Origin of the sequence: Pseudomonas karstica (genome assembly GCF_009707515.1) — a bacterium.
In the GTDB taxonomy this organism is placed as follows: domain Bacteria; phylum Pseudomonadota; class Gammaproteobacteria; order Pseudomonadales; family Pseudomonadaceae; genus Aquipseudomonas; species Aquipseudomonas karstica.
The window spans coordinates 1-57,671 of record NZ_WLYI01000022.1 but is presented as its reverse complement, the minus strand read 5'-3'; the positions used below and the strand labels follow the sequence as shown (position 1 = coordinate 57,671).

The following is a 57,671-nucleotide window of genomic DNA, read 5'->3' as shown; positions in this document are numbered from 1 at the left end:
GCAGCGACAGCACCGTGCCGCGCACCACCCGGACCACCGACGGCGTGTAGGCAATGCCAAGCGCCAGGACGATACCGTACTTGCTGGCACCAATGATTGCCATGATGCCCAAGGCCATCAGGATCCCCGGAAAGGCCAGTAACGCATCGTTGAACATCATCAGTACGCGGTCAGTCCAGCCTCGCAGATAGCCGGCGAGCATGCCGATCAGGGTACCGCTCAGCACCGCCACACTGACCGTCAGCAGACTGACCCACAAACTGGTGCGCGCACCAATCAACAATCGACTGAAGACATCCCGACCAAACTCGTCGGTGCCCAGCCAATGTGTGGCCGAAGGCGCCTGGAAACGCGACAACAGGTCGATACGCAGCGGGTCGAACGGGCTCCAGACCAAACCCAGTAACGCCAGGAAAACCAACACCAGCAACAGGCTGCCACCGATCAATGCGTTGGCCGCAGGCCAGGCTCGTGGGTGTTTGCCCGCATTGCCCGCAGCAGCCGTCAAAGGAATATTCGAACTCATAACTTCACCCTTGGGTCGAACAATGGGTAGAGCAGGTCCACGCAAAGGTTGACCAGCACATAGATGAAGGTAATCAGCAGCAGGCAACCCTGCAGCACCGGGTAGTCGCGAGCAAAGATCGCGTCCACCATCAGCCGACCAATGCCCGGCAGTGTGAACACGGTTTCCAACACCGCGATGCCTCCCAGCAGATTGCCCAGGATCAGGCCGACCAATGTCCAGGTGGGGGCAAACGCATTCGGCAAGGCATGCCGCCACAGCACCGCACGCTCAGACAAACCTTTGGCACGGGCGTGAGCGATGTATTCCAGGCGCAGCACTTCGATGGTGCTGGCCCGGGCCATGCGGGTGATGGCGCCCAGTTCCACCAGGGTCAAGGTGACAATCGGCAGCACCATGTAGCTCATGGCTTGCCAGGGCGCCTGGGCGAAACTGACGTAGCCCACCACCGGTAGCCAGCCAAGCTGGATACCAAAGGCGTGAAGCAGCAGCAGGCCAAGCCAGAAGCTGGGAATCGACAACAGCAAGGTGGCTGCCGTGACCAGTCCCAGGTCCAGCACCGTGTTCTGCTTCCAGGCAGCGACCAGGCCCACCGGTACCGCAATCAGCGTGGCCAATAACACCGACATCATCACATTGGTTGCGCTCACGCTGAAACGGTCCAGGATCAGCGGCAATACTGCCTGCTTGGTGCTGATGGAGAAACCCAGGTCAAAACTGAGCACCGCCTTGAACCAGATCAGGAACTGGGTGACCAACGAGTGATCCAGCCCAAGGGTCCTGCGCATGTCTGCCAGGCTCTGCGGGTCGGCCATATCGCCGAGCATCAACAGTGCAGGGTCACCGGGAATCAAGCGGATCAAGGCAAATACCATCACTGAAATCAGCAACAGGGTCGGGATCGCCATCCCGAGTTTTTGCAGGATAAAACGCAACATGAGCAGGCTCCGCCTTACTGTGCCGCGAGGCTGACGCCCCACAGTCGCGGCGTGGACACAGGCCAGGAGTGATAACCGCGCACGCTGTCGCGCAGAGCGCCAACAACGGTGCCGTTGTAGATGATCACCATCGGTGTGTCGTGGATCATCATCCTGTGCAATTGGTCGAACAGCTCCTGGCGCTTGCCGGTGTCGTTCTGGCGCACCGCATCACGCAACAGCGCCTGAGCCTTGGGGTTGTCCCAGACCTTGCGTGGCTCTTTGCTCTTGTCGCCCATCAGCGAATCAAAGCCTAGCGCCGGGTCCAGTCGAGAGGTATAGGAGAAGGACATCATCTGGTAGTTTCCGCTCTGGTAGCGCTCCAGCTGTGTGCCCCACTCCAGGGTTTCCATCTCGATATTCAAACCGCTGCCCTGGGCCATCGCCTGGCTCAACAAGCCCATGTCGAACATCTGCGAATAGCGTTTGTTGACGATCATCTTGATTGGCTGGCCGTGGTAGCCGGCGTCTTTGAGCAGGCGTTGGGCTTCTTGCGGATCGTAGCGGTAACCTTGTTTCGCCGTTGCGCTATAGAAAGGGCTGGTTTGGGGAATGGCCGAGTTGTTCGGCTCCGACAAGCCATTGGATAAGGCAGTGACCATTTGCCCGTAATCCAGCGAAAGGGCAATGGCCTGGCGAATGCGCACATCCTTGAGCAACGGGTCGTTGGTCTGGAACAACAGCCCACAGATCGCCATGATTGGACTGACCGAAACCTGAATCCCCGGCATCGCCTTGAATTCCTGGGCATCGCTGGCGGACACGTTCGGCAGCAGGTCGATGTTGTTCGACATCAAGGCTGCCTTCGCCGATGACGCATCGGGGATGATCATGAAGCGCAGCACATCTACCAGCGCCTGTTTCTTGCCCGTGAAACCGTCCGGGGCGGCATCTTCACGTACGCTGTAATCCTTGAAGCGGGCCAGTTCCACGAACTGGCCAGGCTTCCATTCGGACAGGCTGAAAGGACCGGTGCCGATGGGGGCCTTCCAACGTCCGTCCGCCGCCACCGAGTCCGGGTGCAGGATGCCACTGCCAGCACAGTCAGGACGCGCCATCGACGCCAGGAATAGCCCGCTTGGCTGGTCGAGATGGAACGTCACGGTAAGCGGGTCGGGGGTTTCGATACGGGTGATTTTCGCTCCGCCACGGCCATCGAACTCTGCCAGGCAGCGCCACTGCGTCTGTGGGTTGAGGTAGTGTTCCCAGGTCCACTTGACGTCAGCCGACGTCAACGTTGCACCGTTCTGAAAGTGCACCCCTTCGCGCAGCTTGAAGGTGTAGCTCAGGCCGTCTTCGGACTGCTGGACCTCCCGGGCCAGCAACGGACCGACAGACGCGTCCTCCCGATGGGCCACCAGACCTTCGACGATGTGCAGCATCACGGTGTCGGTATTTTCATCACGGTTGACGCCGGGCTCGGTGCTGCGGATATCGGCATTCAAACCGACGCGCAGCATAGTGTCGGCCTGAGCAAAACCAGCGCCAAGGGCAACCACACTAAGGGCTTGCAGGGTGACGCACAGAGATCTGTTGAGTAAGCGATGCACGGGAGAGATTCTCCTTCGCTGAAAAGTCCGGCCTGGGGCAGGTGCCGGCTTCAAGCCTGTGTTATGTCGTTTTTGTTATGGCCTGATCGGGATCAGCACCGCGGGCGATTTTGTTTTTTTAAATTCGCACAGACATATTCACAGCATACAGGCCGCTTGTAAATGTTTTATTATCATATAAAAAACATTAAAATTCAATTTCGAGTATACAGACATCCTTCTGCGCAAACCGTTGAGTACTCCTCCAACCAGCAGACGCTTACGACGTTGATGACGTATAACTGGGTGCCGCTTCTCTGCGGCGGCATCTGCCACGTGCCAGATGGGGGCTCTCTTGAATCACCTGAGCCTTGAAGGACTTGGAACGAGGACGGCGCTGTTTTTCGTGGCTACTTCGAGCTGGACTCACGAACCACGAGCGTGGCGAAGGGCGCATCAATGCGCTGACGTTGTCCAGTATTATTGATTTGCTCTGCCATTGAATGCGGCCATCGCATGGAGGGAGCGCAAGGCAATCGATTTCAGAGGGAGCTCCTGGATTACACTCGGACGTTTTGTAGGGACCTTCGGCGGAGTCTGGATACTGTTCTGGCTACCGCTCTCTCAACTTAATTTGCTCATTGGCCTATCAACAATTGCAGCTTGTCTAGCAACCTGGATAGCCCCTTCCTTCGTGCCAGGGCGTCGAGCCCTGATCTCAACGGGCCTGATCACAGGTATCACCGAGACCGCCACGGGTGTCGGCGGCCCCCCTCTTGCACTTGTTTACCAACACTCGCCGGTTGCCACACTAAGAGGTTCTGTGGCCCTGTGCTTTTTGGTCGGTGAATTGATCTCACTGGTGGTCTTGGCCGCAGGGGGGCATCTGCACGCAAAGCAAATTTCACCTGTATTGACCTTGTGTTTCCCCTTGGCCTTGGGCGTGATCGCCAGTTACTGGGCTCGCCACCTCATTAACGAGCAGCGATTACGCCGCTTCGTACTCGTATTCGCTTTCGTTTCCGGATCACTCTTACTGGTGCAGTAAACCCATAATCAACGGATCAGGCTTGATGGACGAGAGGCCCGGACACCGCTCCTCAAGCGCTGTTCCAGGCCGTTCTCACGGGTGAAAGGTTCGGCCCAGTGCATCCAGACGAATAGCGATCGGAGGTAAGCGCTGGCTGCTCAAGGCAAGGGTTTCGACGTCGTCCGCGGTGTTTTGCGCAATGCTCTGCACAGACTGCAGGCGACCGACAATCTCGAAGCTCGCCGTGGATTGTTCGCGGGTCGTGGTGACAATACGCTCATTGAGTTGGTCTATATGTGATATATCGCCGCCCACGGCCTGCAACATCGTGACCGCCAGTTGGCTATCTTCGACACAGCGTTCCACGCCTTCACGACTGTCACGCATGGCTTCGACGGCTTTGCGGCTGCCGTGCTGCAAGGCTTCGATGATCGTTTTGATTTCCTTGGTAGAAGTGGCGGTCCGCTGTGCCAGGCTGCGAACTTCATCGGCCACGACTGCAAACCCGCGGCCTTGCTCGCCAGCGCGGGCTGCCTCGATTGCGGCGTTGAGGGCCAACAGGTTGGTTTGTTCAGCAATACTGCTGATGACTTCCAGAACGGTACCGATTTGCTCCGCCTGTACCGCCAAGACCTGTACCGTTTCGTTGGTGCCTTTTATTCGCGATGCCAACTGCGTGATTTCATGCTGGGCCCGGCTTACGCTTTGCTGTCCTCGAACGATTTGCATGCTGGCCTGGCCGGCATGTTCAACGGCATGCTCGACGTGAACGACAATATGCCCCATCGCGTCCCCCATCCGCTGCATCGACCCTGTCATCTGGGCAATCTCTGCCAGTTGATGCTTTGCACCTTTTTCCAGCGTAACGCTGGCCTTGGCAAGCTCTTGCCCCAGTTCACCCAAACCATGAGAGTCGCGAACAACACCATCAATCAACCCGGTAATCTGCCTCAGGAATTGATCGAAACGCCCCGCAAGCGATACATGGACCTTCTGTTTATCTCCCTTGTCAGCGCCGCCAGTGAACTGGGAGGTAACCGCCAACATTTTCTCCAGCATTTCTTGGCTCTCGAGCGCTTCGGCCTGGCTATGCACCGCAAGATATAGCAGAGCAATCGTCTCCATGACCACATAGAACGCATGTACGAAGATCATCGTCCAGCCACCGTGATGCGCCATGACGTAGAGAGGAAAACCTTGATGTTGCAGGGCATGGAACACCACATGGTGAGCCGCGATGGTTAGCGCGGCGACCAGGATCGGCATCCAGTCACGATAAAACGTCAGCACCGCCAACAACGCAAAAATACCAAAATGGGACTCAATGACCCCCTGCGCCTGATTGATATGCAAGGCAGCCATGACCATCAGGCCAATGGCCAAGCCACATCGCATCCATCGTGTCCCGCCTATTGCGCGATACAGCAGCGTCAACAACACACTGGTGCCACCGCCGACTAAAGACGCCTGGATAAATGTGTCGTGCCAGAAAGCCAAGCCCAAGGCGAACAGGAACATCAGCCAGATCAGGGCAAGCATTATTCGGTCGGCTTTGCGGTAATGTTCAAAAAAGCGCGGGTGGGGAGGCATTCACTCTTACTCCATGTAATTGAGCCAGAATAAAGCGGGCAGACGGCTGACGAGACGTGCGCGTGCTTGGAGCCAGTCGGCTGTTCAGGGCTTGGCAAAACCAATGATTCAAATCCGTTATCGGCAGAACCGAGGCGTACTTTAGGAACCGTGAAAACAGCCCCACCGCTTTGGTGGAAACACCTTGGGCACGTTAAAACTGACGCAGGTCGTGGTCCTTCTCTGGTACTGCAAAAGTTCTGTCAGTAGACTATTTCCAAAGGGTTTACTTACTCCACCCACCGGCAGTCGGCGAGAACAACGTGATCGAAGTAACCGAAGTCTCCATTGCCCAGCTGCGTGCTGCGCTCGAATCCGGCCAGACCACGGCGGTTGAATTGGTCCAGGCCTATCTCGCCCGGGTCGATGCCTACGACGGCCCCCACACCAGCACCGCCCTCAACGCGATAGTGGTGCGCAACCCCGATGCGCTCCAGGACGCCCGGGCGTCCGATACTCGCAGGGCCAAGGGCGAGACGCTGGGGCCGCTCGATGGCATTCCCTATACGGCCAAGGACAGTTATCTGGTCAAGGGGCTCACCGCCGCTTCCGGCAGCCCCGCCTTCGCCAATCTGACCGCGTACCGCGATGCATTCACCATCGAACGTCTGCGCGCCGCCGGTGCCATTTGCCTGGGCAAGACCAATATGCCGCCGATGGCCAATGGCGGCATGCAGCGCGGGGTCTATGGCCGGGCCGAGAGCCCGTACAACGCTGACTATCTCACTGCACCTTTCGCATCGGGTTCATCTAACGGTGCCGGCACGGCAACCGCCGCCAGTTTCGCGGCGTTCGGCCTGGCGGAAGAAACCTGGTCGAGCGGGCGCGGCCCGGCCTCCAACAATGGTTTGTGTGCCTATACCCCCTCCCGTGGCGTGATCTCGGTGCGCGGCAACTGGCCGCTGACACCAACAATGGATGTGGTTGTGCCCTACGCCAGGACCATGGCTGACCTCCTCGAGGTGCTCGATGTGGTGGTGGCTGAAGACCCGGACGTACGCGGTGACCTGTGGCGAATGCAACCCTGGGTACCGATTCCGAGCGTGGCCTCGGTGCGTCCGGCCTCCTATGTCGCGCTGGCCGCCGATACCGCCGCGCTCGCCGGCAAGCGCTTCGGCGTGCCCCGCATGTACATCAATACGGATGCTGCGGCAGGCACCAGCGAGGCACCCGGGATTGGCGGCCCAACGGGGCAGCGCATCCATACCCGGGCTTCAGTGATTGACCTTTGGGCGGCGGCTCGCACAGTGCTCGAAGCGGCTGGCGCCGAAGTGGTCGACGTCGATTTTCCGCTGGTCTCCAATTGCGAAGGCGATCGCCCGGGCACACCGACGGTGTTTACCCGTGGCCTGGTGTCCAGGGAGTTCCTGCACCATGAGCTGTGGGACCTGACGGCCTGGGCCTTCGACGATTTTCTGCGGGCAAACGGCGATCCTGCGCTAAACCGCCTGGTGGACGTGGAGGGGTCACGGATTTTCCCCCATGATCCGGGCACCCTGCCTAATCGTGAAGACGGCTTGGCCGCGGGCATGGACGAATATGTACGGATGGCCGAACGCGGCATTACCCCGTGGGACGAAATCAGCACGTTGCCCGATGGGTTGCGCGGGCTTGAACACACACGGCGTGTCGACCTTGAGGACTGGATGGACCAGTTGCGGCTCGAGGCGGTGATCTTCCCGACGGTGGCCGATGTGGGCCCGGCGAATGCCGATGTCGATCCACAGTCTGCCGATATCGCCTGGAGCAATGGGGTCTGGGTCGCCAACGGCAACCTCGCCATTCGGCATCTAGGCGTGCCCACGGTCACCGTGCCGATGGGCGTCATGGCGGATATCGGCATGCCCGTGGGCCTGACTTTCGCCGGTCGAGCCTATGACGATTCCATGTTGCTACACCTGGCCTCGGCGTTCGAGTCAGCCGGCAGCAAACGCCTGGTCCCGCCACGAACCCCGGCATTACTGGCAGCCAAGCAGTAACCAGGGTGGCGTTGGGGCCGTCGAGGCTCCAACCCCACCTGCAACCCACTTACCCTGAACAAGAGAACCCCATGGCCAACCACGACCTCAGCTTCACCCCCGACCCGGACGCAGACTCCATCTCCTCCGATGTCATCGGCTTCAACGGCATCCTCGTCTCCACCCAGATTCCCACCCGCGCCGACGGCAGCCTGGAACTGGGCGATATCACCCGGCAAAGTGAATGCACCCTGCAAGCCCTAAAGGTGGCATTGGAGCGCGCCGGCAGTTCCATGGACCGGGTCATGCACCTGACCATCTACCTCACTGATATGGCAGATCGCGCCGAATTCAATGAAGTCTATAAGCGCTACTTTTCCAAGCCCTGGCCGGTACGTGCCGCTGTCGGTGTAGCCGCCCTGGCAGCCGAAGGCATGCGGGTGGAGGTCACCGCAATGGCGGCCAAGGGCTGATTCAACAGGTTTATCGGCGAACCGTTCAGCCAGCGGTCGCCTGCCCGACCGAGATACGGATGTCTATCAGACATTTCGCAGATACAATGCTCGCCTCGACCGTGACAAGCCTGACTAAAAAAACTATGTCCTTGCCCAAGCATCACCTGGAATTGCTCAGCCCGGCCCGCGACGTGGCCATCGCCCGTGAAGCCATCCTGCACGGTGCCGATGCCGTGTACATCGGCGGCCCCAGCTTCGGCGCCCGCCACAACGCCAGTAACGAGGTCAGTGAAATCGCCCAATTGGTGGCGTTCGCTCGTCGCTATCACGCACGGGTGTTCACCACCATCAATACGATCCTGCATGACAACGAGCTGGAGCCGGCCCGCAAGCTGATCCACCAACTGTACGATGCCGGCGTCGATGCGCTGATCGTGCAGGACCTGGGGGTGATGGAGCTGGATATCCCGCCGATTGAGTTGCATGCCAGCACCCAAACCGATATCCGTACCCTGGGGCGCGCCAAGTTTCTCGATCAGGCCGGCTTTTCCCAATTGGTACTGGCCCGCGAGCTGAACCTGCAGGAGATTCGTGCGATTGCCGATGAAACCGACGCGGCCATCGAGTTCTTCATCCACGGCGCGTTGTGCGTGGCATTTTCCGGCCAGTGCAACATCTCCCATGCCCAGAACGGCCGCAGCGCCAACCGCGGTGATTGTTCCCAGGCCTGCCGCCTGCCCTACACCTTGAAGGATGACCAGGGCCGCGTCGTCGCCTTCGAGAAGCATCTGTTGTCGATGAAAGACAACAACCAGAGCGCCAACCTGCGTGCACTGGTGGATGCAGGCGTGCGCTCGTTCAAGATCGAGGGGCGCTACAAGGACATGGGCTATGTGAAGAACATCACCGCCTATTATCGCCAGCGCCTGGATGAAATCCTCGAGGACCGCCCGGACCTTACCCGTGCGTCCAGCGGCCGTACCGCGCACTTCTTCCTGCCGGATCCGGAAAAGACCTTCCATCGCGGCAGCACCGACTACTTTGTCAGTGATCGCAAGATCGACATCGGCGCCTTTGACACTCCAACCTTTACCGGCCTGCCGGTAGGCGTTGTGGAGAAAGCCGGCAAGCGTGACCTGCAGGTAGTAACCCATGAACCGTTATCCAACGGTGACGGCCTCAACGTGCTGGTCAAGCGCGAGGTCGTGGGGTTTCGCGCGAACATCGCCGAGCCCAAAGGCGAGTTCGATGAAGACGGTGAAAAACGCTACCGCTACCGTGTTGAGCCCAACGAAATGCCGGCCGGGTTGCACAACCTGCGGCCAAACCATCCGTTGAACCGCAACCTGGATCACAACTGGCAGCAGGCCTTGCTCAAGACCTCCGCCGAGCGCCGGGTCGGCTTGTCCTGGGTTGCTCGCTTGCGTGAAGAACACCTGGAATTGACCGCCACCAGCGAGGAAGGCGTCAGCGCCAGCGTAGCCCTGCCCGGCCCGTTCGGCGTGGCCAACAAGCCGGAACAGGCCCTTGAGCAACTGCACGACCTGCTGGGTCAACTGGGCACCACCCAGTACCACGCCACGGCCATCGAGCTGGATGCACCGCAGGCGTTCTTTATCCCCAACTCACAGCTCAAGGCCGTGCGCCGTGAAGTGATCGAAGCACTGACCGTCGCCCGCATCCAGGCTCATCCACGGGGCGCTCGCAAAGCAGAAACCACGCCGCCGCCGGTGTACCCGGAGGCGCACCTGTCGTTCCTTGCCAACGTCTATAACCAGAAGGCCCGGGAGTTCTATCACCGTCACGGGGTCAAGTTGATCGATGCGGCTTTCGAGGCCCACGAGGAAACCGGCGAGGTGCCGGTGATGATCACCAAGCACTGCCTGCGCTTCTCCTTCAACCTGTGCCCCAAGCAGGCCAAGGGTGTCACCGGCGTACGCACCAAGGTCGCACCGATGCAGTTGATTCACGGCGATGAAGTGCTGACACTGAAGTTCGACTGCAAGCCTTGCGAGATGCACGTAGTGGGCAAGATCAAGGGGCACATCCTTGGCCTTCCGCTGCCGGGTAGCGGCGTGCAGCAGGTGGTGGGCCACATCAGCCCGGCAGACCTGCTCAAGACCATTCCTCGCGGTACCCACTAAAAGGCGGGCGCAGGCTGATCAGGCCTGCGCCCTCACCAACCCCTGCTCCTCCAACAACCGCACCAGCATGGTCAAGCTCTGGGACACCGTGCCCCGGCGCCAGATCAGCCACGTCTGCAAAAAACGCAAGTTGTCCGACAGCGGCCAGACACTTACCGCCGTAAACCCCGGCATGCTCTCCAGCATGCTGCGGGGCATCAACGCCAACCCGGCACCGGCGCTGACACAGGCAAGCATGCCGTGGTACGACTCCATTTCGAAGATCTTGCCGGGCACGGCGCTATCCTGAGTAAACCAACTCTCAAAGTGATGCCGATAGGAGCAGTTGGGCCGGAAGGTGTACAGGCTCTCGCCGCCGACGTCCTGCCCACGGGTGATCGGCGGGTGGTGCAGCGGCGCGATGATGACCATTTCTTCCTCAAACACCGGAACGCCTTCCAGCGCTGGGTGCAACACCGGTCCGTCGACGAACGCGGCGCTCAGGTGCCCGGAGAGCACACCGTCGATCATGGTGCCGGAAGGCCCTGTAGCCAGGGCCAGTTCGACCTTGGGGTGCTTCTGGTTGTACGCGGCCAGCAGCGCGGGGATCCGCACGGCAGCGGTACTTTCCAGGGAGCCGAGGGCGAACGGCCCCTGGGGCTCATCGCCGGCGACGGTCATGCGTGCCTCTTGCACCAGTTCCAGGATGCGCCGGGCGTAGCCGAGAAAACTCCAGCCAGCCGGAGACAGACGCAGGCGGCTCTTCTCGCGAATAAACAGGTCTACACCCAGGTCCTGTTCCAACTGCTTGATACGCGTGGTGAGGTTTGACGGTACCCGGTGAATCAACTGGGCAGCGGAACTGATGCTGCCCTGCTCCGCCACCGCCTTGAAAATTTCCAGCTGGACCAGATCCAAATCATTCTCCAAACGTGAACGAAAGACTTAGTATTATTCAGTTTCCGAAAAAGTAATAGCGCCGTAACCTGAGCTCATTCTTCATTGAGCAGGACGGTGCCATGACTCCCCTTCCCTACGCTGCTTCCATCAACCCCGCCAACGGCGAGACAGTCGGCCAATACCCTTTTGAAACCCCGGCGCAGCTAGACGCGGCACTGACCCGAGCTAGCGCAGGCTTTGCTGTCTGGCGCCGCACAGCGGTCGAGCAACGTGCACAAAAGCTGATTGATCTGGCCCAGGCCCTACGAGACAGCATCACCCCCATGGCGCAGATGATCACCCTGGAAATGGGCAAGCCGATCACCCAGGCCCGCGCCGAGATTGAAAAATGTGCTCAACTTTGTGAGTGGTACGCCGCCCACGGCCCGGCCATGTTGCTGGCCGAGCCCGTCCAGGTGGACAACGGCCAGGCCCGCATCGAATACCGCCCGTTGGGGCCGATCCTGGCCGTGATGCCGTGGAACTTCCCGATCTGGCAAGTGCTGCGTGGCGCAGTACCCACGCTGATCGCCGGTAACACCTACGTACTCAAACACGCGCCAAACGTGATGGGTTGCGCCTACCTGCTGCGTGATGCCTTCCAGAGTGCGGGGTTTGCCGAGGGCCTGTTTGAGGTGATCAACGTCGACCAGCAAGGTGTTTCCAACGCTATCGCCGACCCTCGCATCGCCGCTGTGACACTCACTGGTAGCGTGCGCGCCGGTATGGCGATTGGCGCCCAAGCAGGTGCGGCCTTGAAGAAATGCGTGCTGGAACTGGGAGGTTCCGATCCGTTTATCGTGCTCAACGATGCTGATCTGGAGGCTGCTGTCCAGGCTGCCGTGATTGGCCGTTACCAGAACACCGGCCAGGTGTGTGCCGCTGCCAAGCGCCTGATTGTCGAGCAAGGTGTGGTCGAAGCGTTTACCGCACGTTTCGTCGCCGCAACCCGCCAGTTGATCATCGGTGACCCGCAGTCTATCGAAACCTACGTGGGCCCCATGGCACGCTTCGATCTGCGCGATGAGCTGGATCAACAAGTCCAGGACACCCTGGCCGAAGGCGCAACGCTGCTGCTGGGTGGCGGCAAAGTCGAAGGCGCCGGGAATTATTATCAACCGACAGTACTGGGGGATGTCACCAATCAGATGACCTCATTCAAGCAGGAACTGTTTGGCCCGGTGGCCTCGATCATCACCGCCCGTGATGCCGAACACGCCCTGACACTCGCCAACGACAGCGAGTTCGGCCTGACATCGACAATCTTCACGGCCGACCTGGAGCGGGCGCGACAGATTGCCAATCAGTTGGAGACCGGCGGTGTGTTTATCAATGGGTACTGCGCCTCAGACCCGCGGGTAGCCTTTGGTGGCGTGAAGAAAAGCGGGTTTGGCCGTGAGCTGTCGCACTTCGGCGTGCGTGAGTTTTGCAATGCGCAGACGGTGTGGCTCGACCGCCACTGACTTGAAAATCAGCAGCGTCAGTGCTTAATCATGCAGGGCTTTCGCCGCCGATATCAGCCCCTGGAACTTGCGATAACGCGCGTGCAACGCAGCGCGCTGGCTGGGGTCCGGCAGATAGCGCTTCTTGGCAGGCATACCAGCCTGTAACAGGTGCGCGCCCTGCCCGCTGGCCACAAACCCCAGCTTCGCCGCGCCAATGCACGCACTCAATTCGCTGCCCTGCAAGGTGTAGATTTCTCGCTCCAGGATATTCGCCAACAACTGCGCCCAATACTCGCTGCGAGCCCCTCCACCCACCAGGGCGCAGGCCTGTACCGTCGCTCCTGCGTATTGAACGGCCTGTAACGCATCCAGCAGGCCAAACCCAACGCCTTCCATTACCGCGTAGGCCAGCATCGCCGGGGTGCAATCGTGTCCCAGGTTCATGAAACCGCCACGCAACAGCGGATCGTTGTGGGGCGTGCGTTCACCCGCGAGGTAAGGCAAAAACAGCGGGTTGGACAGCGGTACTGTTCGCTCGATGGGCAACGTGGCCTGCACCTGGTCCAGCAGCGCTTGCTCATCGGTGAACCCGGTCAGGCGCGTCACCCAACGCAAGCAACTGGCGCCCGCGAGCATCGCCCCCATGGTGTACCAGCGATTGGGTAACGCATGGCAAAAACTGTGCACGGCGTTGGCGGGATTGCCCGCCGCATGGTCGGTGATGGCGACGATGGCAGCGCTGGTGCCAAGGGTGATGAAGCCGTCGCCGGCATTGATCGCGCCAATGCCAACCGCGGCCACCGGGTTGTCCCCGCCTCCTCCGGCGATCACCAGCCCTGGGGGAAGCCCCAGGCGTGTCGCTGCCGTGTGACACAGGTAGGCGCTGGCTGCGGCGCCTTCTACCAGCGTCGGCATCTGCGACAGGCGCAGTCCGGTGGCACGCACCATAGGCTCGAACCACCCACGGTTGGCCACATCCAGCCACAAGGTACCGGCCGCATCCGAGACCTCGCTGATGCGTTCGCCGCTCAAGCGCAGGCGCAGGTAATCCTTGGGTGACAGCACGCAATCTATGGCACTGAAGATCTGTGGTTCATGTTGCTGCAACCACAACAGTTTCGGCGCCGTCAGCCCCGCCATCGGCAGGCTGCCGGTGATCTCGGCAAAGCCTGGATAATCGCGCCCAAGTGTCTCGGCCTGGGCGATGGCCCGGGAGTCATCCCAGAGGATAGCCGGGTACAACACCCGGTCGTCATTTCCCAACAATACTGCCCCATGCATCTGCCCCGACAGGCCAATGCAGACCACCCGGGAAAAGGCTTCGGGTTGATCGAGGCGCAATTGATCCAGAGCACGCAAACACGCTTGCCACCAATCCTCGGGGTTCTGCTCGGACCAGCCACTGTGTCGGCGCGACACTGTCAAGCGAGCGCCGGCATGGGCCAGGACACCACCGCGCTCATCCAACAAGATGGCCTTGAGTTCCGAGGTGCCAAGGTCGATTCCAAGGGAGACGGGACTGCTCATACCGATGATTTTCCGATCAAGGACAGCCGCATGAATGTCGAATCCGCAAAGTGGGTGTCAGGCGCACGCTGTGTTTTTTACATTTGGGCGACGCCATGCGCTCCAGCAGCAAACTGACCGCGCGGGCGCCCAGCTCCTGGACAGGCTGGGCAATCAAGGTCAGGCGCGGCACAAAAAAATCCGCCCAGTCAAAGTCATCGAAGCCCACCAGCGCCATTTGCCTGGGCACCTCGATCCCCGCGTCGCGCAAGGCGTGCATGACACCAAGGGTCATCAGGTTGTTGCCGGTCATGATCGCAGTGGGTGGCGATGACAGGGCCAATAGTTGGCGGGTGACTTGTCGCGCGGGCTCGCTGTTGGAGCCACCATTGACCAGCAGCGCCGGATCCTGTGGTAGGCCCGCAGCCTGTAATGCAGCCTGATAGCCAGCCACCCGCTCGTCAGTAGTGCCCAGCCCCGCACGCCCGGCGACAAAGCCGATGCGTCGATGCCCATGTTCGATCAGGTGCGCGACCAGGGCTTGGGTAGACTGGGTATTTTCAACCCCGACCTGGTCAAAACTGTCGTCCACCATACGGTCTACCAGCACGGCCGCGATCGAGTTGGCCTGCAGGTAAGCCAGGGCCAGCGATCCAGTAGACGGCGCCAGGATGATGCCGTCGACCCTGCGATGATGCAGCGCCGTGATCACCCGCAACTCCTGTTCGGGGTCATCATGGGTGTCGACGAACAGCATCATGAAGCCGTGCTTGGCACACTCGGTTTCAATCGCATGCACGGTTTCGCTGAAATAATGGTTGGAGAGCGCCGAGATCGCCACGCCAATGGTGTTGGTCGTCGATCGGGCCAGGGAACGGGCCAGGGTATTGGGAATATACCCCAGCTGCCGGATGGCCCCCTGCACCGCTTGCACGGTCTGCGGGCTAACCTTGCGTGTGCCGTTCAGCACATGGGAAACCGTCGACGTCGAGACGCCGGCGAGCTTCGCCACATCATCCATGGTTGCCACCCTGCTCTCTCCTTATGGCCTCAATGTTTGCTCGACCAACCGCTATAGCTACCGACGTTCTCGCGGGTGATCAGTTTCGGTGCGAGCAGGGTAACTGCTTCGGCGGGTTGTTTGTCGTTGAGTATGTCATTGCCGATGTTCACTGCGGTCTGGGCCATGGCCCAAGGGTCCTGGCTGGATGAAGCCTGGATCGAGGTGTCGCTCTTGAGAGCGTTCTCGATGTCTGGCGCGCCATCCACTGAGGTAATGATGATGCCGCTGCGTTTCAGCTGGCGGGCAGCCAGGTCGCTGCCGATGGCTTGCGGGTCGTTGATGGCGAACAGAGCGTCGATTTTCGGGAAGCGTGTCAGGTAGCCCTGCATTACGTTCAGCCCGCCTTCACGGGAACCTTTGCCGTCCTGATCATCGGACAGCACCTTGATCTGCGGCGCACCTGCCAGGGCGGCTTCACAACCCTTGACCCGATCTGTCACCGCCGTCACTTGCGGGCCGTTCTGGATGATCACATTACCCTTGCCCGCCAACTTGTCGACGATGAACTGGCAAGCCAGCTTGCCTGCCTCGACGTTATCGGTCTGTACCGTGGCATTCACACCCTTGGCGTCGACGTCCACCGCCACCACCACGATCCCGGCATCCCGGGCTTTCTTGATGGCCGAAGCCATGGCGGATGGATCGACGGCATTCAGCAGGATCAGGTCGACCTTGGACGAGATGAAGTTATCGATCTGCGAGAACTGTTTGCTCAGGTCGTAATCGGCCGAGACCGAAGTGACCTTGACGGCCGGGTTCAACTCCTTGGCCCGCGCCGTGGCACCGTCAGCCAGGGTCACGAAATACGGATTACCCAGAGAGCCCATGCTGATGCCCATGCTTTTCAATTCACGGGCCTGCACGGTTTGGGACATCAGCACAGCCAGGCTCAAGGAGGCGACAACAGGAAAGATGCGTTTGAAGTTCATGATGGCTCTCTTGTGATTATTGTGTGAGGTGAAATTCAGGTCCGCGCACCGGACTGGCGATAACGATCCAGCGCCACCGCGCCAATGATCACGATGCCCTTGATGATGTACTGCCAGATATCCGAGACTCCCAGCAGCACCAGGCCATTGGTCAGTACCGCAATGATCAGCGCGCCAATCAGGGTGCCGCCGATAGTGCCGACGCCGCCGGTAAAACTGGTGCCACCGAGGATCACCGCCGCAATGGCATCCAACTCATAGGATTGGCCCAGTTGCAGGCCATTGGCGGCGAACAGCCGCGAGGCGCTCATCACTGCGCCCAACCCCGCCAGGGCACCGGACATCGCGTAGACGAACAGCAGCACTTTCCACACCTTGATCCCCGACAGGCGTGCCGCTTCGGGGTTGCCGCCCACGGCATAGATCTGCACCCCCATCACCGTGCGCCGCAGGATAAACCACGACAGGCCGATGACCGCCACCGCGATCACCACCAGCCAGGGCACACCGAGGATCGAGTCATTGCCGATAAAGGCAAACGGCAGGTCGGGGTTGAATACGGTCTTGTCGTCCGCCAACAGCCGCGCCAGGCCACGCATGGCGGTCAACGCACCAAGGGTGACGATAAACGGCGGCAGGCGCATGAAAGCGATCAGCCCACCGTTGACCAGGCCCAGCAACAGGCCGAAACCGACACCGGCAAAAATCCCCAGCATGCCGTACTGCGGTGACAGGGACGTTTGCAGCGCAACCACGGCGGACGCAGCGAGAATCGCGCCCACCGACAGGTCGATGCCGGCGGTGAGGATCACGAAGGTCATTCCCGCCGCCAGCACCACGTTCACCGAGGCTTGCTGGGTGATGATCGACAGGTTTTGCAGCGTCAGGAAGTTTTCACTGGCCAGGGCAAATCCCACCAGCAACAGCACCAATACCGGCAGCATGCCCACGGTGCGCATCAGTTCCCCCATGCGCTCGCGCCGGCCTACCGTTGCTGGATTGTCCACGGTCATCACATTGCTCCCCACGTTGTTGGAATTAGCCATGAGCGGCCACCTGCTCGCCACCGGTGGCGAGGTCGATAATCGCTTCCTGGGAAATATCGCGACCGGATGTCCCACCGACCTCTGCCACCAACTGGCCTTCGCGCATGACCAGCACCCGGTCGCAGGTGCCGATGATTTCCGGCAGCTCGCTGGAGATCACCACCACGCCCACGCCGGCCTTGGCCAGTTGATTGATGATTCGATAGATTTCCGACTTGGAACCGATGTCCACCCCCCGGGTTGGCTCGTCGAGGATCAACACGTGAGGCTTGATCTCCAGCAACCGTGCCAATAGCACTTTCTGCTGGTTGCCACCGGACAAGGCACCCACATTGACCTTGCCCGAAGCAACACGGATCGACAGCGACTGGATCGCCTCGCGTGCCCTCCGGGCGCCGAGGCCACGGTCAAGCACTCCGCCCGCATGGGCATCCGGTACGCAGGCGCAGACGTTGATATTGTCAGCCACGCTCATGTCGAGAAACAGCCCTTGGGCCTTGCGGTCCTCAGTGAGGTAGACGACGCCGGCGCGGATCGCGTCCGCCGGGTTGCGCAGCTGCGTCACGGCCTTGCCCACCACCTCAAGGGTGCCACGCGTGCGTGGGTCGGCAGCAAAAATCAGCCGCGCCAGCTCGGTACGCCCGGCGCCTACCAGCCCGGCGATCCCCAGCACTTCACCCGCATGCAAATCGAAACTGCACTGGCGCACGCGCTTGCCATCGGCCATGTCTCGCACGCGCATCACCACCGTGCCGGGGTCATAGGGCGCGTGTTCCTTCTTGTAGAACCCGGATAGGTCGCGGCCTACCATCATCTTCACCAGCACCTCGGCAGACAGCGCGTCCCTGGCCAACTCGCCGACGTATTCACCGTCGCGCAACACCGACACGTGATCCGACAGTTCGTAGATCTCGGCCATGCGATGGCTGATGTAGATAATCGCCAGGCCCTGGCTGCGCAGCTGTTTGATCAAGGCGAACAGGCGGTCCGTCTCCCGGGATGACAATGGCGTGGTGGGTTCGTCCATCACCAGGATTTTGGCGTGGGCATGCAAGGCACGGGCGATTTCCACCAGTTGGCGCTCGGCAATCGATAGCGTGCTGATGCGGGTTGAAGCTTTGAACTCAGCCCCAAGCCTTGCCAGTACCTCGACACAGCCGGCCTCCATCCCCTTGCGGTCGATGGTCCAGCCACGGCGCAACTCACGACCCAGGTAGATATTTTCGGCCACGCTCAGGTTCGGGCACAGGCTCAATTCCTGATAGATCACCGCGATGCCGAGGGTTTTCGCGGTGCCAGGGTTGTAACTGGCAATGAGCTGGCCATCGATGCGGATTTCGCCGCCATCATCGGCCTGGTAGGCACCGGAGAGGATTTTCATCAGGGTCGATTTACCGGCCCCGTTCTCACCCATCAGGGCATGAATTTCACCCGGATAGACTTTCAGGCCGACGTTCTTGAGCACCCGCAGGCCATTGAAGGTCTTGGAGATGCCGCGCATTTCAAGCAGAGGAATTGCGGTGGTTTCAAGGCGCATCGTGACCCCGAGATTTTTATTTTTGTACGTGGGCCATCACCAATAATGCGGTATCGGGTGACCTGATTGGGGTCGACTCTAATTTGATAGCTTTACTTACGCAAGCGCTTGCGTATGCCTTTTATCGGTTAGTGAAACGTTTCATCAAGCATTCTTAGCCATGAACACGCATTCCCTGGCAGGCAGCCGCCCGGCCCAAAACCGACCGATCGTGGATCATTCAGGACTGTCTGCGGCTGCCTCCTCATCCGGATCGATAAGCGGTACTTCGGCATCGTCCATCAACGAACCCGGGTCTTCATTGCCCGGGTCGTTGATGACCTCTTCTGCGGTGTCTTCACTGTCATCGGACATGATCAACTCCTCTAACCGCCCGGAGTATCGATATCGGCATCGGTTTCACGCGTGGGTTCGCGCTCGGGCTTGAAGTCTGGACTGTAGTCGTTTTCCCTGGCCTTGGGATCTTTGGCGGGCTTCGGGTCTTTTGGGGCATCTGCGCCGTTACCGGGCGCTGGATGACCAACGTCGATCGCCGGATCATTGCGGTCGCTGACTTGCGGGTCGTCTTTAGCGTCTGTGCTCATGACTCACCTCTTGACTGATCGTTGAAATCACACACCTTGCGTAAAGGTATGGGCTCATCGGGCAAGATGAAGTTCATTCCGTTTGCCTACGAGCCCGGATTGTCTATTTGGATATAGAGCGCATAGGCTCCCAGCAGGATCCAGAACAGCATGAACAACCACGGCGTGCGTACTGAAAACAACAGGGATTTGCGATAGCCCTTATGGGACGACTCTGTTTCGCAAAACAGCGGCGAGTCGTCGAAGGCCATGCCCATTACCGGTTCACTGCGCAGCAACTGGCTTTGCTTGAAGTACCAGTGGTCGATGATGTCGTAGGCCGCGCGAATGCCCGGCCAGGCGTTGAGTGAGCTGACGATGCCCAGCAGGGCCAGGAATGCCGGTACCACCAGGGTAAACAGCTTGCCCCACTCGGGATTGAGGTTGGACATGCACGAAGCGAAGGCGATCACCAAAAACGACTGCGCCGTCAGGTAGGCATCGGTGCGGTTGGCCAGGATGGTGGTTTCGTACTGGATCTCTCGGCGGTAAAAATCCAGGCGATCCTTGGGCGAGCCAAAAATCTTCGCAGAGTGCTCGGTATGATCGTTCAGCGCCGACGCCGGGGTTTGAGGGGAAATGATTCTGGACACGGTCAAGGGTCCTTGCGAAGTCGAATTTCTTTAGAAGAACCCACCTTGCCCGAAGTTCAAGTTCGTTCAGCGCACCGCTTGCCCTGAGGAAGCCACTGTCATCAGAGCCGACGGTTCGTTGACCACCATCGCGGTAGCAACTGCCGCACCCGCTGCTCGCTAAACCGGTCGTCGATCAACATCACCACGCCTTGGTCCTGTTGGCTGCGGATCACTCTCCCCGCTGCCTGCACCACTTTTTGAATACCTGGGTAAAGATAGGTGTAATCGTAGCCAGCACCAAAAATCGCGCCCATGCGCAGCTTTATTTGCTCGTTGACCGGGTTCAATTGCGCCAACCCCAGGGTGGCGATAAAGGCGCCGATCAAGCGCGTGCCCGGCAGGTCGATGCCTTCACCGAATGCCCCGCCCAGTACGGCAAACCCTACGCCTTGGCTGTGCTGGGTGAACCCATCAAGAAACTTCTGGCGCTCGGCTTCGCTCATGCCTCGGGATTGTTGCCACAGCGTGATCTGTGGATATCGCTCGGCCAGCAACTGCGACACCTGTTGCAGGTAATCAAAACTGCTGAAAAAAGCCAGGTAGTTACCCGGCTGCTGGGAAAATTGTTCGGCGATCAACTCGACGATAGGCGCCAATGACGCCTGGCGATGCACGAACCGGGTGGAGATCCGATCGACAATGCGCACCTGCAGTTGCTCCGCCTTGAACGGCGACTCCACGTCGACCCAGGCTGTATCCACCGGCAACCCGAGCAAGTCGGCGTAGTAGTGTCGCGGGCTCAAAGTCGCCGAAAACAGCACGCTGCTGCGGGCCGCACTCAGGCGTGGGCGGATGAATTCGGCGGGCACCACATTACGCAGGCTCAACTGGGACGCGCTGCGTTTACCACTGGCCTGGCGCTTGCTGATGTCGAAGATAAAGTGTTCGTTGAACAACTCCGCCACCTTGGAAAACTGCAAGGCCTCGAAGTAGAAGGTTTGCAGGTCGCCATTGAGGCTGTCGGGGTTTTCGTTGAAATAGTCGCCCATGGCACTGGCACACAGGGCCAGGGCCTGCAGCAGTTTGTCAGGCTTTTCGGCATAGGCCTGGTACGGCGCGATCTGTTCCTTGTGCAGGGCATTCCATTCGCGGTTCAGGCGGGTCAAGGGTTTCTTCAGTACCTCGGGGGCGGTGTCGCGCAGGGTCTTGAGGGCGTATTGGTCAAGGCTGGCGCTGTACATCGAACGGCCCCTCTCCACCAGGTTGTGCGCTTCATCCACCAGCACCGCGACACGCCACTGGTTGAGCTGGGCCAGGCCGAACAACAGGGCACCAAAGTCGAAGTAATAGTTGTAGTCGGCGACCACCACGTCGCTCCAACGGGCCATTTCCTGGCTCAGGTAATAGGGACACACCTGGTGTGCGAGGGCCACTTCCCGCAGGTTGCGCTGATCGAGCAAACGCACCTTGGCCGCGGCGATCCGGGCGGCGGGCAGACGCTCATAAAAGCCTTTGGCCAATAGGCAGGAATCGCCGTGACAAGCCTTGTCCGGGTGTTCACAAGCCTTGTCCCGGGCGACCATTTCCAACACCCGCAGCGCCAGCTCGGGGCTGCTGTCGAGCAGCACTTGCGCCGCATCCAGGGCCAGCTTGCGCCCTGGGGTTTTTGCGGTGAGGAAAAACACCTTGTCCAGTCGTTGAGGCGCCAAGGCCTTGAGCATCGGGAAGATTGTGCCGACAGTCTTGCCGATGCCCGTGGGCGCCTGGGCCATCAGGCAGCGTCCGGTACTGACCGCCTTGTACACAGACTCGGCGAGCGCACGCTGGCCGGGGCGGAACTCGTCGTGCGGGAACCCCAGGGTTTGCGCCGCGCTGTCACGGGCTTCGCGTTGGTGCATTTGCTGCTCGGCCCAACCCAGGAACAGCGCGCATTGCTGGTTGAAGAACTGTTCCAGTTCGCTCGCCTCAAAGCGTTGGCTCACCGGCGTTTCCTGCTCGCCGACGATATCGAAATACACCAATGCCAGGTCAATTTCGCCAAGCCCCAGCGTCTGGCACATCAACCAGCCATAGACCTTGACCTGGGCCCAGTGCAATTGCCGGTGATTGGCAGGTTGGGCGTCGAGATCGCCGCGATAGGTCTTCACCTCTTCCAACAGGTTGCGGTCGGGGTCGTAGCCATCCGCGCGGCCGCGCACCTTCAACTGTTGGTACTCGCCCTCAAGGGCCACTTCGTTCTGGTAGTGGGCACTGCGCCGGGAGGCCACGGTGCGATGGCCAACAATGCCTTCCTGGGCGCTGGGCGAGGGGGTAAAGCGCAGGTCCAGGTCACCCACCTTCGCGGTGAACTCGCACAGCGCTCGCACGGCCACGGTGTAACTCAAGCGCCCTGCTCTTCCCAGCGCACGTAGCAGACCGTCACCGGCATCTGGTGTTCGCCGCAGAACTCCAGCCAGCGCAGTTGGTTGTCCTGCAAGCGATCGCCGGGGCCTTTGACCTCGATCATGCGGTAGGCCTTCTGGTCAGGCCAGAACTGGATCAGGTCCGGCATACCGGCGCGGTTGGCGCGGATATCCAGCAGCAAGCGCTCGAACCAATGACGCAGGTGTTCGGCAGGCAGGCATTCAAGGGCCTGGTCGAGGAGTTCTTCGGTGAGCACGTTCCAGAATACGAAAGGTGACTGGATGCCCCACTTCTCGGCATAACGCTGGCGGATGGTGCTCTTGTAGCGTTGATCCTGCAGTTCATCGAGGCAAGCAGTAAATAGCAAGGCGCGACGCTGATGGAAGTCCTCGCTGTGCAGGTCCACTGGCCCACGCTGGAACGGATGGAAGAACGACCCGGGCAAGGGGGCGAAAATCGCCGGCCAGCACAACAGGCCGAACAGTGAATTGATCAGGCTGTTCTCGACGTAGTGCACGGGCGCGGCGTGCTCATTCAGGTGGGCCTGGACGCAGGACTCCACCGACATCAACGGCTCCGGGGGTGGCAGTTCAAGGTCCAGGCGCTGGATTGCCCTGGCCTTGGCCCTGGGTTGCGGCGGCTCACCCAGTTTGCGCCGCAGCCTTGGCAAGACCCGCAACAGGTGTTGCTGCTCGGCGGCGCTTTGCGGCGCCTGTTGGGCTTCGCACGCCAACGCCAGTGCCCGAGAAAAGTCTTCCTGGCGCTCCAACACCCGGATCAGCCGCGATCGCGCCCCGGGATAGGCGCAGCGCTGGTAAATCGACTCGGCCAACGCCAGGTCCGCCGTACGCTCGCAATATTGGCCAAGTTGAAACAACAGCTTGGCCCGGCGCGTTTCCAGCCACGGGTTATCGGTGTCAAGGCTCGCAATCTGCTCCAGTACGCCAGCCAGTGCCTCCCCGGCTTCAAAGGCTTGCTGGCATTGGTGCAGGAAAAGAAAGCCATGCACGTCATCACGGCTGCGCAACCCTCGGGATTGGGCACCAAACGAGACTTTTTCGTAGGTATGGATCCCAAGATCCGCCAGCACGAACTCCGACCAGTCCTGGTACAGGTTACCGAAAAACATCAACCGCAAGCGGTCGCACAGGTCCATCACGGTGAGGCTGTAAAGCGCGTCTTCAACCTGCGGGCACCACTGTTCAAAGCTGCGGTTTTCAGGGAACTGCGCCGCCAGAATCGGCAGCCAGTCGGCCTTCTTGCCCTTGGGTCGATCGATCCAGGGTTCGAAAGCCCTCAGCACTTCACCTTTGTGCAACAACGAGAACAGCTCTTCAAACGACAGCAGGCCCTGCCCATCCACCCAGCCCAGCGTCAACAGCGGTACCAGTGCATCTTGCGTCGGACCGATCTCGGCATAGTTGAGCTTGCCGGCCCGAAAATGCACACCTTTGCGCATCACCATACGCACCAGCAACGCCTGGGACGCTTGCGGCAACCTGTAAAATTGCTGAATAAAAAGCTGTTCATCGTGGTCCAGCAAATCCGCATAGCGCTGCCCCAGCCAATCGAGCACTTGGCGAAAGTTGTGCAGGTAATAAACGGGGTTTTCCAGGGGGTTGGACATGACGGGCACTTGGCAAATACTGGTTATGCATACAGATTGCCGTCTGCGGCGGACTGTTGCAATCAGTAATAGATCAGTGGCGCACGCACCTTTTTGTATAAAAGTGATCAGATGGCGGGAATCGCGTAACATTTATGGCCTGGTGCCACCCAGGCACAGGACTTTTGAAGAGTGAAGATAAGGGTTATGAACATGAAGCACTTGGGTCTACCACTGGTTGCGCTGACTTTCCTGGTATTGGCCGGTTGCTCGACGCAAACCGTCGTAACCTTGCAGAACGGCACCCAGTACTTGACCAAGGACACGCCAAACGCCAAGACTCCTGACGGTTTCTACGAGTTCACGGACATTGCCGGCAAGCGTATTCGGGTCAAGGCAGACGATGTAGCGACAGTGCGCAAGGAAAAATGAATACTGGCTGAAGGGAGGAGCCGGCGCTACCCGGCTCCCGTCGTTGATCAGGTAATGACAACCCCGTCCGCCGACAGGCTATCAAGCCCCACCCCCACCAGCGTCACTGAATCGCCGCCAAAGCTGAGCACCGTATCGGCCCCCACCGCTGTGGCATGCTCACGGTAGTCATATTGCCCGCCTACCCCGTCTACCCCCATGAACACCAGTTTGTCTGTCGCCTGGTAACCAATGATCGTGTCCTGGCCAAACGACCCGTTGAACAAAAAGGTGTTCTTGCCGCCGCCAGCCTCCATCAGGTCATTACCGGCGCCGCCCACCAACACATCATTGCCCTTGCCACCGATCAAATGGTCAACGCCGTCCAGGCCAAACAGCCAGTCCCCTGAGTCATGGGCCTTGAGCACGTTATTGCCGGCATCGCCCTTGACCGATGAGGCGTAGGCCGTCAGGTCATTGCCCGCCAGCAAGCCCTGGTCGGTGACGCTGTGAGTGACCTCTTTGTTGAAGAAAACCAACGCGCTCTCCTTGCTCACCAGCGCGCCGATATCCCGGGTCATGCTGATGCCGCCGTGGCTGTCGCGGATAAACAGCGTGCCGGCGCCATCGCTGGCGATATCAACCTTGTGCAGTGACTGCTGCAAGTCCAGGGTGTTGTACCCCGAACCCCCGTGAATGAGGTTGTAGCCACCACTGTCGCGGAAGGTGTCATTGCCGGCGCGACCTTCCAGGTAGTCATTGCCGCGGCCGCCCTGGATCAGGTCGGCGCCGTCGCTGCCGATGATGAAGGTGCTGCCCTTGTGGCTCTCGGCATTGCGGTTGAGGTCTTGCACCCAGGTATTGGCCTTCGCCGGGTCTGACAGGTTGGCGACGATAATCGTCGAGTCGCGGGTGGTCAGGTCGTAGAAGCCGGACTCAAGGATCCGCGTCATGCCGTCGCCATAGCCTGTCGGCAGGTGAGTCACCCAGGTTGGCAGATTGAGGATGGAAAACGGCAACGCATTCCACAGCGCCGATGCGTAATAATCGTTGAAGCTGACGATGTTATCGGTGCTCGATTCGTGGGGCGTGTCGTGTACCCCCAGGGACGACAGGTTGAACGACGAACCTTCCAGGGCACGAAATACCGGGTCCTGTTCATAGCCGATGTTCAGGACCTTGTCGCCGGCGCTCTGGGTCGGTGAGGCGTAGGCCAGGTAGTTGGCATCCTTGTAGAAGCCGGACCATTTATCGTTGCTCAAGTCGGCCATGCTGTTGACCGCCAGGCCACCGAGGCTGTGGCCGCTGACCAGCATGTCCGCGCCCGTCAGGCCTTGGCTGCTGGCATAGGCGGCGACGTCCTTGAGCAAGGTACCAAAGGCTTCACCCGTGTAGTTTTTCGCATAGTCCTTGGGCCCGAAGGCCGCCAACAGGTCGTTGATCACGTCACCAAAGGAGTCACTGATCAGGGTTTCCCGCGGCCCGGAGGTACCGCGAAAGGCGATACCGACTTCCAGCAGCTTGCCGCCCTCGTCGTATTTACCCAGCACCTCCGCTTGCGCAGTGGTGTAGCCGGCTTTCTCGCCAAAGAATGTCCCTCGGGCATCAACCTTGCCGTCATAGCCCAAAGTGCTCGCGCTGATGGGCGTCCAACCGGCCTTTTGCACGGCCTCCAGCGCGGCCTTTTCCGAGTCGGGGTTCCAGGGAACCCCCGGGATCACGCCCTGGGAGTCGGTGCTGCCGAGCAGCGCCTGGACCAGTGTCGCCGGCAAACCGAGACCCAAGCCGTTGTGTTGATAACCAACGGCAAATCCATTGTCCAGGTTGTGGTAAGAATACAACGTGATCGCCATAGCGTCGGCGAACAGTGCTTTGGAGTCCTCGGTCCCGAGGTTTTTATAGTCATAGACACCCATGGTATTGCCTCTCTTTTGTTGGAGTTTTCGAGAAAGCTAAAACACCTCTCGGTCATTCCCACTGTGTGGGAATGACCGTCATCAGGGGGTTGGGATCAGAACGCCCAATCCAGGCTCAATCCCACTGCGTGGATTTTTTCTTTATTGGCCAGCAGGCCGTTGTAGTCAAAATTCACCCGCGCATCCTTGGTCAGCGCCAGGCTCGCGCGAGCCCCCACCAAAGCGGCATCACGCACCATCGGCGAACTCTGCACCGCAAATGCGGTATTGCTCGAGGCAAACGCCAGGTGCCGCTCGGAGTCAGTGCCGCTCAGGTTGTGCTGCCAACCCAGGGTGCCGGAGACTTCCAGTTGCTGATGGTCGGTCACGTTGAAGGTTTTCAACGCCCGTACACCGAGGGTGCTCAATACCAGGTCGCGGTTGTCATCCCCACCTTTCAGCGCGGCGGCGTCGCCCTTCTCTTTGAAACCGTCGGTGTCCAGGTGCACATAGGCCAGGCTGGCGAACGGCTCCAGGGCCAGCGGTTGCAGGTTCAGGCGGTAAGCGGCTTCGGTAAACACCTGAGTGCTGTTGGCATCTACTCGGGCTTTCTGCTTGCCTGCCACTTCGCCGTATTGCAGGTCACGTTTCACATCGGCGCGGTGCCAGCTGTAGGTCGCGCCACCGCTCAGGCGCCAGGCGCCGATTTCGTGCCCGGCATAGGCGCCGAAGTGGTAGCTGTCCACCGCCGCCCGGGAATGGGTGCCATCGCCCATGTTCAGCGAGGTGTCGCTGTAACCGGCCATCAGGCCCAGTCGGGTGTCGTCGTCCAGCGCCCCGTCTACACCCACCAACATGCCGCCGATGGAAGTGGTATAGCCCGCCGTGGCGCTGGCGCTGTCGGTCTTGCCCCAGGCGCCAAGCGCCTTGATCCAGACGTTACCACGACTGTCGAGGGTCTGGGTGGACGTGCCCATTTCGCCCCGCTGCAGGCGTTCGCCCACGGCTTCGCGCAGGTGGCGGCTGTCATTGATCAGCGCGGTTTCCAGGGCCGGGTAGACTTCTCCATTCAACTGCTGGAAGGCCTCCTGGGCCGACGCCGCGTTGGGCGCCAACAGCAGGCTTTCATATACGCCATTGCCAGCCCCCAACTGCTCGGCGGCAGCGGCCACGGAGCGTTGGTTATCGGTGGCAGCGGCGCTGGCGAAGCTGTTGCCGTTGCGGCCGACATCCAGCTGTACAGCGTTGCCGGTGTAATTCAACGTGCCCCCAAGAAACAGGTAGTTGGGTGACACCGAAGCAAAGCTGCCGGTGACGCCGCCAGCGGCCTGGAGGATATTGTATTGGCGACCGATCAAGCTCTGGACCTGCGTCTGGCTGAGCAAGCTCGGGCTGTTTTCCAGTGCCAGGGTCACCGTGCCGCCATTGAGGGAGGCCTGGCCACCCGCGACGAGCCGATCACTGCGGGTGGACGACAGCTCCACCGCGTACGTGGAACCGGCTTCGAAGCGCACATCCCCCGCCACATTCAAGGTGCCGATGGAGTTGCCGGGCGCCACGGTGCCGCCGCTGTTTGCCACCAGCGAGCCGATACGGCCGGAACCACCCACTACGCCACTGTTGCTGACGGTGACGCCGGAGGTGAGCGAGCCATTGATCGCCAGCAGGCCTTGATTGACCAGGGTCGGGCCGCTGTAGGTGTTGGTGCCGGTCAGCACCAGGGCGCCGATCCCCTGTTTGGTCAACCCGCCGTGACCTGCGATGTTATTGCTCCACACATCCAGGCCGCAATGCACGTCATTGCACACCCGCTGGGTCGGTTTTCCGGCATCCACTACCGCGCCAATCCCCGGCAAGTCTGCAACAAACTGACCGCTGCCATAGGCGCCGTCGATACGGAACTCGGCCGGAATATCCTCGGCGGTGATAAACATCCCCGGACCGTTGACAGCCTTGCCCAGGTTGATCATGCCCCAGCCGTACAGCGCGTCGATGCCCGGGGCGCCGAGGTCGGTGGCCGTGGTTTTCAGCAGGGTGGAAATCTGCTCGCCGCTCATGTACGGGAAGCGCTCCATCAACACCGCCGCGCTGCCTGCCACGTGGGGAGCGGCCATAGAGGTGCCGTTGAAGTTGGCCCAGTCGGTGCTCAGGTTTTCCAGGCTGGTGCCGTTGATCACCGAGCTGTAGATCTTGGTTCCCGGCGCCGCGACGCAGAAGCTGGCGGCGTAGCCACAACGGGAAGAAAAGGTACTGATCACATAGGGATCGCTGCTGGCCGTGTCGGGATTCTGTTGCAGCGCCGCCACCGACAACCAATTGGGTGCGATATCCGGCACAAAGTACGCCAGGCCCGAGATAGCATCCGGGTTGTTGCGGTTGTAGTCATTGCCGGCGGCGAAAATGGTCAGCACCCCGCTGCGGGCCGCATCGATAGCACCTTGGTAGGCGCCGCCGGCAAGGGTGCCAAGAATTGGCCGGATGTTATTGAATTGTGCCTTGGCTTCATTGACCGTGAAGTTGGGGAACGCCGGGTCCCGTCCGCCATTGGCGTACTGCTCGCCAATGCCAATCCCCCAGCTGTTGTTGATGATCCGCGCACCGCTGGCCACCAGGGCATCCCAGCCCGCTTTATACACCGCACCGTCATTGCCCAGGATGATGCCGTCTTCCGGGCCGGGGTCGCCGTTTTCGGCGCTGACGATCTGCGCGTTGAACGCCACGCCATGCATCGGCCCGCCATCACGGTTGCCAGCGGCAATGCCGCCAACGTGGGTGCCGTGGTTACCGAGCTTGCCATTGGAGCCCAGGGATGGCGTACCGTCGTAGCGGAAGGCATCGCCGGCCTTCACCGGGATATAGGGGTCGGTGTATTGACGAATGCCTTCGGTGACGATCGTTACCACCTTGTTGGGGCTGGCGAATTCCGGGTGCTGGGTGTAGACCGGCTGGTCGAAGATCCCCAGTTTGACGCCCTTGCCGGTGTAGCCGGCGGCGTAGGCCGTATCGGCATTGACCGCGCCCAGGCCCCAATCGGCCTTGAACTCATTGCTGTGCCAGCTGCTTGCATCCCCCAGTTTGCCGCTTTCGACGTAGGGTGCGGCCTGGGCGGTACCCAGGCTTGCCAGGCAACATAGCAGCGCACCGTATGGCACGCAGCTCAGGGCCCTGGGCGGGTAGCCCGGGCCTGTTGACGGGACGGTGTGTAACCCTCGTTTTTTTATATTCACGGTGACCTTCCTTAGTGTCTTAGTGCATTTGTGTCAGGTAATCGCTGTAGCCCTGTCATTACCGTGTCATCGGGCCAAAGGCCTCATCCACCTTGGCCAGGTCGGTATCGCGCAAATTGCCGGCGTAGTAATGCAATTTGGTCCAGGCCATCAAGTAGTCGTAACGGGCCTGGGCCAAATCGCGGCGGGTGCTGTACAGCTGTTGCTCGGCATTGAGGGCATCGAGGTTGACCCGCTCGCCGCCGAGGATGCTTTGCTGGGTCGAGACCACCAGTGCCTCAGCCGAGACCAACGCTTTTTGATAGGCCCGCAACTTGCTCACCCCCGACAGGCAGGCGCTGAATTGACGGCGCAGTTCGATCAGGGTTTCCCGGGTCTTGCCTTCCAGCTCGTATTCGGCCTGTTCCATGGCGCGGCTGGCCTGACGGGTCGAGGCCGATACACCGCCGCCGGCATACAGCGGCATGCTGAGTTCAATGCCGATGGTGTTGGTGTCATAACGCTGGTTGTAGGTGTTACCGGTGTCTGACTCCTGTTGCCGGGAAGTGGCGTAAGCCGTGACTCGCGGCAAGTGCCCGGCGCGGTTGCGCTCCACTTCATAACGCGCCACTTCCAGGGACTGGCGCTGGGAGGCCAGGGTCGGGTTGTTGGTTATTGCCAGTTCGTGCCAGGTGTCGTAGCTGGCCGGGGTCAGGGTGAAAGTGGCAAAACCTGCGTTGAGTGGAGCAAGGTCAGTGATGTTGACGCTGGGCATGCCGATCAATGCGCCCAGCTCGCGCAGTGAAGCGTCTTGTTCGTCCAGCGCCTGGATCTCCTCGGCGGTGGCCAGCTCATACCGCGATTCGGCTTCCAGGATATCGGTGCGGGTACCCTCGCCCTGTTTGAACAGGTGCTGGTTTTGCTGGAACTGCTGCTCGAAGGCTTTCTTCTTGGCCCGGGCGATATCGATCTGGTCTTGGGCAAACAACGCCTGGGTGTAATACGTCAGCACCCGCACCAGCAACGCCTGGCTCTTGTCGCGGAAGTTTTCGTCGGCAAACAGCGCTTCGGCCACACCCTTGCGGTAGTTGGCATAGGCCTCGTAGTCAAACAGCGGCTGTTGCAAGGTGAACGTCGAGCCGTAGCTGTTGTAGTTGCGGTCGTCGCGATAGCTGGCGCCACGGCCATCGGGCAAGGTGGCCTGGGAGTTGTTGCGGCCTTTGTTGTAGCTGTAAGACAGGCGCGGCAAGAGGCCGGCGCGGCCAATAAGGCGGTTTTCCAGGCCCGCGTCGCGCTCCTTGATGGCGCCGAGAAATACCGGATCGTTACGCAAGGCCTGCTCGTACACATCGAACGGCCCCATAGCGGCCTGGGCGCTGCTGCAAACCAGCAACAGAGCCATCAACACTGGCTTCATACTCATTGCTCCGTCAACGCGGAGCTGGCTCGATCCAGCAGCGGCTTGAACAGGTAATTGAGCAATGAACGCTCACCGGTGCGCACAAACATCTCTGCCGGCATCCCCGGCTTGATCACCAGGCCATGGAGTTTCTCCAGGGCCCCCGCGCTGACGGTGGTGCGCAACACGTAGTACGGCGCACCGGTTTTTTCGTCGAGCATCTGGTCGGCGGAAATCAGGCTGACCTCCCCCGGCACCCGTGGCGTACGGCTTTGGTTAAAGGCGGTAAAGAGGATATCCACGGGTAAGTGAGTACCAACCTTGTCCACCAGATGCACCGGCAGATGGCCTTCCACTTCCAGGCGCGTGCCCTGGGGTACGATCTCCAGCAGGGTTTCGCCCGCGCGCACCACGGCCCCTTCGGTATGCACCCCAAGGTTGACTGCGATGCCGTCCGCCGGGGCATTGATTTCGCTGTGTTGCAGGTCAAACCCGGCGGAGGTCAATTGCTGTTCCAGGGTCAGGCTGCGCAGTTGTGCATCGGCCAGTTGGCTGCGCACTTCCTTCTGGTATTCCTCACTGTGCTGCTGCAGTTTGAGCCGTGACTCCAGGATGCCTTGTTCGATGCGCCCGCTTTCCCCGGTGTTCTGCGCCAGGTCCTGTTGCACTTGGGACAGTTGCCGCTGGTACTCCATCAAGCGGTTGCGCGGGATGTAACCGTTGTCGGCCAGGGGTTGCAGATTACTCAGTTGATCACGCAGGGATTGCGCCTGGGCGCCCAGGTCGCTGCGGGCACGGCGCATGCCGTTCAGTTGGGCGGTGGCCCCTTCGATATTGGCACCGATCCCGGCCTGCTCCCGGGCAAAGGCTTCGCGACGGCTGCTGAACAGTTGGCGCTGGCCTTCCAGTACCAGGGCCAGGGCCGGGTCGGGGTTAGCGCTCAATTCGGCGGGAAAGCTCACGCGGGTATGGTTGTCGCGCTCGCTCTGCCAGCGGGCAACACTGGCCCAGGCCATTCGGTACTGGGCTTGCAAGGATTGCACGTCGGCCTGGGTTTGCGTCTGGTCGAGACGAAACAGCGGCTGGCCCTGTTTTACCGTCTCGCCTTCACGTACCAGAATCCGGCTGACCACGCCAGGGCTCAGGGTTTGTACCGCTTTGCGCTTGCCCGAGACCACCACCGTGCCCTGCACAGGAATGCCTTGATCCAGCGGCGCCAGGCTGGCCCAGAGAAAAAATCCGCCAGCGCCGACTACCGTCAGCAACCAGCCCAGGCGGGCGAAGAACCGCGCGTCGCGCTCGGGGTGGGCCTGCTCATAGTCGTGGTTGATTTGAAGGCTGTTGTCGATGCTCATGCGCCTGGATTCCTTGCGGCTTGATACTGACGGCTGAGGCTGACCCCAGCCTTTTCACGCGGCGCTTCTTGTTGCTGACCGGACAATGCTCGCAGCACATCCTGACTCGGGCCGAACGCTTGCAAGCGCCCTTCGTTGAGCACCAGCAACTTGTCGGCCTGGGCCAGGGCCGAAGAACGATGAGTCACCAGGATCACGCTGCTGCCCTGGGCTTTCATCTGCACGATGGCACTGGCCAGCGCGGCTTCGCCCACGGTGTCGAGGTTGGAGTTGGGCTCATCGAGCACGATCAGCCGAGGGTTGCCATACAGCGCCCGGGCCAGGGCCACCCGTTGCTTCTGGCCGCCGGACAAGCCGCTGCCGTCGTCACCCAAAACGGTGTCGTAGCCGTGAGGCAAGCGCAGGATCAGCTCGTGCACACCGGCTTGTTGGGCAGCCAGCACCACCTGCTCGGGATCGGCTTCGCGAAAACGCGCAATGTTGTCGGCGATGCTGCCGCTGAACAGTTCGATGTCCTGGGGCAAGTAACCGATATGCGGGCCAAGATCGTCACGGTCCCAGCGGTGAATGTCCGCACCGTCCAGGCGCACAGTGCCGGCCAGGGTCGGCCAGACGCCCACCAGTACCCGAGCCAGGGTGGATTTTCCGGAGCCGGAAGCCCCCAGCACACCCAGCACCTCTCCGGCCGCCAGGCTGAAGCTGACCTGATGCAGGGTCGCCATGCGTCGCCCCGCAGGCCCAGCGCTGACCTGCTCAAAACTCACGTGGCCCTTGGGCGCCGGCAACGCCATCTGTTCGCCTTCGGGCGGGAACTCGCGCAGCAGGCCATCCAGGCGCTGATAGGCCAGCTTGGCCGAGCTCCATTGTTTCCATACAGCAATCAACTGATCGATGGGGCTCAACACCCGGCCCATCAGGATGGAGCCGGCGATCATCATCCCGGCGCTCATGTCACCCTTGATCACCAGCAACGCACCCAGGCCCAGCACCAGGGATTGCAGGCATAGGCGCAAGCTCTTACTCAGGGAACTGATGATCGAACCAGTGTCGCTGGCCTTGTTCTGTAAGCCGAGAAACCGCGAGTGCACCTGGAACCAGCGCTTGCGCAAGGCACCGAGCATGCCCATGGCCTGGATGGTTTCAGCGTTATGCAGGTGGCTGGTCGCCAGTTGAGTGGACTGCTGCGAGTAGCTGCTGGCCTCGCCCAGTGGCTTTTTGGTCAGGTATTCATTGAGGCATGCCAGGGCAATCAGCAGCACCGCCCCGGCAGTGGCGAGCACGCCGAGCCAGACATTGAACAGGAAAATCACAAACAGGTAGATCGGGAACCACGGCGCATCGAAAAAAGCGAACAGCGCAGGCCCCGTGATGAATTGGCGGATCTGGGTCAAGTCCCCCAAGGACTGCCCGGCATGCCCCTCGCCTCGTTGCAGGTTGCGTTCGAAGGCAGCCTTGTAGACCCGCAGGTTGAAACGACGCTCCAACTGGCTGCCGATACGGATCACGATAAAGCTGCGGATCACTTCCAATACGCCAATAAAGGCAAAGAACCCGACCACCATCAGGGTCAACATGACCAGGGTAGTTTCGTTCTGGGAAGACAGGACGCGGTCGTACACTTGCAGCATATAAATCGAGGGCACCAGCATCAGCACATTGATCAGGGCCGTGAAGCAGCCAATGCTGATCAGGATATTCTTATAATCGCCAAGCGCTTTAAACAGTGGTGCAGCGGGAGTGGTCTTCGCCATATTGCTTAATCTTCCCTGAGCTGAAATGCGCACAATAGTTTGCCGGGCGTCCCGATGAGGGGAGCAGGCAAACTATCAAAACCCCTGCGGGGTGTTAAAAGTGACAGACAAACTAATATATCGGTGCTCTGCGCACTCTTTTTATCCGTCGATACAACGGCGCTGGTTATAACGATATAGCGCGAAACTTATCCACGTGCAGTGTTCAAGGTGCGCGCCTTAATATAAGGACGCCTCCAGATTGGGTCCGACCTACGTATTCATCTTCTTTCTGGCGGTTCAAGTGCGTAATGCCAGTACCTTCGACATTCATCAGCCAGATGCCGTCTGGTGTAGGCAACCAACTCGAAGGTTTTTCCCCGAGCCAACGGCCAGCGCATTCCACGTCACCGCCCAGGGCGCTGGCGTTTTCAATGAGGTCCAGCGGGCAAACCTGCTCTTGCTGGCGCAATTGCCAGTGCCCCGCCAGTTGTGCGGTAGTGGGTAAAACCAGACTGCTTGCCATGGCTGTGGCTCCTGCCGACATAAGCACCCCCTGGAAAACCCGTCGGGCTGCGGTGTGATATTGCTTCATGGGCGCGTCCTTTCCTGCTCCATCGCCCGATTGCGGGCTGGAGCCTGGGCAGAGAGCAGCGCGTGTGCGCCGCTCTCCTTTACACTTGTATTTTTTACCCTGACATCAAGCCACGATGTCGCTGACCGCGGCCTGACCTACGGTCGTGACGAGGAAATCCGCCACCCCGTGCCCGGAGAAGTCCACGGCCAGCGTGCCCAGGTTGCTACCCGAGGCGTAGCTGAGCACCGCATCGCCGGCATTCCCGGTAAACGCATTCACGAAGCTCAGGCCAAAGCCTTGGGTGATACCGGTCAGGTCGATCTTGTCCGAACCCGACATGAAGTCCAGGATCTGATCCGCCGCGCCCGGCGTGGAGTCGGAGCTGGCACCGAACACAAAAGTGTCCGAACCCGCACCACCCCACAGTTTGTCCGCACCGTCACCGCCGAAGATGATGTCGTTGCCGGCACCGCCCTTGAGGGTGTTAGCGGCGGCATTACCGATCAACAGGTCACTGCCGGAACCGCCAATGGCATTTTCGACCGTTACGCCCTTGGCAATGGAAATATTGCCAACCAGGCCGCCAACGTCAGAGAACGAGGCCTCATTGAGGTTGATTTTCTGGTTTTGGGTGAAGCCGGAGAAGTCCAGGGTGTCGTTGCCACCACCGTCCCATACCGAGAACACCAGCTTGTCGGCATTCGAGGTGGCGCTGAGGAAATCACGCCCGGTATTGGAGTTGAAACCGTAGGTAGTGTCACCGGAACGGGTTGCGTAGTTGGTGCCGTAGAGCTTCTGGATCGCGGCGATGTCGTCGATCAGCGGACCGGAAGAATAAGCCTCTACGCCGCCTTTGGTGAAGTTCTGGTCGGTGTTGCTCTCACTCCAGTAACTCATGACGCTGTAGCCACGGGTGTCCTGTCCGTAGTCCGCGTCATTGTAGGAGGGGTTGCCGGTCCCGGCGTTGTAGTCGCCAGGATGATCCAGGCCCAGGGTATGGCCGATCTCATGGGTCAGGGTCTGGCGACCGTAGTTGTTCAGCCCAGGATTGACGTTGGCCGTGTAGCTGTTGTTGGTCAGGTACCAGGAGGTACCATCCGTGCCCGTCACGTTGTACTTCTCATTGGTTCCCGGTAGGTAGGCAAAGGCAGCGGCGCCGTCCTGGCCCCCACTGTAATTGCCAAAGGTCATGTGGAAGTCGCCACCCGAAGCTTTCTCGGTGAAGGTGACATTGGCCACATCCGCCCAGGATTGCATGGCCAGTGCGGCCTGTGCTTTCTGCGTGGCATTGAACTGGCTGAACCCGGTGATGCCATGTTTGTTCATGGTCGCCGAGGATGCCGAGGTCAGGAAGGTGTAGGTCAGGTCAATCCTTCCATTGCCGTCAACGTCCTGATAAGCCGCGTTTTCGCGTAACAGGTGGTCGGCGGCCTGATCGACCGTGAAGGAGGGTTTGCCATTGACCGTGAGATTACCGCCACGATCATACTGATGGCTAAAGCTATCGATTTGCGTATAGGCAGTACTTGCTTGAGCCGCCGATACAATAGCTTTGTCTTTTACTTTTGACATAAACGTACTTCCTTGTTTGCAAGTGGAACAGTTTTTGTCCGACAGCGACCATCTCTGGCGAGATCGTCCTATCACTCGCCTCTTATGAAGGCGAAAGAAAACTGACACAATATGAAATCAACCGTCCAGCACTTTTTTCACGGTATAAATGTGCTGGATCAACGACACCTGCAAACACGAGCAAATAACACTCTATATCCCTTAGTCTTGAGCCCTCATTGAATAAAACCAGAGCACGCCGGTATTTAAATATTAAATACTACTAAAACCTTAAGTGTTAATCCGTTCACTCCCAGCAATCCGAATGGATCCAATGTATTGACTGGACGCACTAAGAAAGTGCCACCGTGTCATTGTCAATATTAAAAAGCCATAACTCTTAATAATCTTGTAGCCGCGTCGAGAGACGAGGCTGCGATGCGTGTCCGCAGGAGCGCCCTTCATACCTCGTCAGCGGCTACAGCCTATCGACCGGTACGAATGGTGTTCCACACCCGTGTGCGAGTCCGGTCGATGTTCAGCGGCATCGCTTCCAGGGCAAACAATTTGCCCATCATTTCCGGACTCGGGTAGACCTTGGTGTCGCTCTTGATCGCCGGATCCACCAGCCTGTCGGCTGCGGCGTTGCCATTGGCGTAGTGCACGTGGTTGGTGATACTGGCCATCACCTCCGGGCGCAGCAGGTAGTTCATAAACGCATAACCGGCCTTTTCATTCGGGGCATCAGCCGGCATGGCTACCATGTCGAACCAGATGGCGGCGCCTTCCTTGGGGATGTTGTAGCCGATGCTCACCCCGTTCCTGGCTTCCTTGGCACGGCTTTCAGCCTGGAGGATGTCGCCGGAAAAACCGACAGCCACGCAGATATTGCCGTTGGCCAGGTCGCTGGTGTATTTCGAGGAGTGGAAGTAGCTGACATAAGGCCGCACGGTCATCAGCAGCGCTTCGGCCTTCTTGTAATCCTCGGCTTTTTTGCTGTGATGGGGCAAACCCAGATAATTCAGCGCAGCCGGCAACAGTTCAGGGCCGTTATCGAGAATGGCGACCCCGCACTGCTGTAGTTTTTCCATGTATTCGGGCTTGAAGATCAGGTCCCACGAATCCACGGGGGCATTGTCCCCCAGTACGGCCTTGACCTTATCGATGTTGTAGCCAATACCGGTGCTGCCCCACAGGTACGGGAAGCCGTGAGCATTACCCGGGTCGTTGGTTTCCAGGGCCTTGAGCAGTACCGGGTTGAGGTTTTTCCAGTTGGGCAACTGGCTCTTGTCCAGCTTTTTCAGCGCCCCACCCTGGATTTGCCGGGCCATGAAATGGTTGGACGGGAATACCACATCGTAACCGGACTTGCCCGTCATCAACTTGCCATCGAGGGTTTCGTTGCTGTCGTATACATCGTAGGTGAAAGCGATACCGGTAGCTTTCTGGAAGTTCTTCGTGGTGTTCGGGGCGATGTAATCCGACCAGTTGTAGATCTTCACCGTCTCGGCGGCCTGGCTGAGAGAGGCCATCAACAACAAGGGCAACAGGGCAATGGGTTTCATGGTTCGATTTCCTGGCGGTTATAAGACTGTTTTTATGGCAGGGGATCAAAAGGCACAGCAGAAAGCTTTGAATTTGAGTCTTGAAGCTTGCAGCCTCGGGGCACAGGTCTTGCGCATGACTTCCTGGGTACCGGTGCTGTTGGCGGTCAACATCAACGCAGTGATGCTCATACCTGTAGTGATTGATGCAACTCAGTGCATGAAACCTTCCATAAACCCGGCGACCCCACTGGCCAAGCGGCGGCGCCAGGGTGGGGTATTGGGGTTGGCCAGGGTCTGGTCTTCGTGGACAAAGCTGCGAATGATCGCGTTGTAGCCCAGCCAGCGGCAGGGTTCCGGTTCCCAGGCCTTGAGCTCGTCGAGATTGCCCTGGGGAATGACCCAAGGTTGGCGGACCAGCGGTGTGTCGAGGCCCAGGATCATGTCCGCCAGGGTCCGGCCGCCGAGGTTGCTGGCTCCCACGCCTTCACCGCCATACCCCCCGGACAAGGCAATGCCCGATGGGTGATCACAAAGCATGTGCGGCCTGAAGCGCCGGGACATGCCCAGGTTGCCACCCCAGGCGTGTGTGATACGGACGTTCTTGAGCTGGGGAAACAATGCGCCGAACAGGTAACGGCGCAGCTCCACTTCGCTGTCGGTCAGGTCGAAGTCATGACGCAATTTGCCAGCAAACTGATAGCCGCCCCGGGCACCGAACACCAGTCGATTGTCCGCCGAACGCTGGCCATAGGTGACCTGTCGGCTGCTTTCACTAAAAGCCTGGCCCCGGTTCAGGCCGATTTCGTCCCAGGTACTGGTGGGCAACGGCTCAGTGGCGACGATCAGGCTTTGTACCGGCAGTTGGTAACGCCCCAACGGCGCCAAGGTCGTGGCATAGCCCTCGACCGCCGGCACCACCCATCGGGCACGGACCAGCGCCTTGTCGGTGCGCAAGCTGCCAGACTGCCAGTGAGTCACCGGGCTGTTTTCATAGACCTTGACCCCCCTCTGTTCCACCACCCGTGCCAGGCCCCGCACCAGTTTGGCCGGGTGAATCGTCGCGACATGGGGTGCGTAGATGCCGCCGTACGGCTTGGCGATACGGATCTGCTCGGCCAGTTGCCGAGGGTCCAGCCAGCGGTAATCGGCTTCGGTGAGGCCTTGGGCATGGAGCTTATTGAGGTACTGGCGCAGGCTCGTTTCCTGCTCCGGATAACGGGCGGCACAGTACAGCACCCCGCCCTTGCGGTAGTCACAGGCGATGCTTTCGCGTTCGACCACCTGGGCTACCTCATCGGGGATGCCGTGCAGCAAGTCGAACGATGCGCGGCGTTGCTCGGGGGGCAAGCTTGCCAACAAACGCTCCTCCCCCAGCAGATTGCCCATCAACCAACCACCATTTCGGCCCGAAGCGCCAAAACCAGCGGTTTGCGCCTCAATAATGGCAATCTTTAGCTCAGGCGCCTGGCGCTTGAGGTAATAGGCGGTCCATAACCCGGTATAGCCAGCGCCGATGATGGCCACGTCGAGGTCCAGGTCCTGCTCCAGGCATGGCCGTGCCACGAGTGACTCATCCAACTGGTCCATCCATAAACTGATAGTGCCCCATGCCGGCATACTGACCCCCACCCTTGACGTCGATGGTGTGATCCTAGTCCCCGGCCTCAGGGAGTGTCTTGCGCGCGTGCACGCAGAGAAATTTGTTTGACGTAAGCCTTGGGCGACAGGCCCGTGTGCTGGCGGAAGCAACGATAGAACGCCGACAGGGAATTGAAGCCGGCAGCAAAGGCCTGCTCATCGATACGAATCGGCGGCGCGGCCTTGTCCAGGGCCGCGAGCAAATGTTGCAGGCGTGCCTGGTTGACGTAGCGATAAAAGCTCTGCCCCAGTACCTGATTCAACAGGTAAGAAATTTGATTGCGGCTATATCCACATTCCTTGGCCACCCGTTGCAAGTCCAGGTCCGGGTCCAGGTAAGGCTGTTGTTGCTCGAAGTAGTGCTGCAAGTCGTTGGCCAGATAGCTCAACTGCTGAGGCGACAGGCCCAGTCGGCTGACCGGCGGGCGCATAGGTTGGGAGCGGGAGTTACGGGTGGGTTGCTCATGTACCAGTGACGCGTATTCATTGACCCGCCAGATCAAGCCATCACGTACGGTAATTGCTTCGCTGGTGCGAAACGACACCAGGCCTTGGCTGCCGCGCAAAGTGATGCGGTACTGGATGAACGCGGTGTCGCCGTCAACGCGAATACGATCGCTGTGCTCAATGGCTTCGTCGGGCGCGCGAGGCATGCTGGCGCGCAGGTAATCACGCAAGTCATCGAAGCCCACTACGCGATTCTGAAAAAAATCGTGGTACTGGATACCCGGATGGTAATACGCCATCACCCCATCCAGGTCCCGGCGCCTCCAACACAGGTGATGGCGCAGGACGAGCTCACCCGTGGCTTGGGTTTGCAGGGAGTCATCTTCTGGGGCGATGTCGGCCATAGAATGCTCTGAGGCTGATAAACCTTGAGATTGCCCAACTTTCAAGGCGTCTTCAATAATTGCGCCAGGCATGACGCACATCAAGTTAATGGATGACAACCGCCGAACGGGGCCAAAAAATCACCCATGGTGATGCGAACGAATGCTATTTTTAACGCTCCACGGTCAGGACCAGTATGGTCATGACCCCTGCCGCGAGCTAAAGGAAGCGCTCTATGAACAAGGTGGGCAGCATGAATAAAGTGACATTCCCCAACGCCTGTCAGCTGATGCGTTGGCATTTCCATCCAGTAGGCTTTGAGGCGAGTATGGATGCGCCCGGGAGCATGATCGCACGATTGTTTGATCGAACCAGCGGCGAAACCCTGATCGCTATCGCGGGTATCCCCTGTGCCACAGTGATGAATGCTACGGATGTAGAGCGAATCATCGAGGCAATCGAGGACGAGTTGGAATCGTTTGTGCCGCCACAGTCCCTGCGGGCCTAGTCGCCGGATGCCGAGGTGCGAGGTTGCAATGCGCGTCCTCAGGGCCGCCCTCGGGGGCTGCTTGGCAGCCTCCTGTCTCGGCTGCGTCTACACACGCTGATCATCAAAAAACGCCTTGTCCCCCGCCACACGGTCCGACGCCTTCGGCACATTCACCCCTTGGGCATCCTGCCCTTCGATATACCAATAGCAATGGCTCACTGCCCGGGTAATGCCCACATAGGCCAGGCGCAACACTTCATCTTTCTGCGCCGAGTCGTACGGTTCGGCATCGCCTTCCTTGCCTAGCCCCGCCATTTGGTAGACCTGGTTCTTGTAGGGTGAACGGGTGAGGTGCTGGCAATCCCCGAGCAGGAACACCGCATCCGCCTGTAGCCCCTTGGCGCTGTGATAGGTCAACTGTTTGAGCCGACGCGCGGCAGGCGGCAAATTCGAATCCAGGTTAACTACTGACTGAATATGCTCATTAATCAAAAGCTTATCGCTACTTTTTCGATACAGCATCAAGATTGAATCGCCTTGCTGGTAGTGCACCAACAGTTGCTGGGCCAAGGCTGCATCATCACGATCACGCACCACCACCGGCACCAGGGCTTTCGGTGCTCCGCTCGCCTTGGCCTTCTTGCCACTGATGGCCGGCGCAGCCCGTACGATGTGTTCGGCGGCATCAATTACATATTGATGGCTGCGGTAGTTCTCCCCCAGCATCACCCGGGTCGTCGCAGGCGACGAGAACTCATTGTTGAATTCCATGAAGTATTTGGGCGAGCTGCCACGCCAGCCATAGATCGACTGCCAGTCGTCCCCCACACACAACAGCGAAGAACGCTGAGCGCCACGGCCCACATGCATCGCCGGGCCCCGGCTACGAATTTCCCGCAGGCTGGCGCGGATCCACGAGACGATCTGCGGCGACACGTCCTGGAATTCGTCGATCATCAGGTGCGACATCGGTCGCAATAACCCGTCGCTGAGCAACTTGAGGTTTTCCGGGGTATTTTCGCCAAACAGCGAGAACATCCGATTGTAGGTCATGATCGGCGGCGATTGGTCCAGCAGGTGATCTTCCAGGGCTTTCCAGAAAATGCCCAGGGCCTCAAAGAAAAAACGGTCCGGATCATCCTTGGCAAAGCTCATTTGTCCCACGGCGGTGGGCACATCCAGGCCTAGGTTCTCGATAAACCCGGCTGCCGTGACAAAGCTGTCCAGCAGCGGCGTGCTGGCCAGTTCACCTTTAACCTTGTAATCAAACCCCGGGCCGGCAGTAGCGTCCCCTGCCAGGCTGCTTGATAGACGTTTTGATGAATCATAACTTTCAAGCCATATCAAAGGCTTGCGGCAAAAAGCTTGAAACAGCGTGCGCTTTACAGCCCACTCGGCCCGCACCGACAGCTTGGCGCCGGGCCGGCTGATCCCCGCGTTCTCGCGAGGATCGAAGCCCAGCACTACCCAGGCATCCAGTTCGGCAATGTAACCGTGGCAATGGAACTGTGCACCGTTGATTTGCACCGTCTGGCGATTCGGCTCAATGCCCTTGATCGGCCAGGCCCCTGCGCGAAACCACAGGTCTTCAATGACATCGCAGAGTTCTTCATCGCGCTTGGCCGCCAGCTCAGTCACCGCCACGCGCTTTTGCACATCCGGATGGTCCCGCTCCAGCTCCTTGAGTTGCAAGGCATGGCGTGCCAGGGGCGCCAGTAACTCACGAAAACGCTCATGACGGCCGTAGAGCCCGTAGTAACACGTATTCAGTTGCTGACGCTGGGTGTCGTTGATGCGCAGCTCGAAGGGGTTGCTATCTACCTCATCAAACCCCGCTTCGGTGCGGGCATTGAGGTTTTCAAACGCTTGCAACCGCTCCAAGCCTGGCAGGCTACGCACCATCGGCAAGATACGCGAATGGAAGGTGCGCACCACCGCCTGGGCCTCTTTCAGACCAAGGGGTTGGCCCCACAGGCCGAGAATTTCCATGAGCTTGTTGATGAAGTCCTTGCGTGACTCCCGGGTGAACGTCACCACCGTCATCGAATTCAGCTCAAAGCCCAAGTAATGAGTAAGCAGCAGGATACGTAATACCAGAGAGGTGGATTTACCCGCACCGGCACCGGCAATCACCGAGGTGGATGGCGTATCGCTGAAAATCATCTTCCACTGGGCGGAGCTTGGCTGGGCATGGGCTGGTAACAGACGCACCACATCGGCCTTGATGCGCTTTTTCAGGTCGGTCGTCAGGGGCAGGCGCCAGTCGTCGAACAAATGATCGTCTACCTTGGGCACCCGATCTTCCTGAGAACGCAAATCGCGGATCAGCAAGACCTGGCGCCCCTGTTCGATACCCTCGAGCTTACCCTCCTTGTAACCATACTCCACACCTGCCGTGTGCCCGCTACGAAACCCGTCTGCCTGACCGTGCAACCAGGAAAACCGGTGCTGGGCGCGCAGGCGGGTCAAGCCATGCCCGAATAGCCGGGCGGCAAGCCGTTTCAACAGGGGCATTTCGGCCAGGGGCCGCAGTTCGGGGGGCAAGTCAGGCTGTTGTTGCGGCACGCGGACTCCTGCAATGGGGGTTGGCCTTGAGAAGCGCCATGGTCGCCGGAATTTACGCTCAGTTCCAGCCAATTGCTTTAGGGTCATGCAGTTAAGCGATGAAGTGAAAGTCAAAGCGCCAAATAAACATCGAATTAGTGGATAGGAATCAGGCATTTTTTACGCTTTTTATCGATGATGCCCTGCTGGATGATAGGCACCATCAACAGGAGACGATCATGCTTGAACTTCGACCTTTTACCTCCCTGGGCGGTGCCCACCACGGTTGGCTGGATGCCCATCACCACTTTTCCTTCGCCGAATACCATGACCCCAAGCGTATGCACTGGGGCAACCTGCGGGTGTGGAACGACGACATCATCGCCCCGGGTACCGGTTTCCCGAAACACCCGCACCGCGATATGGAAATCATCACCTATGTTCGTGAAGGTGCCATCAGCCACGAAGACAACCTGGGCAACAAAGGCCGTACCGAGGCTGGCGATGTGCAGGTGATGAGCGCGGGTACCGGTATCGCTCACAGCGAATACAACCTGGAGGCCACGGCGACCAAGATCTTCCAGATCTGGATTATTCCGAATGAAGCCGGTTTGCCGCCGTCCTGGGGGGCCAAGCCGTTTCCAAAAGGTGATCGCGAAGGCTTTGTGACCTTGGCCAGTGGCAAGGCCGGTGACGATCAAAGTTTACGTATCCGCGCCGATGCCCGCCTGGTGGCGGCCAGCCTGAAAGCCGGGGAAACGGCCGAGTACCGCCTCGACGACGGGCGTCGTGCGTATCTGGTGCCGGCGACGGGAGTGATTGAAGTCAATGGCTTGCGTGCGCAAGCTCGAGATGGGGTGGCGGTGCAGGATGAGCAAGTATTGCGGGTCACTGCCGTTGAAGACAGTGAAATCGTGCTGGTCGATCTGGCTTGATTCCAGGCCTGACACTGATCCTATGTGGGAGCGAGCAAGCCCGCTCCCACTGCGTGTCAGTTGGCAGTGATTGCCCCGTCAACCAACACCTGAGCCTCTTCCACCAGGCGCTTGAGGTGATCATCGCCGATAAAACTCTCGGCGTAGATCTTGTAGATATCCTCAGTGCCCGAAGGTCGCGCGGCGAACCAACCGTTTTCGGTCATGACCTTTAACCCGCCAATCGCCTGGTTGTTGCCCGGCGCATGGCTGAGGATCTGCTGGATGCTTTCCCCTGCCAATTGCGTGGACGTCACCTGCTCGGGCGACAGTTTGCCCAGCAAGGCTTTCTGCGCCGGCGTGGCCTTGGCATCAACACGGATGGCGAACGGTTCGCCCAACTCATCTGTCAGCCCACGGTAGATCTGGCTTGGGTCCTGGCCTTTGCGCGAGGTCATTTCTGCCGCCAGCAGGGCCGGAATCAGGCCGTCCTTGTCGGTGCTCCAGACGCTGCCGTCCTTGCGCAGGAACGATGCACCGGCGCTTTCTTCGCCGCCAAAACCCAGGGAACCGTCGAACAGCCCATCGGCAAACCACTTGAAGCCCACAGGCACTTCATACAGGCGGCGCCCGATACGTGCCGCTACCCGATCGATCAGGCCACTGCTGACCACGGTCTTGCCCACGGCCGCATCCGCACGCCAGTGGGGGCGGTTCTGAAACAGGTAATCGATAGACACCGCCAGGTAGTTGTTCGGAGCCAGCAGGCCACCAGACGGCGTGACGATGCCATGGCGGTCGTGGTCCGGATCGCAGGCGAAGGCTACGTCGAAACGCTCCTTGAGACCGATCAACCCCTGCATGGCATAGCTGGAAGACGGGTCCATGCGGATCTGGCCATCCCAGTCGACGCTCATGAAACGGAAGGTGGAATCGACTTCAGTGTTCACCACGTCCAGGTTCAGGCGGTAGTGCTCGGCAATCGCCGACCAGTAGCGCACGCCAGCGCCACCCAATGGGTCGACACCCAGACGCAGGTCGGCGCTACGGATGGCATCCATATCGATGACATTGATCAGGTCCGCCACATAACTGTTGAGGTAGTCGTGGCGATGGGTGGTATCTGCCTTCAGCGCCTGGGCGTGGGTAATACGCTTGACTCCGGCCAACTGGTTGGCCAGCAATTCGTTGGCCTTGGCTTCGATCCACTTGGTGATGTGGGTATCGGCCGGGCCGCCGTTGGGTGGGTTGTACTTGTAGCCGCCGCTTTGTGGCGGGTTGTGGGACGGGGTGATGACAATGCCATCCGCCAAGCCGCTGGTGCGGCCCCGGTTGTAGCAAATGATGGCGTGGGAAATCGCCGGGGTCGGGGTGTATTCGTCGCCTTCGGCGAGCATCACATGCACGCCATTGGCCGCTAGCACTTCCAGGGCACTGGCCCCAGCCGGGGTCGACAAGGCATGGGTGTCCAGGCCAACAAACAGCGGGCCGTTGATGCCCTGGGCTTCACGGTACAGGCAGATGGCCTGGCTGATCGCAAGCACATGCCATTCGTTAAAACTCAAGTCGAACGAGCTGCCACGGTGCCCGGAGGTACCAAAGGCCACACGTTGGGTGGAGATCGCTGCATCAGGCTGGCCGGTGTAATAGGCCGTTACCAGTCGCGGGATGTCCACCAACAACTGAGCTGGCGCCGGTTTGCCCGCAAAAGGACTGAGAGTCATGCATAAACCTCTGAATAGGAGAAAAATTTGAAAAATGCAGTTTACTGAGAGTTGGACTACTGCGCGACGGTATCGATCCTACACCAAGCAAGGAAAATTCAAATGCCCTCTCCACTCAGGCAATCTGCGCCTGTTTTAACGCTTGAGCCAGCTCATTCAAAGCCAGGTCCAGGTTGTGCTGACCGTCGAACGTATGGCTCAACCGCAGGTTTTGCTGATACAAGCCGCTGACGCTGAACAATTCACCCGGGGCAATCACTACCCGCCGGCCCAGCATGTATTGGAATACCTGGCGCATGTCTACTGCCTCCCGCGAGACTAGCCAGAAGGTCGCGCCGGCCACCGGCATCCTGTAGTTGGCCCATTCGCCGAGATGCTCGTCGATGCGCCGGCTCATCACAGCCGCCTGTTCACTCAACAGGCGCCGCAATTGCTGCACGTGCAGGTCCACTCGTCCGCTTTGATAGAGCTGGGCCAGCGCCCGCTGGCGGATCGAAGACAAGCGAAATTCTCGCAGCAGGAACTGACGCTGTAACTTGGCACTCAAGTGGCGTGATAACAGATAGCCATAGGGTGCCTCCGGCCCGAGTACTTTCTCAAAGCTGGAAAACACCATCAACCGTTCAGGATTTACCAGATCCCGCAGCGCGGCCTCTGGGGGCTCAAAGCCTAGTTCACCATAGGTATCGTTTTCCAGCAGCCAGCATCCGTGCTGTTCCAGCAGACGAGCTACCTGCAATCGCTCACGACTGGACATAATGCTGCCCGATGGCAGGCTGACTCTGGAAGAGAGCATAACCAAGCGTACTGACTCAGTAAGCAACACTTGCTCAAAAGCCGCCAGGTCCAGGTTGCCATGGGTATTGCCAGGCCACTCGATGACTCCCACACCGGCCTCTTGCAAGAGCCGCAAAATGGACCAGTCGCAGGGCGATTCGACAACAATGGCGGCGCCCTTGAGGTCCAGCACCTCGATAAGGATTTCCAGCACGCCCCGCAGATCGGCGCCAATATAGACGTCATCTGCCTGCCAACAACGGGTCGGCGACGAGGTGTAGCGCGCCGCCAGGGCCGCCCTCAGCTCCCAGACCCCACACGGCTGTGACCAGGGTTGCAAATGCCGCGGGTATTGGCGCACCAGTACGCGCTCCAACTGCAGCAACGGAGTGTCCAGGGACACCAGCAGCGCCGGTTCGTCAACGCTCAGCACCAGCATTCCTGGCCGGCGGGTGCCGGCATAGAGCCGCTCCAGCAGATCCCCCCCCGGACATCCCGCTGAGGGGGTGGGCACCGGCCAGGCGTAATAGCCGGACTTGGCAACCGAGTAGATCCTGCCCTCCTTCTCCAGCAAGGAGTAGGCGTACTGCACAGTTGAAATCGATACGTTCAGTCGCCTGGACAATTGCCGCAAGGACGGCAATTTGACCCGGGCGTCAGTGCCGACCTCGCTGATCAGATTGATCATGTAACGATAGACCGCGTGATAGGCAAAATCCGTTTGCCGCTCGCCTTTGAGGATCATCGCTCCCCTCCGGCATACACATGCAAGACCACCTCCCTTAACGCTCTGACAGCTGACAGGTTGGTGCCTTATGCCGTGCCCTGGCAGGCGTTTGATTCAGCGTTTGTGTGCCAGTGCCTGGTCGCTTGCGATAGAGGTCGAGCAGCAACGTCATCGGCAACCCGCTGGTATCGGTAATCCAGTTCTGCAGCATGTCAGCGACGGGCTTGCCTTGAAGCGCCTTGTGCAACTCGGGGAGTGCTACCAGCATTCCCGGATGGCAATGGCGCAAATAGCTTTCGAGACGTTCACCGTGGTGAATAAAGGGGGAAAACAACAGGCAGGTCAGTTGGTTTTCATCCAGGCCAAAGAACTCCTGGGTATAGGTAGTCGACAGAATGCGCCCATCCTGGCTTCCAGCTTGAGCAATCAGCTCGCCTGGAATGCTTTTGTGCCCCATGAACACATGGGCCTGTTGCATGAAACCATTCACACCAGACGCGTAGTCAAGCTCGCGCAAACACTGGGCCTGCAAGCCACGCAGGTGGGCCATAAATAATGGATTGGCATAGGCCGGATTACTGAAATGAAAGCCGAACTCATCCGGTTGGTAACCCAGGAACTGCGTCAGCAAGGGGGTGGCTGCTTTATCCAGGTCACTGATCAAGTCGGCGATATCAATGTAGGCCAAGTGGCGATAGCCTTGCGGGCTGGGCGAGTCAGGGCTCACATAGTGCTCGCCATAGACATCTCGATAGTAGCCGGCACTCCATTCAGCCATGTGCGCGAACAGGCTGTTGAGCGCCACCGGCCAACGCTCTGGCACGCTCAACCCCGCAGCCTGCGCGCTTTTTTTCAGCCAGGCGAGGTACTGTCGTTGTTTGCGCGATGAGTCGCCGCTGACCCATGCATGTACGCCGCCACCCCATACAGTGACACGCTGATAGAAGTCTCCCAGGGCCAGGTAGCTGTCATTGCACAGTGTCGCGCGAATATCACCTGAAGTCAGGTGGCCGATCATCAACATATGGCGCCTGCTGGCCTCTCGACCGGCACTGGACGCCGGGCGCAGATGATTGAATGGCAGCACATCCTGGTTCTCCACCATCAGCAGTTCTACCCGCGGATCCTCGTGGAAAAACAGTGCACTGTAGCCACGGTGAATCGTGTCCAGTGCCTTCTGGGTCATGCCGGCGTGACGCAGGGTAGCAACGCGTAGGTGGAAGGTCCTGGGCGAGCGGCCAGCAATAGTCAGTTGCGCGGCGCGCAAGAAGGCCAGGGTATAGCTGCTGCCTTTACCCCCTCCATGGGTCACCAGCACTTTATAGCCGCCAATCTGTTCAATCCCGCCAGCCGCCACGATTAAACGCTGAATCAACAATTGAAGTGCCGTGCGTTCGGCTCGGGAAAAATGCCCTATTAAGCGTTGCAACACTTGTTGATAAACATGGTTCATAGCCTGCTCATGAATAGCGCTCATATTTTACTACCTGAATTGAAATATCAGTTTCGAACAACCGTTAAAGGCACTTGCTCTACTGCTGTTTCCATAGGGATAACGTCTATTGCGAGATGTAGGGATTGCCAAACATTAACACCGCACAACAAGACAATTAGTGGAAAGACCTGAGGTGAGGAGTGCTCTAAAGCCCAAGCAAAGCCAAGGGTTTTCCGGCATTGCCCCGAAAAGGTGTGCCTAGGAACACTCCTACGCCCTCCTACTCTTATTTAGTTCATAAATTAAAGAAGTGCCTGACGCACACAAACGAAATAAGTTAACTACAAGTTGTGGTCCCGATTGAAATGCGCCACGGCACACGCCTACATTCTTGATATCTGCGGGAGGTTGGTTTCAACAGGCAAAGATTTTAACTTGAGGCGTTGGTTCATCGCTCAGTCCTTGAGATGAAAATGACCAGGCAATTATCAGCGCTTGAATAATGATTAACAGATACAGAACCGACGCATAAACCAGTTCAGATGGGGGAAAGGCAAAGCAGTGAACGAGCGCTATACAGCGGCGCCGCACTGGAATTCAGGGCGGCGTCCGGGTCGGGTATATCATCTACGGGGGCAAAGCGTCGGGTCAGCTGTTCAGCACGCAGGCATGCTCAACCCTTTCAAATGGCGTATTTAACCCATTCATGGCTCAGAGCAATGGCGGTTTGCGAATATTCCCACAGGTCAAACAGCTTCTACCTGCAACGCTACACGCTCACGGCACGGGCATTCATCCATGTAGCGGTGAGCCTCGACGAACTGGCTGAATGGGAACACCGTTGTCTTCAGTGGTACCAACACCTTGTCGGCAGTCAACTGATTGATGTCACGCAACGCCCGTTGCAGCGCCACCTGATCCTGGATAATGCCCAGTTCCGGCTTGCCGGTGAAATTACCGATGCAATGCACAAAGAACTGAATATTCTTCTGGAACGCGGCACACGCCGGGAATGGCGTCTGGTTGCCACCCTGCAAGCCATAGAGCACCAGGCTGCCACGGGGTGCCAACACATCGCCCAGCAGCGACATTTGCGGACCACCCAAGCCGTCAAACACGACATCGACGCCACGATTGTCAGTGAACTTGTTGATTTGCATCAGCAAGTCCTGCTCTTCGGTGACGATAACCTTCTCTGCCCCCAGGGACAGCAGGTATTCGCGCTCATCAGACGTCTTGGTCGCGGCGATCACCCGTACGCCCAGGGCTTTCCCCAGTTGCACGAACGAAGGGCCGGCACAGTGACTGGCGTCCGTCACCAGGGCAAACTGCCCCGGTTTGACCCGCGCCAGGTCGATATAGGCAAAGTAGGCAATCAACAGCGGCGTGTAGTGCACGCTGGCCTGCACCGGGCTCAACACATCCGGGTAACGGACCAGGGCCGAGCGTGGCAGGACGATCTGTTCGCCATACACAGGATAGTCGTTGGGGCTCTCGGCCGGAAAACTGGCAACCTTGTCACCCAGCGTCAAGTCGTCGACGCCCTCGCCCACAGCCACCACTACCCCTGCCATTTCATGGCCCAGGCCTGACGGCAGGCGAGCATGGGACGACGCCAGGTTCTGACGCCAGAGAATGTCGTACCAACTGATGCCAATCGCTTCGACACGCACCTGCACTTCGCCCGGTGCGGGCTTTGCGGCTGCATGCTCTTCGCATTTGAGCACCTCGGCCGGACCAAACTTGTGAAAACGGATCGTGCGGGACATCGCAAACCTCGTCAAAGTAACCTCTAATGCCATGAACTTTATCTGGGCTTTGGAAGCAAGGCTACCGGTCGCCATTAATAGTCGACATGCCTGTCATTGATTCCGCAGATGAGGAAAGCAGCTCTATCCACGTAGGAAAAATCAATTAGCCGGTGCAGAGTACCAGTCTTTCCTCGTAAGATTCGTGCTGGCCATTGTTCTCATATGGCTGCTCTCGTCAAGTTTGCTGGCACAGCCTGGGGCACAAGATGAACCGTAACGACCTGCGTCGTGTCGACCTTAACCTGCTGATCGTATTCGAAACCCTGATGCATGAGCGCAGCGTGACCCGTGCCGCCGAGAAACTGTTCCTCGGCCAGCCAGCCATCAGCGCCGCCTTGTCACGCCTGCGTGGACTGTTCGATGACCCGTTGTTTGTGCGCACCGGCCGCAGCATGGAGCCCTCGGCCCGGGCGGTGGAAATCTTCGCCCTGCTCTCCCCGGCCCTGGACTCGATCTCTACGGCGGTCAGCCGGGCCTCCGAATTTGATCCGGCCACCAGCACCGCAGTCTTCCGTATTGGCCTGTCAGATGATGTCGAGTTCGCTTTGCTGCCGTTGCTGCTCAAGCGCCTGCGAGCTGAAGCGCCGGGCATTGTGCTGGTGGTACGCCGCGTCAACTACATATTGATGCCAGGCCTGCTGGCCTCCGGGGAAATCTCCATCGGCGTCAGCTACACCACCGACCTGCCAGCCAACGCCAAGCGCAAAGTACTGCGGCGCAGCCTGCCCAAATTGTTGCGTGCCGACACCGTGCCCGGTGCCCTGAGCCTGGACGACTTCTGCGCCCGCCCTCACGCACTGGTCTCATTTGCTGGAGACTTGAGCGGGTTCATTGACGAGGAACTGGAAAAACTCGACCGCAAGCGCCACGTGGTATTGGCCGTGCCCCAGTTCAACGGTTTGGGCACGTTGCTGGCTGGCACCGATATCGTGGCTACCGTCCCGGACTACGCAGCAGAGGCCTTGACCGCCGCTGGCGGCCTGCGCGCAGAAGACCTGCCACTGCCGACGCGCACCTTTGAGTTGCACATGGCCTGGCGCGGGTCACAAGACAATGATCCAGGAGAACGCTGGTTGCGGTCGCGAATTCAGATGTTTTTTGGCGACCCGGATAGCCTGTAATGGAGTTCCATCAAATTCCATAAAAATGTTTATAAACAAGGTGTTATAGATAATAAAAGTCCACTGCCGCCTGTCTAAATCCAGTGAACTCCAGAGTTCATGGGGCATAATTGGGGGCAGATTTCGACTTTTAAAAACGGTGCCCCCCCACCGATGTCCCCCCTCCTCATCATCTCAGGGTGAATACACAACTGATTGTTGGGGCCCCAAGCTGCCAGCAATGCCGGTTAGTTTCTTTTCAGTCACTTGATTGACCGCTTGGGCTTTGAATTCTTCGGAGTAACACAGGTTGCTTATAGCATCTCCTAACGGGCCTCATTTTAAGGCTTGGAGGTGTCTACGAAACTAGGGGCGATTCAGCAACGACAGACCAGAGCGAGTCAGTATCGCAATCTTCAATCGCTCAGTGCGCGCGAATCGTTGCGCTTGTGGCGCTACGATCCGCGCACTAAGGCTGTCAGCGCTTGATCAATAACGACAACATCGCGCTCGCCGCACAAAGTCCCGCTACAGTCGGAAAAATGATCGACGTACTACCAGTTGAATCGATCATGTGGCCGATGACCGGTTCACCAATGCCTGCGCATACATAGGACATGGTATTGAGTACGCCCGTTGCAGTACCCGCAACGCGACGTCCAAAGATGTCCGGGCAGAGTGCCCAGAACGACGATGCTGGCCCGAAGACGAAAAATCCACAAAGGAAAAGCAAGCCTATCGCGACCATGCTCCCGTGCGGTACGAACATCATGATAATCGCGGTTGCTGACGCAAGAACCATATACGAGACAATCGCCAGATAACGTCTTCCCTGAAACACAACGTCTGAAATCCAACTGTTCGATAGCGCACCAAGCGCCATCCCTACAGGTAGCGCGACCGTAATCCACTTCGGATCAATAAACGCTGCCGACGTCTTCCAGTCGAGCCCGAGAAAATGCACGGGCACCCAGACTACTAACGCGTAGCGCGCAGCGTTCTGAAAACCAATTGCGAATCCAGCGATGTAAAGTCGCCAGTTTCGCAGCACGATCGCATAGCGCTGTGCACTGGTTAAATCATCCTCAATTGCTAACGGAGGGGTGTCATCCGAGGGTTCAAGGGTGCGGAGTTTTTTGTCTTCGGGACGCTCAGAGACAAAAAGCCATAGCACCATTGCGCCAAATAGCATCGACAGTGGCGCCAGTCTGAAAATCCAGATCCAGTCCAGTTGCATCGCGCCCAGAATGACAAGGGGCAGAACAAAAGCGAGAACAGAGGAAAATCCGGAGAATCCGACATATACACCGTACACAAATCCGCGATTTTTATGACTCCACCAGTTCGACAGTAGACGGCTGCCGGGCGCAAAACCCATGGACTGAAAGTAGCCATTCGCCCCCCAGGCGAGCAGAAAAAACCAGAATGAGTGGCCGAAGCTAAAGACCCAATTTGCCCCCAGCGAGAGAATCGCGCCGGCGATCATCATTCGCTTGCCACCGAGCTTATCTCCCAGATTGCCGTTGATGAACTGGCCGGCGGCGTAGCACCACAACATTGTGGCGCTGATCCAGCCAATTTCGTATTTCGAAAAACCGTAATCATGCTGGATGCCGGGGATAGCGAAGCCCAAGGTCTGGCGCCCGGTATAATAGAAGAGATAGCAGAACGTCACGCCGATCAGTGCGCGCCATTTGTATTGATCAAAGGTGGATATCGGCGATGTCGCTTTGTATTGCAGAGTATCAACGGTTTTTGTAGGCATGCCTGTCTCCGTGTGGCGCGCAGCATTGCGCTGCGCTAACCAGTTTTTGGATTAAGCCAGAGCTCGCAGTCTTCGCTGCGATGTGGTGTTTTGGATCAAGCTAGATGGTTGAGCGCAAGATCGATAATGTCGAAATTGCGCAGGCGGTCGGGGTTATCGAGACCTACCAACTTGCGGTTGAAGATCAGTGGTACTTTCTGCTCGGACACACCACCGTGGGAACGCAAGGGCACCGTCAGTCCGGACAGGTCGTGTTTGTCGGCAGCACTTCCAAGCACCGTCAGCCGCTCACCGAGAACTACCAGATCGCCAATCCGGTCTTCGGGCAATTCGAACCGCTGGCAGGCTTGCGATCGCGTCAAGACTGCCTCGACACCAGCGATGCCTGCGAGAAAGTCGATTGCATCGCGCTGCGGTACCGCATCGCGCAAGTACACGGTCGCGTAAGATCCCAGTGCACCGTGATGCACTACGTAGGGGTCGGTGATTGGCAGCAATACGCGTGTACGCTGCGCACCATACTGGGCGTCCAGAAGGTCTTGCAAAAACAGGATGTTGGGTCGGCCTATTGCATCGGTCTTGGCATTCATACCGTGATCCGCCGTGATCGCCACTACTGCGCCCTGCTCGTGATAACGCTTGAAGTAGCTGTCCATCATTGCGTAAAACGCATTGGCTTCTGGCGTACCCGGCGCATGTTTGTGCTGTACATAATCGGTAGTGGACAGGTACATGAAGTCTGGGCGTTCGTTAGTCAGCAATGAGAGCCCGGCGGCAAACACGAACTCGGAAAGTTCCGCGCTATAAACCGAAGGCAGGGGCATGCCGACTCTTGCCAGGATGTTCTCGACACCGTGTTCCTTCAGGTTCACCTGTTCGGCTTTTTCAGCGGAAAAGCAGATCCCTTTTAGTTGATGCCCAAGCAGGTTGCGCAATTTGTCCTTTGCAGTCACCACGGCGACGAGCTGGCCCGCTTTGGCCATCTCGGCAAGAATTGTTGGTGCGCGAAGGTATTTAGCGTCATTCATCAACACCTCCTCTTGTGTTTCCTGGTCAAAAAAGAAGTTGCCGCAAATACCGTGAACGGATGGCGGGGCTCCGGTGACAATCGACAGATTGTTCGGGTTGGTGAACGACGGCACCACGCAGTCGCCAGTCAACACCGTGCCGAAGCCGGTAAGCTCGGCAAGAAAAGGAGCCTGTCCGGCTTGAATGGCTTGATTGATGTATTCCTGCTCGCATCCATCGATGCAAATAACAATAGTGGGAGCTGAAGGCAGCCGATAGGACCGGGAATTCACGTTGATAAATTGAGTCATGGGTAAACCTTTCCTTCGATGATTAAACGCACTGCGTGCTGAGTGACTTGCACTGTTTGAAACCTGCGATTCACCGTATGCTGAGCATATTCCTCACACAATCGAATTAAAGTAGCGATACCTGTGCATAGGGATCACATATGAGGCAAAAGCTTCCCCCGCTTCACGCCCTGCGCATTTTCGAAGTGGCCGCCCGGGCAGGCAGTTACTCGGCTGCTGCTCGGGAACTGAACCTGACTCACGGAGCAGTGAGTCGGCAGATCGCAGCCTTGGAGGAGTGGCTCGGTCAACCGCTGTTTGTTCGTGCTGGGCAGAGCATGGTGGCGTCGCCCCATGCCCGGGCGCTCGCCCGGGAAATCAGCGCCGCGTTCGATCACATCGCAGACGCAGCCGAGCGCTACGGCAAGAAGCAACAGCTGAAGATCATCCGTGTCAGCGCTCCGGCTACAGTCGCCATGCGCTGGCTGATTCCCCGATTGCCATTATTTGCCGAGACACACCCTGGGGTGGATGTGCGCGTTTCGACCGTGCTTTCGACACAACCAGCGCTCAGCGGAAGTTTCGACGTTGCAATCCGACGGGGCGTACCACACGGTGGTCAATTTCAGGCAATACCCTTGTTTCGCGAATGGAATACGGTGATTGCGAGCTCGTCACTGCTCGCCAAGACGGGCGTCGAGACGGTCGAGCAACTGGCCGCCGAAACCTGGTTGACCACCGAAACCCGCCCAGGGGACTGGGAAGCCTGGATGGAAAGTGCGAATCAACCCATGCTTCGAGCGAGCCGGACTCTGCGCTTCGATCATTTCTTCGTGACCTTGCAGGCCGTCGTCGATGGGCTTGGTTTCGGCATAGGTCCCTTTCCAACGCTGGAGGCCGAATGTGCAGTCGGGCGGTTGCAAAGACCCTTTCCGGCTTTACGTTCGCTTGGTCCGACTTACCATGCGCTGGTTCCACTTGACGCCGACAAGCCGGTCCATTTGCGAGCCTTTGTTGATTGGCTGCAATCAGTGAGTGCGAAAGATGAGGAAACGCAGTGATGCTAGTCGTAGATTCTGGGGCCGGTAATCAAGCTCCGTAGCTTTCACTAGTAAACATGGTCCTCGCACGACAAATGACTCGTACGACACAGTTCGTCAGCTAGAAATCTCAAACTATGTGCTCGCGAGTCAAATGGCATAATATGCCAATTGTCGAAAAAGCCTGTTTGCCCAGAGCTGGAACCCACCCATGGCAACACGAAATGTAGTACTGACCCCTCATCAGGAACAGGTCATCCACGACCTGGTTCAGTCCGGCCGTTATCAGAATGCCAGCGAAGTGATGCGAGAAGGTTTGCGCCTATTGGAACAGCGCGTCGCCGAAGACACCGCCAAAATTGAGGCCCTGCGTCAGGCGACCTCAATCGGCATCATGGACCTTGAGCACGGGCGCTTTACTCAGTTGAGCCAAGGGGATCTGGAGCACTACCTCGAGGGTTTGAGCCTGGAGGCCACCCTCCCCGCGAGCGAGAAACACTGAGAATGCCGCCGTATCGGATTTCCAGCGCGCGTGCCGACATTGTCGACATCCTCAGGCTCTCCCACGCAGTTCGGCGATCAGCGCGATCAGTCGCTGATCCTCGCGGCGCTGCAAGCTCTTCCGGTACGCCTTATCGGATTGGCAGCCACGAACGCGATGAGCTTGCACCGGGCCTTCGCAGCTATCACCTCATCTATTCACGCCAGCAGGCCAAGCACCCTTATGGGACGGTCAAAAGCCCACGCCATATCGTGTTCTATAGTGTGACAAACGACGACGTGGTTGAGGTTGTCAGACTCCTGCATGACGCCATGGGAGTGCAACTGCATCTGTCCCATGAATGATCACAGACTTGGAGTCCTTGCCACGAGACTTGGCGTGCCGAACTGCATTATCGGTGAGTGCCATCGTATACCCCCATCTCGTTTGAATGATGGAGATTTGTACGATAGAGCAGACCGGCCAAGCCAGGACTCGTAAGTCGACCCTTTGCCCAACAGCTGTCTGAGTGACGACGCACTGATTTCCTGAAGCGTAGATACCTGGGTGAGTGCTGCCAGTTACTGCAAGGCATCCCCCCGGATCTGTCGGAGAGAGAGAGGATCTTGATGCTGCAGCTACCCAATCAGCAGTTTCATAAAATCCTGACTGTCAATGGTGGGAAGAATGGCGATGGCGACCTTGGTTACGACGGGCATATTGGTTGTGGTTAGTAATGACCCCCAGGGTTGTTTGTCGTCGACTTTCATACCGCAGAATGAGCGCAGCTCTGACAAAAACTTGAAAAATTCCACCTTCTAGAAGGTAGGCAAAAAGATCCAGACGCGACCGCTTTCCATCATTGCGCGACAACGAGCCTCTCGATCAGTGGCTGGGTAATCACGCCGAACATTTTGGGATCCCCGTAGGCACGAGCCGAGAGCATCGCACCATGCACGGTTGCCATGAACGTCTCCGCCTCGGAGCGCGCATCGCTGGACAATATGAAGCTCCCCTGCTTTGATCCCCGCTCAAAGACGGAAGTCAGCCAGGCGGAGAGCGCACGAAAGTGGGCTCTCACCTCCAATACCACCTCTTGAGGCAATACCGGTATTTGAGTTGCCAACAATGCGCAAACGCAATAGCCCTTTGTTGCATCGCCGATGCAGGCCTGCCAATAGCCCAGATAAGCGCGGAGTTGGTCCGCCGGGCCAGGACAATGGCGTTCAAGCTCGGCAATTCCAGCTTCCGCTTCCTCTCGGTACCCCGTGACAAGAGTACGGACAAGATCCACCTTGGTCGGAAAATGGTGGTGGATACTGGCTTTGCGAATGCCCACAACCTCGGATATATCCGCGTAGCTGAAGCCGCTATACCCACCTGCAATAATGAGCGAACGGGCGCAGCTGAGAATCTCATAAAACGTTTTTGAATGATTAGCCATTGCCAAACCCTACCTTCTAGTAGACTGATAGTCAAATACGCCCTATTTTCATCACGCGCCGATCGGATGAGAGAAGAACTCC

General features: G+C 58.9%; 44 protein-coding genes and 1 pseudogene (1 of these 45 running past the window's edge). 12 read left to right on the top strand and 33 right to left on the bottom strand.

The annotated features are described in order from the left end of the window. The 3 genes in view from GIR22_RS16585 to GIR22_RS16575 are tightly spaced (at most 14 nt apart) and all read right to left on the bottom strand, a layout consistent with a single transcriptional unit that may run on beyond the window. Nucleotides 1–526 carry the 5' portion of an ABC transporter permease gene (locus GIR22_RS16585; RefSeq protein ID WP_154744385.1) on the bottom strand. Its footprint begins 341 nt before the window's first position, so the window shows 526 of its 867 coding nt (coding positions 1–526); it begins with the start codon at nucleotides 524–526; its stop codon lies beyond the left edge, outside the window. Further along, the gene (locus tag GIR22_RS16580; protein ID WP_154744384.1) at nucleotides 523–1,464 is read right to left on the bottom strand and encodes an ABC transporter permease; all 942 of its coding nucleotides are present in this window, start codon (nucleotides 1,462–1,464) and stop codon (nucleotides 523–525) included. The genes GIR22_RS16585 and GIR22_RS16580 overlap by 4 nt, the downstream gene beginning before the upstream one ends. Nucleotides 1,465–1,478: 14 nt before the next feature. Further along, entirely contained in the window at nucleotides 1,479–2,963 is a 1,485-nt protein-coding gene (locus GIR22_RS16575) for an ABC transporter substrate-binding protein (RefSeq protein ID WP_154744434.1), read from the bottom strand. 568 nt (nucleotides 2,964–3,531) lie between these two features. Between GIR22_RS16575 and GIR22_RS16570 the strand changes: the two genes are divergently transcribed. Next, nucleotides 3,532–4,080 (top strand): sulfite exporter TauE/SafE family protein, encoded by a 549-nt coding sequence (locus GIR22_RS16570; RefSeq protein ID WP_246208414.1) that lies wholly within the window; start codon nucleotides 3,532–3,534, stop codon nucleotides 4,078–4,080. Nucleotides 4,081–4,155: 75 nt separating this feature from the next. On the opposite strand, the gene GIR22_RS16565 is transcribed toward GIR22_RS16570, so the two are convergent. After that, on the bottom strand, nucleotides 4,156–5,652 hold the full coding sequence (locus tag GIR22_RS16565; RefSeq protein ID WP_154744383.1) for a methyl-accepting chemotaxis protein: 1,497 nt from the start codon (nucleotides 5,650–5,652) through the stop codon (nucleotides 4,156–4,158). A gap of 302 nt (nucleotides 5,653–5,954) precedes the next feature. On the opposite strand from GIR22_RS16565, the gene GIR22_RS16560 reads away from it, so the two are divergent. The 3 genes from GIR22_RS16560 to GIR22_RS16550 all read left to right on the top strand — a co-directional run bounded on the left by GIR22_RS16560 (nucleotide 5,955) and on the right by GIR22_RS16550 (nucleotide 10,248). Beyond that, nucleotides 5,955–7,670 carry an amidase gene (locus GIR22_RS16560; protein WP_178122314.1) on the top strand — a complete coding sequence of 572 codons (1,716 nt, stop codon included), beginning with the start codon at nucleotides 5,955–5,957 and terminating at the stop codon, nucleotides 7,668–7,670. 71 nt (nucleotides 7,671–7,741) lie between these two features. Continuing rightward, entirely contained in the window at nucleotides 7,742–8,122 is a 381-nt protein-coding gene (locus tag GIR22_RS16555) for a RidA family protein (RefSeq protein WP_154744381.1), read from the top strand. Between the two features lie 125 nt (nucleotides 8,123–8,247). Beyond that, complete coding sequence (locus GIR22_RS16550) at nucleotides 8,248–10,248, top strand: peptidase U32 family protein (protein WP_154744380.1); 2,001 nt, start codon at nucleotides 8,248–8,250, stop codon at nucleotides 10,246–10,248. Between the two features lie 18 nt (nucleotides 10,249–10,266). Here GIR22_RS16550 and ptrR read toward each other — a convergent pair whose 3' ends face one another. Next, nucleotides 10,267–11,145, bottom strand: a complete 879-nt coding sequence (gene ptrR / locus GIR22_RS16545; RefSeq protein ID WP_154744379.1) for a putrescine utilization regulator PtrR — start codon at nucleotides 11,143–11,145, stop codon at nucleotides 10,267–10,269. 101 nt (nucleotides 11,146–11,246) lie between these two features. On the opposite strand from ptrR, the gene GIR22_RS16540 reads away from it, so the two are divergent. Beyond that, nucleotides 11,247–12,629: an aldehyde dehydrogenase family protein gene (locus tag GIR22_RS16540; protein ID WP_154744378.1), complete on the top strand. Its 1,383-nt coding sequence runs from the start codon at nucleotides 11,247–11,249 to the stop codon at nucleotides 12,627–12,629. 24 nt (nucleotides 12,630–12,653) lie between these two features. Here GIR22_RS16540 and xylB read toward each other — a convergent pair whose 3' ends face one another. The 10 genes from xylB to GIR22_RS16495 form a co-directional block, all read right to left on the bottom strand. Continuing rightward, nucleotides 12,654–14,138, bottom strand: coding sequence for a xylulokinase (xylB, locus tag GIR22_RS16535; protein ID WP_154744377.1), 1,485 nt, complete (start codon nucleotides 14,136–14,138; stop codon nucleotides 12,654–12,656). Nucleotides 14,139–14,154: 16 nt separating this feature from the next. After that, nucleotides 14,155–15,147 (bottom strand): substrate-binding domain-containing protein, encoded by a 993-nt coding sequence (locus GIR22_RS16530; protein ID WP_178122313.1) that lies wholly within the window; start codon nucleotides 15,145–15,147, stop codon nucleotides 14,155–14,157. Nucleotides 15,148–15,167: 20 nt separating this feature from the next. Further along, the gene (locus tag GIR22_RS16525; RefSeq protein ID WP_154744375.1) at nucleotides 15,168–16,109 is read right to left on the bottom strand and encodes an ABC transporter substrate-binding protein; all 942 of its coding nucleotides are present in this window, start codon (nucleotides 16,107–16,109) and stop codon (nucleotides 15,168–15,170) included. A 35-nt stretch (nucleotides 16,110–16,144) separates the two neighbouring features. After that, nucleotides 16,145–17,122, bottom strand: coding sequence for an ABC transporter permease subunit (locus GIR22_RS16520; protein ID WP_154744433.1), 978 nt, complete (start codon nucleotides 17,120–17,122; stop codon nucleotides 16,145–16,147). Between the two features lie 25 nt (nucleotides 17,123–17,147). Continuing rightward, a complete protein-coding gene (locus tag GIR22_RS16515; protein WP_154744374.1) occupies nucleotides 17,148–18,692 on the bottom strand; it encodes a sugar ABC transporter ATP-binding protein in 1,545 nt (514 codons plus the stop codon). 216 nt (nucleotides 18,693–18,908) lie between these two features. After that, the gene (locus tag GIR22_RS25970; protein WP_178122312.1) at nucleotides 18,909–19,046 is read right to left on the bottom strand and encodes a hypothetical protein; all 138 of its coding nucleotides are present in this window, start codon (nucleotides 19,044–19,046) and stop codon (nucleotides 18,909–18,911) included. An 11-nt stretch (nucleotides 19,047–19,057) separates the two neighbouring features. Next, complete coding sequence (locus GIR22_RS16510) at nucleotides 19,058–19,276, bottom strand: hypothetical protein (protein ID WP_154744373.1); 219 nt, start codon at nucleotides 19,274–19,276, stop codon at nucleotides 19,058–19,060. A gap of 86 nt (nucleotides 19,277–19,362) precedes the next feature. Then, nucleotides 19,363–19,908 carry a hypothetical protein gene (locus GIR22_RS16505; protein ID WP_178122311.1) on the bottom strand — a complete coding sequence of 182 codons (546 nt, stop codon included), beginning with the start codon at nucleotides 19,906–19,908 and terminating at the stop codon, nucleotides 19,363–19,365. 101 nt (nucleotides 19,909–20,009) lie between these two features. Then, nucleotides 20,010–22,274: an ATP-dependent DNA helicase gene (locus tag GIR22_RS16500; protein WP_154744371.1), complete on the bottom strand. Its 2,265-nt coding sequence runs from the start codon at nucleotides 22,272–22,274 to the stop codon at nucleotides 20,010–20,012. Further along, entirely contained in the window at nucleotides 22,271–23,920 is a 1,650-nt protein-coding gene (locus tag GIR22_RS16495) for a VRR-NUC domain-containing protein (RefSeq protein ID WP_154744370.1), read from the bottom strand. Before GIR22_RS16495 ends, GIR22_RS16500 begins: the two co-directional genes overlap by 4 nt. A 186-nt stretch (nucleotides 23,921–24,106) precedes the next feature. Here GIR22_RS16495 and GIR22_RS16490 point away from each other — a divergent pair, with 186 nt between their 5' ends. Further along, nucleotides 24,107–24,331 (top strand): YgdI/YgdR family lipoprotein, encoded by a 225-nt coding sequence (locus GIR22_RS16490; protein ID WP_154744369.1) that lies wholly within the window; start codon nucleotides 24,107–24,109, stop codon nucleotides 24,329–24,331. Nucleotides 24,332–24,378: 47 nt separating this feature from the next. On the opposite strand, the gene GIR22_RS16485 is transcribed toward GIR22_RS16490, so the two are convergent. The 10 genes from GIR22_RS16485 to GIR22_RS16440 all read right to left on the bottom strand — a co-directional run bounded on the left by GIR22_RS16485 (nucleotide 24,379) and on the right by GIR22_RS16440 (nucleotide 40,059). Further along, complete coding sequence (locus GIR22_RS16485; protein WP_154744368.1) at nucleotides 24,379–26,226, bottom strand: polyurethane esterase; 1,848 nt, start codon at nucleotides 26,224–26,226, stop codon at nucleotides 24,379–24,381. Between the two features lie 95 nt (nucleotides 26,227–26,321). Continuing rightward, the gene (locus GIR22_RS16480; RefSeq protein ID WP_178122310.1) at nucleotides 26,322–29,432 is read right to left on the bottom strand and encodes an autotransporter domain-containing protein; all 3,111 of its coding nucleotides are present in this window, start codon (nucleotides 29,430–29,432) and stop codon (nucleotides 26,322–26,324) included. A gap of 58 nt (nucleotides 29,433–29,490) precedes the next feature. Continuing rightward, nucleotides 29,491–30,828 (bottom strand): TolC family outer membrane protein, encoded by a 1,338-nt coding sequence (locus GIR22_RS16475; protein ID WP_154744367.1) that lies wholly within the window; start codon nucleotides 30,826–30,828, stop codon nucleotides 29,491–29,493. A gap of 2 nt (nucleotides 30,829–30,830) precedes the next feature. Next, the gene (locus GIR22_RS16470; protein ID WP_154744366.1) at nucleotides 30,831–32,165 is read right to left on the bottom strand and encodes an HlyD family type I secretion periplasmic adaptor subunit; all 1,335 of its coding nucleotides are present in this window, start codon (nucleotides 32,163–32,165) and stop codon (nucleotides 30,831–30,833) included. Continuing rightward, nucleotides 32,162–33,916 carry a type I secretion system permease/ATPase gene (locus GIR22_RS16465; RefSeq protein ID WP_154744365.1) on the bottom strand — a complete coding sequence of 585 codons (1,755 nt, stop codon included), beginning with the start codon at nucleotides 33,914–33,916 and terminating at the stop codon, nucleotides 32,162–32,164. Before GIR22_RS16465 ends, GIR22_RS16470 begins: the two co-directional genes overlap by 4 nt. 205 nt (nucleotides 33,917–34,121) lie before the next feature. After that, nucleotides 34,122–34,490 carry a protease inhibitor Inh/omp19 family protein gene (locus tag GIR22_RS16460; RefSeq protein ID WP_154744364.1) on the bottom strand — a complete coding sequence of 123 codons (369 nt, stop codon included), beginning with the start codon at nucleotides 34,488–34,490 and terminating at the stop codon, nucleotides 34,122–34,124. A gap of 105 nt (nucleotides 34,491–34,595) precedes the next feature. Beyond that, a complete protein-coding gene (locus tag GIR22_RS16455) occupies nucleotides 34,596–36,044 on the bottom strand; it encodes a serralysin family metalloprotease (RefSeq protein WP_154744363.1) in 1,449 nt (482 codons plus the stop codon). A 464-nt stretch (nucleotides 36,045–36,508) separates the two neighbouring features. Further along, nucleotides 36,509–37,588: a polyamine ABC transporter substrate-binding protein gene (locus tag GIR22_RS16450; RefSeq protein ID WP_154744362.1), complete on the bottom strand. Its 1,080-nt coding sequence runs from the start codon at nucleotides 37,586–37,588 to the stop codon at nucleotides 36,509–36,511. A 192-nt stretch (nucleotides 37,589–37,780) separates the two neighbouring features. Next, the gene (locus tag GIR22_RS16445) at nucleotides 37,781–39,187 is read right to left on the bottom strand and encodes an NAD(P)/FAD-dependent oxidoreductase (RefSeq protein WP_154744361.1); all 1,407 of its coding nucleotides are present in this window, start codon (nucleotides 39,185–39,187) and stop codon (nucleotides 37,781–37,783) included. Nucleotides 39,188–39,234: 47 nt separating this feature from the next. Continuing rightward, nucleotides 39,235–40,059 carry a helix-turn-helix domain-containing protein gene (locus GIR22_RS16440; protein WP_154744360.1) on the bottom strand — a complete coding sequence of 275 codons (825 nt, stop codon included), beginning with the start codon at nucleotides 40,057–40,059 and terminating at the stop codon, nucleotides 39,235–39,237. A gap of 215 nt (nucleotides 40,060–40,274) precedes the next feature. Between GIR22_RS16440 and GIR22_RS16435 the strand changes: the two genes are divergently transcribed. Next, nucleotides 40,275–40,547: a DUF1652 domain-containing protein gene (locus GIR22_RS16435; RefSeq protein ID WP_154744359.1), complete on the top strand. Its 273-nt coding sequence runs from the start codon at nucleotides 40,275–40,277 to the stop codon at nucleotides 40,545–40,547. Nucleotides 40,548–40,634: 87 nt separating this feature from the next. On the opposite strand, the gene GIR22_RS16430 is transcribed toward GIR22_RS16435, so the two are convergent. Further along, complete coding sequence (locus GIR22_RS16430) at nucleotides 40,635–43,094, bottom strand: UvrD-helicase domain-containing protein (RefSeq protein ID WP_178122309.1); 2,460 nt, start codon at nucleotides 43,092–43,094, stop codon at nucleotides 40,635–40,637. Between the two features lie 218 nt (nucleotides 43,095–43,312). Between GIR22_RS16430 and GIR22_RS16425 the strand changes: the two genes are divergently transcribed. Next, nucleotides 43,313–44,008, top strand: coding sequence for a pirin family protein (locus GIR22_RS16425; RefSeq protein WP_154744358.1), 696 nt, complete (start codon nucleotides 43,313–43,315; stop codon nucleotides 44,006–44,008). 56 nt (nucleotides 44,009–44,064) lie between these two features. Here the strand turns inward: GIR22_RS16425 and pgm are convergent, their stop codons facing one another. The 4 genes from pgm to GIR22_RS16405 form a co-directional block, all read right to left on the bottom strand. Next, complete coding sequence (pgm, locus tag GIR22_RS16420; RefSeq protein ID WP_154744357.1) at nucleotides 44,065–45,711, bottom strand: phosphoglucomutase (alpha-D-glucose-1,6-bisphosphate-dependent); 1,647 nt, start codon at nucleotides 45,709–45,711, stop codon at nucleotides 44,065–44,067. Between the two features lie 115 nt (nucleotides 45,712–45,826). Next, nucleotides 45,827–47,233, bottom strand: a complete 1,407-nt coding sequence (locus GIR22_RS16415; RefSeq protein ID WP_154744356.1) for an aminotransferase-like domain-containing protein — start codon at nucleotides 47,231–47,233, stop codon at nucleotides 45,827–45,829. A gap of 37 nt (nucleotides 47,234–47,270) precedes the next feature. Further along, nucleotides 47,271–48,692, bottom strand: a complete 1,422-nt coding sequence (locus GIR22_RS16410) for a hypothetical protein (RefSeq protein ID WP_154744355.1) — start codon at nucleotides 48,690–48,692, stop codon at nucleotides 47,271–47,273. Between the two features lie 704 nt (nucleotides 48,693–49,396). After that, on the bottom strand, nucleotides 49,397–50,419 hold the full coding sequence (locus GIR22_RS16405) for a zinc-dependent alcohol dehydrogenase family protein (RefSeq protein ID WP_154744354.1): 1,023 nt from the start codon (nucleotides 50,417–50,419) through the stop codon (nucleotides 49,397–49,399). A 248-nt stretch (nucleotides 50,420–50,667) separates the two neighbouring features. On the opposite strand from GIR22_RS16405, the gene GIR22_RS16400 reads away from it, so the two are divergent. Beyond that, complete coding sequence (locus tag GIR22_RS16400; protein WP_154744353.1) at nucleotides 50,668–51,582, top strand: LysR family transcriptional regulator; 915 nt, start codon at nucleotides 50,668–50,670, stop codon at nucleotides 51,580–51,582. A 457-nt stretch (nucleotides 51,583–52,039) separates the two neighbouring features. Here GIR22_RS16400 and GIR22_RS16395 read toward each other — a convergent pair whose 3' ends face one another. Both GIR22_RS16395 and phnA read right to left on the bottom strand, forming a co-directional pair. Next, complete coding sequence (locus GIR22_RS16395; protein ID WP_154744352.1) at nucleotides 52,040–53,326, bottom strand: MFS transporter; 1,287 nt, start codon at nucleotides 53,324–53,326, stop codon at nucleotides 52,040–52,042. Nucleotides 53,327–53,421: 95 nt separating this feature from the next. Continuing rightward, the gene (phnA, locus tag GIR22_RS16390; protein ID WP_154744351.1) at nucleotides 53,422–54,645 is read right to left on the bottom strand and encodes a phosphonoacetate hydrolase; all 1,224 of its coding nucleotides are present in this window, start codon (nucleotides 54,643–54,645) and stop codon (nucleotides 53,422–53,424) included. 140 nt (nucleotides 54,646–54,785) lie between these two features. On the opposite strand from phnA, the gene GIR22_RS16385 reads away from it, so the two are divergent. From GIR22_RS16385 to GIR22_RS26675, 3 genes and pseudogenes are all read left to right on the top strand, one after another. Then, on the top strand, nucleotides 54,786–55,685 hold the full coding sequence (locus tag GIR22_RS16385; RefSeq protein ID WP_154744350.1) for a LysR substrate-binding domain-containing protein: 900 nt from the start codon (nucleotides 54,786–54,788) through the stop codon (nucleotides 55,683–55,685). 190 nt (nucleotides 55,686–55,875) lie between these two features. Then, complete coding sequence (locus tag GIR22_RS16380) at nucleotides 55,876–56,166, top strand: type II toxin-antitoxin system ParD family antitoxin (protein WP_154744349.1); 291 nt, start codon at nucleotides 55,876–55,878, stop codon at nucleotides 56,164–56,166. A 2-nt stretch (nucleotides 56,167–56,168) separates the two neighbouring features. Beyond that, nucleotides 56,169–56,510: pseudogene (locus GIR22_RS26675) on the top strand (type II toxin-antitoxin system RelE/ParE family toxin). Nucleotides 56,511–57,004: 494 nt separating this feature from the next. On the opposite strand, the gene GIR22_RS16375 reads toward GIR22_RS26675, so the two are convergent. Beyond that, nucleotides 57,005–57,589 (bottom strand): TetR/AcrR family transcriptional regulator, encoded by a 585-nt coding sequence (locus GIR22_RS16375; RefSeq protein ID WP_154744348.1) that lies wholly within the window; start codon nucleotides 57,587–57,589, stop codon nucleotides 57,005–57,007. Nucleotides 57,590–57,671: the final 82 nt, after the last annotated feature.

Bases quoted from the DNA above. Each gene is read 5' to 3' on its own strand.
- GIR22_RS16580 (WP_154744384.1), bottom strand. From the start codon at position 1,464: ATGTTGCGTTTTATCCTGCAAAAACTCGGGATGGCGATCCCGACCCTG.
- GIR22_RS16575 (WP_154744434.1), bottom strand. From the start codon at position 2,963: ATGCTGCGCGTCGGTTTGAATGCCGATATCCGCAGCACCGAGCCCGGC.
- GIR22_RS16565 (WP_154744383.1), bottom strand. From the start codon at position 5,652: ATGCCTCCCCACCCGCGCTTTTTTGAACATTACCGCAAAGCCGACCGA.
- GIR22_RS16555 (WP_154744381.1), top strand. From the start codon at position 7,742: ATGGCCAACCACGACCTCAGCTTCACCCCCGACCCGGACGCAGACTCC.
- GIR22_RS16550 (WP_154744380.1), top strand. From the start codon at position 8,248: ATGTCCTTGCCCAAGCATCACCTGGAATTGCTCAGCCCGGCCCGCGAC.
- GIR22_RS16540 (WP_154744378.1), top strand. From the start codon at position 11,247: ATGACTCCCCTTCCCTACGCTGCTTCCATCAACCCCGCCAACGGCGAG.
- xylB (WP_154744377.1), bottom strand. From the start codon at position 14,138: ATGAGCAGTCCCGTCTCCCTTGGAATCGACCTTGGCACCTCGGAACTC.
- GIR22_RS16525 (WP_154744375.1), bottom strand. From the start codon at position 16,109: ATGAACTTCAAACGCATCTTTCCTGTTGTCGCCTCCTTGAGCCTGGCT.
- GIR22_RS16520 (WP_154744433.1), bottom strand. From the start codon at position 17,122: ATGACCGTGGACAATCCAGCAACGGTAGGCCGGCGCGAGCGCATGGGG.
- GIR22_RS16515 (WP_154744374.1), bottom strand. From the start codon at position 18,692: ATGCGCCTTGAAACCACCGCAATTCCTCTGCTTGAAATGCGCGGCATC.
- GIR22_RS25970 (WP_178122312.1), bottom strand. From the start codon at position 19,046: ATGTCCGATGACAGTGAAGACACCGCAGAAGAGGTCATCAACGACCCG.
- GIR22_RS16510 (WP_154744373.1), bottom strand. From the start codon at position 19,276: ATGAGCACAGACGCTAAAGACGACCCGCAAGTCAGCGACCGCAATGAT.
- GIR22_RS16495 (WP_154744370.1), bottom strand. From the start codon at position 23,920: ATGTCCAACCCCCTGGAAAACCCCGTTTATTACCTGCACAACTTTCGC.
- GIR22_RS16490 (WP_154744369.1), top strand. From the start codon at position 24,107: ATGAACATGAAGCACTTGGGTCTACCACTGGTTGCGCTGACTTTCCTG.
- GIR22_RS16485 (WP_154744368.1), bottom strand. From the start codon at position 26,226: ATGGGTGTCTATGACTATAAAAACCTCGGGACCGAGGACTCCAAAGCA.
- GIR22_RS16475 (WP_154744367.1), bottom strand. From the start codon at position 30,828: ATGAAGCCAGTGTTGATGGCTCTGTTGCTGGTTTGCAGCAGCGCCCAG.
- GIR22_RS16470 (WP_154744366.1), bottom strand. From the start codon at position 32,165: ATGAGCATCGACAACAGCCTTCAAATCAACCACGACTATGAGCAGGCC.
- GIR22_RS16465 (WP_154744365.1), bottom strand. From the start codon at position 33,916: ATGGCGAAGACCACTCCCGCTGCACCACTGTTTAAAGCGCTTGGCGAT.
- GIR22_RS16460 (WP_154744364.1), bottom strand. From the start codon at position 34,490: ATGAAGCAATATCACACCGCAGCCCGACGGGTTTTCCAGGGGGTGCTT.
- GIR22_RS16455 (WP_154744363.1), bottom strand. From the start codon at position 36,044: ATGTCAAAAGTAAAAGACAAAGCTATTGTATCGGCGGCTCAAGCAAGT.
- GIR22_RS16450 (WP_154744362.1), bottom strand. From the start codon at position 37,588: ATGAAACCCATTGCCCTGTTGCCCTTGTTGTTGATGGCCTCTCTCAGC.
- GIR22_RS16445 (WP_154744361.1), bottom strand. From the start codon at position 39,187: ATGCCGGCATGGGGCACTATCAGTTTATGGATGGACCAGTTGGATGAG.
- GIR22_RS16440 (WP_154744360.1), bottom strand. From the start codon at position 40,059: ATGGCCGACATCGCCCCAGAAGATGACTCCCTGCAAACCCAAGCCACG.
- GIR22_RS16435 (WP_154744359.1), top strand. From the start codon at position 40,275: ATGAACAAGGTGGGCAGCATGAATAAAGTGACATTCCCCAACGCCTGT.
- GIR22_RS16425 (WP_154744358.1), top strand. From the start codon at position 43,313: ATGCTTGAACTTCGACCTTTTACCTCCCTGGGCGGTGCCCACCACGGT.
- pgm (WP_154744357.1), bottom strand. From the start codon at position 45,711: ATGACTCTCAGTCCTTTTGCGGGCAAACCGGCGCCAGCTCAGTTGTTG.
- GIR22_RS16415 (WP_154744356.1), bottom strand. From the start codon at position 47,233: ATGATCCTCAAAGGCGAGCGGCAAACGGATTTTGCCTATCACGCGGTC.
- GIR22_RS16410 (WP_154744355.1), bottom strand. From the start codon at position 48,692: ATGAGCGCTATTCATGAGCAGGCTATGAACCATGTTTATCAACAAGTG.
- GIR22_RS16405 (WP_154744354.1), bottom strand. From the start codon at position 50,419: ATGTCCCGCACGATCCGTTTTCACAAGTTTGGTCCGGCCGAGGTGCTC.
- GIR22_RS16400 (WP_154744353.1), top strand. From the start codon at position 50,668: ATGAACCGTAACGACCTGCGTCGTGTCGACCTTAACCTGCTGATCGTA.
- GIR22_RS16395 (WP_154744352.1), bottom strand. From the start codon at position 53,326: ATGCCTACAAAAACCGTTGATACTCTGCAATACAAAGCGACATCGCCG.
- phnA (WP_154744351.1), bottom strand. From the start codon at position 54,645: ATGACTCAATTTATCAACGTGAATTCCCGGTCCTATCGGCTGCCTTCA.
- GIR22_RS16385 (WP_154744350.1), top strand. From the start codon at position 54,786: ATGAGGCAAAAGCTTCCCCCGCTTCACGCCCTGCGCATTTTCGAAGTG.
- GIR22_RS16380 (WP_154744349.1), top strand. From the start codon at position 55,876: ATGGCAACACGAAATGTAGTACTGACCCCTCATCAGGAACAGGTCATC.
- GIR22_RS16375 (WP_154744348.1), bottom strand. From the start codon at position 57,589: ATGGCTAATCATTCAAAAACGTTTTATGAGATTCTCAGCTGCGCCCGT.